This window comes from Sphingomonas profundi, assembly GCF_009739515.1.
GTDB classification, from domain to species: domain Bacteria; phylum Pseudomonadota; class Alphaproteobacteria; order Sphingomonadales; family Sphingomonadaceae; genus Alterirhizorhabdus; species Alterirhizorhabdus profundi.
The window spans coordinates 1,357,489-1,414,721 of sequence record NZ_CP046535.1; the positions used below are offsets into that span (position 1 = coordinate 1,357,489).

At 70.2% G+C, this 57,233-nt stretch carries 48 protein-coding genes (2 of these 48 only partly in view); 13 read left to right on the forward strand and 35 right to left on the reverse strand.

The window, feature by feature from the left end; translation table 11 throughout:
- The 3 genes from GNT64_RS06260 to GNT64_RS06270 all read right to left on the reverse strand — a co-directional run.
- Nucleotides 1-1,329 carry the 5' portion of a CHASE2 domain-containing protein gene (locus tag GNT64_RS06260; protein WP_156678722.1) on the reverse strand. The gene continues 735 nt to the left of window position 1, outside the view, so 1,329 of the gene's 2,064 nt are visible here — the first part of the coding sequence; it begins with the start codon at nt 1,327-1,329; its stop codon lies off the left edge, out of view.
- Nucleotides 1,298-4,390, reverse strand: coding sequence for a CHAT domain-containing protein (locus tag GNT64_RS06265; RefSeq protein ID WP_231639332.1), 3,093 nt, complete (start codon nt 4,388-4,390; stop codon nt 1,298-1,300). Before GNT64_RS06265 ends, GNT64_RS06260 begins: the two co-directional genes overlap by 32 nt.
- A gap of 280 nt (nt 4,391-4,670) precedes the next feature.
- On the reverse strand, nt 4,671-4,916 hold the full coding sequence (locus tag GNT64_RS06270) for a hypothetical protein (RefSeq protein WP_156678723.1): 246 nt from the start codon (nt 4,914-4,916) through the stop codon (nt 4,671-4,673).
- A gap of 261 nt (nt 4,917-5,177) precedes the next feature.
- On the opposite strand from GNT64_RS06270, the gene GNT64_RS06275 reads away from it, so the two are divergent.
- On the forward strand, nt 5,178-7,463 hold the full coding sequence (locus GNT64_RS06275; protein ID WP_156681471.1) for a glycosyltransferase family 4 protein: 2,286 nt from the start codon (nt 5,178-5,180) through the stop codon (nt 7,461-7,463).
- 27 nt (nt 7,464-7,490) lie between these two features.
- The gene (locus GNT64_RS06280) at nt 7,491-8,771 is read left to right on the forward strand and encodes a glycoside hydrolase family 130 protein (protein WP_156678724.1); all 1,281 of its coding nucleotides are present in this window, start codon (nt 7,491-7,493) and stop codon (nt 8,769-8,771) included.
- A gap of 188 nt (nt 8,772-8,959) precedes the next feature.
- Here the strand turns inward: GNT64_RS06280 and GNT64_RS06285 are convergent, their stop codons facing one another.
- Nucleotides 8,960-10,312 carry a M20/M25/M40 family metallo-hydrolase gene (locus tag GNT64_RS06285; protein ID WP_156678725.1) on the reverse strand — a complete coding sequence of 451 codons (1,353 nt, stop codon included), beginning with the start codon at nt 10,310-10,312 and terminating at the stop codon, nt 8,960-8,962.
- A gap of 147 nt (nt 10,313-10,459) precedes the next feature.
- Between GNT64_RS06285 and ettA the strand changes: the two genes are divergently transcribed.
- On the forward strand, nt 10,460-12,139 hold the full coding sequence (ettA, locus tag GNT64_RS06290; protein WP_156678726.1) for an energy-dependent translational throttle protein EttA: 1,680 nt from the start codon (nt 10,460-10,462) through the stop codon (nt 12,137-12,139).
- Between the two features lie 50 nt (nt 12,140-12,189).
- Here the strand turns inward: ettA and GNT64_RS06295 are convergent, their stop codons facing one another.
- The 4 genes from GNT64_RS06295 to GNT64_RS06310 form a co-directional block, all read right to left on the reverse strand.
- Nucleotides 12,190-12,762, reverse strand: coding sequence for a Uma2 family endonuclease (locus GNT64_RS06295; protein WP_156678727.1), 573 nt, complete (start codon nt 12,760-12,762; stop codon nt 12,190-12,192).
- 84 nt (nt 12,763-12,846) lie between these two features.
- Nucleotides 12,847-13,278 (reverse strand): hypothetical protein, encoded by a 432-nt coding sequence (locus tag GNT64_RS06300; RefSeq protein ID WP_156678728.1) that lies wholly within the window; start codon nt 13,276-13,278, stop codon nt 12,847-12,849.
- A gap of 69 nt (nt 13,279-13,347) precedes the next feature.
- Entirely contained in the window at nt 13,348-13,698 is a 351-nt protein-coding gene (locus GNT64_RS06305; RefSeq protein WP_156678729.1) for a hypothetical protein, read from the reverse strand.
- A gap of 19 nt (nt 13,699-13,717) precedes the next feature.
- On the reverse strand, nt 13,718-14,353 hold the full coding sequence (locus tag GNT64_RS06310) for a carbonic anhydrase (RefSeq protein ID WP_156678730.1): 636 nt from the start codon (nt 14,351-14,353) through the stop codon (nt 13,718-13,720).
- A gap of 65 nt (nt 14,354-14,418) precedes the next feature.
- Here GNT64_RS06310 and lipA point away from each other — a divergent pair, with 65 nt between their 5' ends.
- Genes lipA through GNT64_RS06325 form a run of 3 tightly spaced genes read left to right on the forward strand, consistent with a single transcriptional unit; the run spans nt 14,419 to nt 16,041 of the window.
- The gene (gene lipA, locus GNT64_RS06315; protein WP_156678731.1) at nt 14,419-15,348 is read left to right on the forward strand and encodes a lipoyl synthase; all 930 of its coding nucleotides are present in this window, start codon (nt 14,419-14,421) and stop codon (nt 15,346-15,348) included.
- Nucleotides 15,348-15,551, forward strand: coding sequence for an integrase (locus GNT64_RS06320; RefSeq protein WP_156678732.1), 204 nt, complete (start codon nt 15,348-15,350; stop codon nt 15,549-15,551). The genes lipA and GNT64_RS06320 overlap by 1 nt, the downstream gene beginning before the upstream one ends.
- A 1-nt stretch (nt 15,552) precedes the next feature.
- A complete protein-coding gene (locus GNT64_RS06325; RefSeq protein ID WP_156678733.1) occupies nt 15,553-16,041 on the forward strand; it encodes a type II toxin-antitoxin system RatA family toxin in 489 nt (162 codons plus the stop codon).
- Here the strand turns inward: GNT64_RS06325 and GNT64_RS06330 are convergent.
- On the reverse strand, nt 15,987-16,538 hold the full coding sequence (locus tag GNT64_RS06330; RefSeq protein WP_231639333.1) for a CinA family protein: 552 nt from the start codon (nt 16,536-16,538) through the stop codon (nt 15,987-15,989). The genes GNT64_RS06325 and GNT64_RS06330 overlap by 55 nt on opposite strands.
- A 6-nt stretch (nt 16,539-16,544) precedes the next feature.
- Complete coding sequence (locus GNT64_RS06335) at nt 16,545-17,720, reverse strand: bifunctional 2-C-methyl-D-erythritol 4-phosphate cytidylyltransferase/2-C-methyl-D-erythritol 2,4-cyclodiphosphate synthase (protein WP_156678734.1); 1,176 nt, start codon at nt 17,718-17,720, stop codon at nt 16,545-16,547.
- Nucleotides 17,721-17,828: 108 nt separating this feature from the next.
- On the opposite strand from GNT64_RS06335, the gene dusB reads away from it, so the two are divergent.
- From dusB to hflX, 7 genes are all read left to right on the forward strand, one after another.
- Nucleotides 17,829-18,806 carry a tRNA dihydrouridine synthase DusB gene (gene dusB, locus GNT64_RS06340; protein WP_156681473.1) on the forward strand — a complete coding sequence of 326 codons (978 nt, stop codon included), beginning with the start codon at nt 17,829-17,831 and terminating at the stop codon, nt 18,804-18,806.
- Complete coding sequence (locus GNT64_RS06345; protein WP_156678735.1) at nt 18,782-19,879, forward strand: two-component system sensor histidine kinase NtrB; 1,098 nt, start codon at nt 18,782-18,784, stop codon at nt 19,877-19,879. Before dusB ends, GNT64_RS06345 begins: the two co-directional genes overlap by 25 nt.
- Nucleotides 19,876-21,324, forward strand: a complete 1,449-nt coding sequence (gene ntrC, locus GNT64_RS06350; protein ID WP_156678736.1) for a nitrogen regulation protein NR(I) — start codon at nt 19,876-19,878, stop codon at nt 21,322-21,324. The genes GNT64_RS06345 and ntrC overlap by 4 nt, the downstream gene beginning before the upstream one ends.
- A 98-nt stretch (nt 21,325-21,422) precedes the next feature.
- Nucleotides 21,423-23,648 (forward strand): sensor histidine kinase, encoded by a 2,226-nt coding sequence (locus tag GNT64_RS06355; protein ID WP_231639334.1) that lies wholly within the window; start codon nt 21,423-21,425, stop codon nt 23,646-23,648.
- A gap of 2 nt (nt 23,649-23,650) precedes the next feature.
- Nucleotides 23,651-25,033, forward strand: a complete 1,383-nt coding sequence (gene ntrX / locus GNT64_RS06360) for a nitrogen assimilation response regulator NtrX (protein WP_156678737.1) — start codon at nt 23,651-23,653, stop codon at nt 25,031-25,033.
- A 95-nt stretch (nt 25,034-25,128) separates the two neighbouring features.
- On the forward strand, nt 25,129-25,698 hold the full coding sequence (gene hfq, locus GNT64_RS06365) for an RNA chaperone Hfq (RefSeq protein ID WP_277873262.1): 570 nt from the start codon (nt 25,129-25,131) through the stop codon (nt 25,696-25,698).
- Nucleotides 25,695-26,990 (forward strand): GTPase HflX, encoded by a 1,296-nt coding sequence (gene hflX, locus GNT64_RS06370; protein ID WP_156678739.1) that lies wholly within the window; start codon nt 25,695-25,697, stop codon nt 26,988-26,990. The genes hfq and hflX overlap by 4 nt, the downstream gene beginning before the upstream one ends.
- Here hflX and mazG read toward each other — a convergent pair.
- The 25 genes from mazG to tssC form a co-directional block, all read right to left on the reverse strand.
- Complete coding sequence (mazG, locus tag GNT64_RS06375; protein WP_156678740.1) at nt 26,972-27,715, reverse strand: nucleoside triphosphate pyrophosphohydrolase; 744 nt, start codon at nt 27,713-27,715, stop codon at nt 26,972-26,974. The two genes, hflX and mazG, sit on opposite strands and share 19 nt — an antisense overlap.
- 36 nt (nt 27,716-27,751) lie before the next feature.
- On the reverse strand, nt 27,752-27,940 hold the full coding sequence (locus tag GNT64_RS06380; protein ID WP_156678741.1) for a hypothetical protein: 189 nt from the start codon (nt 27,938-27,940) through the stop codon (nt 27,752-27,754).
- On the reverse strand, nt 27,937-28,707 hold the full coding sequence (locus GNT64_RS06385; RefSeq protein WP_156678742.1) for an MBL fold metallo-hydrolase: 771 nt from the start codon (nt 28,705-28,707) through the stop codon (nt 27,937-27,939). Before GNT64_RS06385 ends, GNT64_RS06380 begins: the two co-directional genes overlap by 4 nt.
- Nucleotides 28,704-29,480, reverse strand: coding sequence for a TatD family hydrolase (locus tag GNT64_RS06390; protein ID WP_156678743.1), 777 nt, complete (start codon nt 29,478-29,480; stop codon nt 28,704-28,706). Before GNT64_RS06390 ends, GNT64_RS06385 begins: the two co-directional genes overlap by 4 nt.
- Nucleotides 29,480-31,015, reverse strand: coding sequence for a methionine--tRNA ligase (metG, locus tag GNT64_RS06395; RefSeq protein WP_156678744.1), 1,536 nt, complete (start codon nt 31,013-31,015; stop codon nt 29,480-29,482). Before metG ends, GNT64_RS06390 begins: the two co-directional genes overlap by 1 nt.
- Before the next feature lie 25 nt (nt 31,016-31,040).
- Nucleotides 31,041-32,042, reverse strand: a complete 1,002-nt coding sequence (locus tag GNT64_RS06400; RefSeq protein ID WP_156678745.1) for an AAA family ATPase — start codon at nt 32,040-32,042, stop codon at nt 31,041-31,043.
- Nucleotides 32,039-32,674, reverse strand: coding sequence for a dTMP kinase (gene tmk / locus GNT64_RS06405; protein ID WP_156678746.1), 636 nt, complete (start codon nt 32,672-32,674; stop codon nt 32,039-32,041). The genes GNT64_RS06400 and tmk overlap by 4 nt, the downstream gene beginning before the upstream one ends.
- Entirely contained in the window at nt 32,671-33,840 is a 1,170-nt protein-coding gene (locus GNT64_RS06410) for a D-alanyl-D-alanine carboxypeptidase family protein (protein WP_156678747.1), read from the reverse strand. Before GNT64_RS06410 ends, tmk begins: the two co-directional genes overlap by 4 nt.
- An 11-nt stretch (nt 33,841-33,851) precedes the next feature.
- Complete coding sequence (locus tag GNT64_RS06415; protein ID WP_156678748.1) at nt 33,852-34,757, reverse strand: septal ring lytic transglycosylase RlpA family protein; 906 nt, start codon at nt 34,755-34,757, stop codon at nt 33,852-33,854.
- Entirely contained in the window at nt 34,741-35,781 is a 1,041-nt protein-coding gene (locus tag GNT64_RS06420) for a lytic murein transglycosylase (protein ID WP_156681475.1), read from the reverse strand. Before GNT64_RS06420 ends, GNT64_RS06415 begins: the two co-directional genes overlap by 17 nt.
- Before the next feature lie 147 nt (nt 35,782-35,928).
- Nucleotides 35,929-36,441, reverse strand: a complete 513-nt coding sequence (locus tag GNT64_RS06425) for a homogentisate 1,2-dioxygenase (RefSeq protein ID WP_156678749.1) — start codon at nt 36,439-36,441, stop codon at nt 35,929-35,931.
- A gap of 64 nt (nt 36,442-36,505) precedes the next feature.
- Nucleotides 36,506-37,726: an aromatic ring-hydroxylating oxygenase subunit alpha gene (locus GNT64_RS06430; protein ID WP_197277298.1), complete on the reverse strand. Its 1,221-nt coding sequence runs from the start codon at nt 37,724-37,726 to the stop codon at nt 36,506-36,508.
- 105 nt (nt 37,727-37,831) lie between these two features.
- Nucleotides 37,832-38,509 (reverse strand): TetR/AcrR family transcriptional regulator, encoded by a 678-nt coding sequence (locus GNT64_RS06435; RefSeq protein ID WP_156678751.1) that lies wholly within the window; start codon nt 38,507-38,509, stop codon nt 37,832-37,834.
- The gene (gene tssM / locus GNT64_RS06440) at nt 38,506-41,979 is read right to left on the reverse strand and encodes a type VI secretion system membrane subunit TssM (protein ID WP_156678752.1); all 3,474 of its coding nucleotides are present in this window, start codon (nt 41,977-41,979) and stop codon (nt 38,506-38,508) included. Before tssM ends, GNT64_RS06435 begins: the two co-directional genes overlap by 4 nt.
- A gap of 127 nt (nt 41,980-42,106) precedes the next feature.
- Nucleotides 42,107-43,558, reverse strand: a complete 1,452-nt coding sequence (gene icmH / locus GNT64_RS22165) for a type IVB secretion system protein IcmH/DotU (RefSeq protein WP_156678753.1) — start codon at nt 43,556-43,558, stop codon at nt 42,107-42,109.
- Nucleotides 43,555-44,895, reverse strand: coding sequence for a type VI secretion system baseplate subunit TssK (gene tssK / locus GNT64_RS06450; RefSeq protein ID WP_156678754.1), 1,341 nt, complete (start codon nt 44,893-44,895; stop codon nt 43,555-43,557). Before tssK ends, icmH begins: the two co-directional genes overlap by 4 nt.
- A 31-nt stretch (nt 44,896-44,926) precedes the next feature.
- On the reverse strand, nt 44,927-46,675 hold the full coding sequence (gene tagH, locus GNT64_RS06455; protein ID WP_156678755.1) for a type VI secretion system-associated FHA domain protein TagH: 1,749 nt from the start codon (nt 46,673-46,675) through the stop codon (nt 44,927-44,929).
- 13 nt (nt 46,676-46,688) lie between these two features.
- Nucleotides 46,689-47,291, reverse strand: a complete 603-nt coding sequence (locus tag GNT64_RS06460; protein WP_156678756.1) for a DUF6931 family protein — start codon at nt 47,289-47,291, stop codon at nt 46,689-46,691.
- Nucleotides 47,291-49,228 carry a type VI secretion system Vgr family protein gene (locus tag GNT64_RS06465; protein WP_156678757.1) on the reverse strand — a complete coding sequence of 646 codons (1,938 nt, stop codon included), beginning with the start codon at nt 49,226-49,228 and terminating at the stop codon, nt 47,291-47,293. The genes GNT64_RS06460 and GNT64_RS06465 overlap by 1 nt, the downstream gene beginning before the upstream one ends.
- 85 nt (nt 49,229-49,313) lie before the next feature.
- Nucleotides 49,314-49,784, reverse strand: coding sequence for an Hcp family type VI secretion system effector (locus GNT64_RS06470; protein ID WP_156678758.1), 471 nt, complete (start codon nt 49,782-49,784; stop codon nt 49,314-49,316).
- A 99-nt stretch (nt 49,785-49,883) separates the two neighbouring features.
- Nucleotides 49,884-52,532: a type VI secretion system ATPase TssH gene (gene tssH / locus GNT64_RS06475; protein WP_156678759.1), complete on the reverse strand. Its 2,649-nt coding sequence runs from the start codon at nt 52,530-52,532 to the stop codon at nt 49,884-49,886.
- A gap of 208 nt (nt 52,533-52,740) precedes the next feature.
- On the reverse strand, nt 52,741-53,808 hold the full coding sequence (gene tssG, locus GNT64_RS06480; RefSeq protein WP_197277299.1) for a type VI secretion system baseplate subunit TssG: 1,068 nt from the start codon (nt 53,806-53,808) through the stop codon (nt 52,741-52,743).
- A complete protein-coding gene (tssF, locus tag GNT64_RS06485) occupies nt 53,805-55,619 on the reverse strand; it encodes a type VI secretion system baseplate subunit TssF (protein ID WP_156678761.1) in 1,815 nt (604 codons plus the stop codon). Before tssF ends, tssG begins: the two co-directional genes overlap by 4 nt.
- Before the next feature lie 25 nt (nt 55,620-55,644).
- Nucleotides 55,645-56,112 (reverse strand): type VI secretion system baseplate subunit TssE, encoded by a 468-nt coding sequence (gene tssE / locus GNT64_RS06490; protein ID WP_156678762.1) that lies wholly within the window; start codon nt 56,110-56,112, stop codon nt 55,645-55,647.
- On the reverse strand, nt 56,112-57,233 hold the 3' portion of the coding sequence (gene tssC / locus GNT64_RS06495) for a type VI secretion system contractile sheath large subunit (RefSeq protein ID WP_156678763.1). It continues 336 nt past the right edge of the window; the window shows 1,122 of its 1,458 coding nt (coding positions 337-1,458); its start codon lies beyond the right edge, outside the window; it ends in the stop codon at nt 56,112-56,114. Before tssC ends, tssE begins: the two co-directional genes overlap by 1 nt.

The window sequence follows — 57,233 nt, forward strand, 5'->3', positions numbered from 1 at the left end:
CTCGCCGTGCAGCGCCAGCTGGCTCGGATCGCGCAGGATCAGGTTGGCGACATCGCGCGGCAGATATTTGCCGAGCGCGGACTGGGCGAACTGCCGCTGCTGCGCCGTCACCGACCTGGCCGCCGTGCCGACGGCGGCGAACGCCACGATCCAGCCGACTCCCCAGCCGAACACCGGCAGCTGCTGCGTATCGATCCCTTCGCGCTGCGCCCAGTAGGGCAGCACGATCAGCACGGCGAGCTGGCCGAGCAGCAGCGGCGCGAGCCGCCACGGCCGCGCATCGATCATGCTGGTGAGCGCGCCGGCCGCCACCACCAGCAGCGCCGTCGCCCACAAGGCCCAGCTCGAGATCGAGGAATACATGGCGCCATCAAGCAGTTGCGCCAGCATGTGGGCATGGACTTCCAGCCCGATCATCGTGCCGCCCCTCGTCCGCGTCGCCGGCGTCTCGAACTGGTCGAGGTCGAAGATGTCGCCGCCGATCAGCACGAACCGGCCTTCTATCTGCTGGCGGAACGCCTCGGCGGGGATGTCGCCGGTGAACAGCTGGATCGGCAGCTTGCTGAACACCGGCCGCTCCGGATCGGTCGGCGTGCGGAAGCGGATGGCACCTTCATACTTGCGGAATTCGGGGTGGAGCGGGCTGAGGCTGTTGGCCAGCAGCGGCGGCAGGCTGGCCGGCTGCTCCGGCCAGTTGCGGATCACATTGTCGGTGCGGTCGGATTCGAACAGCACGCTCGCCGGCTTCACCGCGCCTCCGGCGATCTGCCGCTGGAAGTGGCGGAGGAACTCCTCCTGACCATATTCGACGAAGTCGGGGTTCGTCTCGGCGGAGACGAAGGCCAGGTAGGTCGGCGTCCGCATCGCCTTGAACGCGGCGACGAGCTGGTCGTCCTCCGGCGTCTTCTGGTCGATCAGGATATCGATGCCGATCGCCTTGGGGTGCAGGCCGTCGATCCTTTTCAACGCCTTGGCCAGCGACACTCGATCGAGCGGCGAACGGCGGCCGGTCTCGATCAGCGTCTGGTCGTTGAACACCACCATCGTGATGCGATCGTCCTGGTCCACCGTCGGGGCGGTACGAAAGGCGCGCACGTCGTACAGTACGCGCTCGATGTCGCGGGCCAGCGGCAGATCCCAGCTCGATCGCGCGAATAGGATGGCGAGCAGCAGGAAGATGGCGGTGCCCGCCAGCCGCACGGGCCCGATGCGACGGATCGTATCGCGCACGCCGCTGAGCAGCGATGGCTCGCCGCCGGCCGCCGGCTGCGCCGGTCGTGTCGCCAATGCGGGGTGCTCAGCGCTGCTTGAGCACGGGCTGGGCGCCATCGCCGACGATGGCGAAGCCGGCCCAGTAATAGGGATGCGACGTTTCCGCCTTGGCCATCAGCACATCCTGCCCGGCGCGGATCGCATCGCCGATGCTGGTGCCGGGCGCGGCGTTGAACAGGCCGCTGATCAGCCGCTCGGTCGCGCCATAATCGTCCGGCAGCGGCCAGTGGCTGGCCAGCACCGATCGCCCGCCGGCGCCGATGAAGGCGCGCACCAGCCCGTCTAGCGCATCGCCGCCGCCCACGGTGACGCCCGCCTCGCGCGTGGCCGCCACGGTCGCCTTGCCGGCGGTGTCGCAGGCCGAGAGGATCACGATGTCCGCATCCAGCCGCAGATCGTAGATCTCGCGGAAGGTGAGCAAACCGTCGGACTTCGGCCCGCCGAACGAGGTGAGCAGGGCCGGCCGCGCCGGACATTCCGGGCGCGGCGCGGTGACGAGGCCGTGGGTGGCGAAGTGAAGGATGCGATACTGATCGAGATCGGGCTTGTTGAGCAGCGCCGTGTCAGAGAAGTCCGGCCCGGTGATGACGGTCGCCTTGCTCGCGCCGATCACCGATCGCGCCGTGTTCAGCTCGGTCGCGGCGATCGGGTTGTTCCACGCGGCGAGCGGCCAGTCGCAGTCGATCCCGCCCTGCGTCGGCATTGAGCGGGTGGAGACCAGCCGCACCGGGTTCGACACCGGCTGGTTGTGGCCGAGGCCGAGATATTCCTGCTTGGCCGCCGAAGGCGCCGCGTTGCGCACGTCGCGGAAGGCGCGGGCCGAGAGCGAGGTCGACACGTCTATGTCGCGGCCCAGCCAGTGGATGCCGGTGAAGTCGAACGTGTCCGCCTTCGGATCCTTGACGCGGGCGAGGTACGCGTCGACGCCGGGCTGCTCCATCACCAGCAGGTTCGCCGGCAGCCGCAGCATCGCCCCGTCCGGCTCGAACAGCAGGTGCTTCACGCTGCCGAGCTTGCCGGCGATCGGCTGCATCAGCGCGACGAACAGCTCGCGCGCCTGCTTCACGTCGAACGGGTAGGTGACGGGCTGGTCGTTCTCCACGATCGAGATCGTGTCGCGCAGCGCATCCACCTTGCGCTCCAGCGCCTTGGCGCCGATGCCCGCCCGATAGGCGGTCGCGTCGTCTGCCGTCACGTAGATCACGTAGACGGCGTCGCCGATCTCGGCGAGCTTGAAATAGGCCTCGCCCGGGCGCAGCGCCTTGCGCAGTTCCGCCAGGGTCATCGCCTGCGTTGAGATGGCGCGGTAGCGCGGATATTGCGCGAGCTTGGCCTGCGTCGCCACCTGGTCCGCCTCCAGCTGGGTCAGGGTGGCGGTAAGCGCGGTGGAGCGCATCTGCTCCTCCGGATTGGGCGCGGGCAGGGAGGCGAGGCGCGCATATTCCACGCGGCTGCGCTCGATATCGCGGGTGAGGTTCACCGACTGGCGGAACAGCCGCGAGGCATCGTCGCTGCCGCCGCTAAGCTCGCGCGCCAGCACCGCCTGCGTGTCGGCGACGCCCGGCCGCACCAGCGTCTCGCTCGCCAGGAAGAAATCCTCGACCAGCGCGGGCTGCGTCGGGATCTGGCGGGCCAGCAGCGCGAAATAGGGCGAGAGCAGATTCTCGAAGCCGGTGGTGGCGCCGCCGGACGTCGTCATCGTGCCGACGACTTCCTTGAACAAGGCGAGCGCCGCCGCCGTCTGGCCGCGCCGCGCGAGGTAGCCCGCCAGCCGCGCCTTGGACGCGTTGAGCGCGGCCGACTGCGGATATTCCGTCTGGAGGACCAGCACGGCGTCGCGCAGCAGTCCCTCGGCGCGGGGATAGTCCTTGTCCGCCTCCGCCACGCTGGAGAGCTCGGCCATGGTCTGCGCCCGCAGCCGGGCGATCGAGCTGACCCGGCCGTCTCGCACCGCGACCAGCTGCGCCAGCGCATTGTCCAGCGCCAGCCGCGCCGCCGGCAGGTTGCCCTGCAGGCGCAACGCCGTGCCGCGCAGCTGGAGCGCCTGGGCATCGAGGATGGCGGACTTCTCCGCCGGCGTGAGCGCGATGCTCTCGCTGACGCCCAGGCGGCGGTTCAGCGGCACGCCGCTGTTCAGCCCGGCGGCGGCGGTGGCGTCGATCTCGCCGGGCAAGGGTGTCGCCGCGTCGCCCTCCACCGAGGAGAGCGGCTTGTCCAGCTCCGCCACGGCATCCGGCAGCAGGCGCTGGTTCAGCAGGTGCAGCACCAGGAAATTGCGGCGCAGGCGCAGCTGCACCGGATCGGACGTGGGGATGCGTTTGGCCTGGGCGAACAGCGCGTCCGCCTCCGCGAAATCGCCGAGGTTCGATTTCTGGAGCGCGCGGTTGATGACATATTCGCCGAGCTGGCGCGAATTGCCGTTGGTGCCCTCCGCCCGCTGGAGGAGCGTGTCGAAGAACTCGGCGGCCTCCGCGTAGCTTCCGCTGTTGTTGCGGCGATAGCCTTCCGCCAGCGCCTGATCGATATCGAGGCTGCCGGCCTGCACGCGGGCGAACGCGGCCGGATCGCCGCTGCCCGTGGTCGCGACCTCGATGTCGCCGGGGATGAAGCGGTCGGCGACGATCGTGCGCAGCGCCAGCTGCACCGCCGTGTCGTAGCCGGCAAGGCCCTCCGCCACATAGACCGTCTTGCCGATCTTCGTGCGGTACACGTTGTAGCCGACATTGCCCTGCGTCAGCCGACACTGGGCCAGCAGCACGCCCGCGAGATCGGCGACGGTCGCACCGCCCGCCTCGCCGCAGGCGACCCGATCCTTGCGGAGCGCGTCGAGCCGGGCGACCGGATCGTCCTGCCCGGCGCGCAGCGCATAGACCCGACCGATCGGCGTGGCGGCATCGCGGCAGACGAGCGAGTAGGCGCGATCGAACATGCCCTTCATCGCGGCATCGGCCGATCGGGCCTGCACCTGGCAGAGCGCGCTGCCGCCTGTGCCGAGGCGGAAGCTGTTCATCAGGCTGGGCCGCGCCGCCGAGGATTGCGCCGCCGCTGGCGACGGGCAGGCGAGCGGAAGGGCCGCCGTCGCCGCGAGAAGGGCACGGAGGCCCGGATACTGACGCACGCTCGTCTCCCCACCATGCGGCGCGCGCGCGGAAACCTTCGATCCATCGCGCGGCCAGTATCGAGCGGGCGCGCCCCAGCCCCTCGAATCAGCCGCAGACTACAACAAGGCCCGCTGCCTTCGAAGCATTATGTTCCGCCACCGGCCGGTGTGCCGCGGGCGGGGAAGGGTGCGCCGCAGGTCGGAAAGGGCGCGCCACATAGCGAAACGGGCGCCGCGGCTACCCGCGACGCCCGTTCGGAACGCTTCGTCCGCCCCCGGCACGCGGGGGCGGAGAGGATCACATGTGGTTCTCGCCGACATTGTCGGCGGCGTCGTGCAGGTTGTCGGCGGCATTCTCGAGCGAGGCTTCGGTCGCCTCGTTGGTGGCGTTGTCGGCAGCGGACTCGAGCGAATCGGCGGCGTTCTCGATCACCTCGGACGCGTTGTCCGCGGCGTTGTCGACGGCCTGCTCGGCCGGCGTCTTGCTGCAGGCGCCAAGCGCCAGGAGGGTGGTGGCGGCGAGAACCAGGCCCAGCTTCTTCATTCGAGCAGCTCCATCAGAAAACGTAACGGGTGCGGCCCGACTGCCGTCCCCCCAGCCGTTCCCATAGCGGGACGCGAATAGCCGTCAACGATAATGTGCTGGCTGCGGCGGCGTGGAACCGAAACCTGTTGCATCGCACAACGGCTCTGGCAACCTTTCACGCGCTCGATCATTCACCATTCCGAAAGGGTCGAGCTTGCGGCGTATTCCGCGGTGACGATCCTACCAAGACGGGCAACGCTCCTGCGCAAGGATGATATCATGTACGATGATTGGCCTCAGCCCATCAAACGCGTCGCCCTCATCGGTAACTTTCCGCCCCGCCTGTGCGGCATCGCAACCTTCACCTTCGACGTCCACGCCGCGCTGACGACGGCCTTTCCTGACATGGCGGTCGACGTCTACGCGATGAACGATCCGGGCGTCGACCACGCCTTTCCCGAAGCGGTGGTCTGCGCGCTCGATCAGGACGACATCGCCGACTACAACGCCGCCGCCCACCGCATCAACGAGAGCGGGGCGGACGTCGTCATCGTCCAGCACGAATACGGCATCTTCGGCGGCGACTCGGGCGTGCATCTGCTGCGCCTGCTCGATCGGGTTTCGGCGCCGGTCGTCGTTACCCTGCACACCGTTCTGGAAGCGCCGAACAGTGGGCAGCGCGCCGTGCTGGACGCGCTGGCCCGCCGCGCCTCCAAGCTGATCGTGATGGCCGACAAAGGCCGCGAGATCCTGGAGCGGGTGAACGGCGTCAGCAGCGATCTGATCGCCGTGGTGCCGCACGGCGTGCCGGACCGGCCGCTCGTCGAAACCGCCGACATGAAGGAGCGGTTCGGCTTCGCCGGGCACGACGTTCTTCTCACCTTCGGCCTGCTCTCGCCCAACAAGGGTATCGAGACCGTTATCGAGGCGCTGCCGGAGATCGTCGCCCAAAACCCGGATGCTCTCTACGTCGTCCTCGGCGCGACCCACCCGCATCTGGTAGCGCGGGAGGGCGAGGCCTATCGGGATCGCCTGCGCGCGCTGGCAGAGGAGAAGGGCGTCGCGAACAGCGTGCGCTTCATCGACGGCTTCCTCGAACAGGAACTACTGCTAGACTATCTCGCCGCCGCCGACATCTACGTGACGCCCTACCTCAACGAGGCGCAGATCACCTCGGGTACGCTCTCCTATGCGATCGCGCTGGGCAAGCCGGTGGTGTCGACACCGTACTGGCACGCCAACGAGCTGCTGGCCGACGATGTCGGCATCATCGCGCCGTTCGGTGACAGCGGCGCCTTCGTCGAGGCGATCAACGGCCTGCTCGGCGATCGCGTGAAGATGGAGCGGATGCGCCGCCGCGCCTATCTGATCGGCCGCGGGATGATCTGGCCGCGCCTGGCCGCCGCCTACGTCAAGATCTGCGAGGATGCGGTGATCCGCCGCCCGGTGCGTCTTAAATCAGTTGGGCGCGACGAGTCCGTGCCCAGCCGGCCCCGGCTTGAGGGCGTGGAGCGGCTGACGGACGGCTGCGGCATGATCCAGCACTCGATCTTCGCCATCCCCGATCGAGATCATGGCTACTGCGTCGACGATAATTGCCGCGCGCTGATGCTGATGCACCTGATCGACGGCGAGGATGCGGCCCGTGCCGACGAGCTGGCGACGGTGTACGCCTCGTTCGTCCAGCATGCCTGGAACGGCGAGATCGGCCGCTTTCGCAACTTCATGGCGTTCGATCGCGGCTGGCTGGAGCGCGAGGGATCGGAGGACAGTTTCGGTCGGTCGCTGTGGGCGATCGGCGTCACGGCCGGGCAGGCCCGTCGCGCGGACATGCGGCGCTGGGCGCTTCACCTGTTCGATCAGGTGGCGCCGCATGTTTTGCCGCTGGGCAGCCCGCGCACGCTTGCCTTCGCGCTGATCGGCGCCGATGCGGTGCTCGACGTCCACCCGGGCCACAGCGTCGCCCACACGATCGTCGCGGAGTTCGGCCAGCGCCTGATGCGCCTGCTGGACGCGGTTCAGCGGCCGGGCTGGATGTGGTTCGAGGCCGTGCTCGGCTACGACAATGCCCGCCTGCCGGAAGCGCTGATCCGCGCCGGGCGGCGGCTGGGCAACCGCGACATGATGGCGAAGGGGCTCGCGAGCCTCGACTGGCTCGATACGATCCAGCGCAACCCGGAACGGCTGTTCCGCGCCGTCGGCACCGACAGCTTCGGTCGCGCTTATGCCAAGCCGCTGCCGTTCGACCAGCAGCCGCTGGAAGCCTGGGCGACGATCGAGGCGGCTGCGCTCGCGTTCGACGAGACGGGCGAGACCCGCTGGGTGGAGACCGCCTGGGCCGCCTATCGCTGGTATCGCGGCGCCAACGACATCGGCCTGCCGATCGGCTCGCCCGAGGATGGCGGCTGCTTCGACGGGCTGATGAGCGATCGCGTGAACCTCAATCAGGGCGCGGAATCGGTCCTCGCGTTCCAGTTCGCCTGCTGCGGCATGGCGCGCCTGCTGAAGGCTGCGGAAAAACCGCGTGGGAGGCGTGACCTTGCCGGAGACCTGCGTTACCGTTGAGACGAGCGGTAAGAGGGTGGGGCGCTTTTGTTCGACGTAATTCATTGCCCGTTGCGGTTGCAGGCGGATCCGGCGCGCGTGGTCGTGCGCCCGTTTCATATCCCTATCGAGGCGAACCCTACCACCGGCGGCAAGGGCCGCGTCCGCCGCATCGCCGACGCGGTGCTGGAGATGGACGCCGCCGTGGCCCATGCCGAGCTGGAGCTGGTGCTGCGCGACTTCGAGGCGCGGCACTGGCAGACGCGCGCCGTGTTCATGACCCGCTATCGCGCGATCGAGGCCGCGCTGAAGCTGGACGGCGATGCGATCAGCGAGGAGAAGAAGCAGCTGATCGGCGCCTTCTTCTGCCACGAATACAGCTACGCCGCCGCCGCCCTGATGAACCCCAGCATCGTCGCCGCGCCGGACCAGAGCGGCCTCAGCGACGGTGCCGTGCGTATCGCCATGTCGCTGCGCGCGGTGGGTGAGGGGCACATTTCCTCGGTGGCATTCCGCGAGGGCATACTCGGCCCCGGCGCCAGTTTCGAGCTGATGCCCGAGCCGCCCTTCGCCACCGCCGCCGACACGGCGGTGGAGCTGCCGCGCGGCGCCGTTGAGGTGCATCGCCACCGTGACAGCTCGCTCTCCGGCACCGTGCTGTTCCCGATGACGGCGGCGCAGAGCAAGGGTCTGGAAGACCTCCGCCTCGTCGAGTTCACCCATGACGACGGCACGACCGAGTGGATCGGCACCTACACCGCCTATAACGGCGCGCATATCCGTTCGGAGCTGATGCGCACGCGCGATTTCCGCAGCTTCGTCCTCGCCCCGCTCAGCGGCCCGGCGGCGCGCAACAAGGGGATGGCGCTGTTCCCCCGCCGCATCGACGGCGAATATCTTATGATCGGCCGGCAGGATGGCGAGAACGTCTTCCTCATCCGCTCCCGCGAGATCGATCACTGGGGCGAGGGCGAGCTGCTGCTGACCCCGGCCTATCCGTGGGAACAGGTGCAGATGGGCAATTGCGGCTCGCCGATCGAGCTGGACGAGGGCTGGCTGGTGCTGACCCACGGCGTGGGCGCGATGCGCAAATACTCGATCGGCGCGGCCCTGCTGGACAAGAAGGATCCCTCGAAGGTGCTCGGCCGCACGAGCCAGCCGCTGCTCTCCGCCGCCAACGAGGATCGCGAGGGCTATGTGCCCAACGTCGTCTACACCTGCGGCGCGCTGAAGCATGGCGACATGTTGTTTATCCCCTATGGCGTGGCCGACAGCTCCGTGGCGTTCGGCTTCATCCGCCTGGCCGAACTGCTGGCGGAGATGCGCTGAGATCGGCGGGGGCCGTTCAGCTAACCGCGCCTTCCCCGATCGTCATCCTGAACTTGTTTCAGGATCCATGCGGGGCATTTCGACACGATGCAGCGTAGCTAAGGGGCTGGCCGCGTGCATGATCCTGCAGGATGACCGGATGCCCAACTGGACGACCGTAGCGCGCTCCAGGCTGAGCGACCCGCCGCTCACCGCGTCGGCGTCTCGGCCGCTCGCGGGGCCAGTTCCTCCGGGCTGTTCGCGACCAGCGACAGCATCGTCGCCCATGCCGCCACGTTCTGTGCCAGATCCGCGCGATCGATCTTGTCGAGCGTGTCGTCGGGCGTGTGGTGCAGGTCGAAATAATGGGTGCCGTCCTGTCGCAGGCCGATGGCGGGCACGCGGTTGGCGTAGATGATCGGCTCCACGTCGGTGCCGGCATGCCCCTCATTATTGCCGCGCGCGATGCCAAGCGGGGTGAGCGCCGCGGCGACCGCCTTCACCAGCGGCGCTTCGCCGTCACCCACGCGGGTATCGAACCGCCACACGCGGCCGGCGCCGAAATCGGATTCGGCGGCCAGCACATGCTTCTCCGCCTTGTGCCGGTCGCGATAGGAGTCGCCGCCGAAGCCGCCCACCTCCTCCGCGCCGAACCACACGACGCGGATCGTGCGCAGCGGCCGGCCCTTGTCCATGATCGCCTTGGCGGCGGCCGCCGTGATCGCCACGCCGGCGCCGTCGTCCACCGCGCCGGTGCCGAGATCCCAGCTGTCCAGATGGCCGCCGATCAGCACGATGCCGGCCTTCGGGTCGCGCCCCGGCACCTCGGCGATCACGTTGCCGGACTGGCGGATGCCGCCGTCGCGCGGCGTCAGCACCAGCCGCATACGCACCGGCTTGCCGCGTGCCAGGATGCGTTCGAGCTGATCGGAATCCTGCGTGGCCAGCGCCGCTGCCGGGATCGGCCGGACGCCCTTCTCCCACGTCTGCACGCCGGTGTGCGGCATCCGCGCGTCGCCGGTGCCGATCGATCGGATGACGATCGCCGCCGCTCCTTTCCGCGCGGCCAGCGATGGCCCCTTCCGCCGCACGTCGCCGAACGGGCCGTAGCTCGATCCGTCCTGCGTGCGGCCCATGCGGTGCCAGACGAACACGATCTTGCCGCGCACCGCCGCATCGGGCGCCGCCTCCAGCGCGGCGAGCCCGTCGAAGCCCGCGATCTCGCCCTCCAGCCCGTCGGCGGGGGTGGCGGCGCTGTTGCCGAGCGCCGTCAGCAGCAGCCGCTGCGGGAAGGGCGAGAGGATCTCGGCCGTCTCCGTCCCGCGCTCCCACACGCGCATGTCGAACGGCTCGATCCGCACGTTGGCGAAGCCGAGCGCCTTTAGCGCCTTCGCCGCCCAGGCGCGCCCGCGCGCCTCCGCCTCGGTGCCGGCCAGCCGCTGGCCTACCTCCGTCGTCAGCCCCTCAACGAGGGTCCAGGCGACGTCGCCGGGGGCAGGTGCGGGCGCGGCGGCGGCGGGCGCGGCGAGGAGGGCGATCAGGGCGAGCGGGAGCGTCTTCATGCCGATATCGTAGCCGGTTTTCGCCGCACCGCCACACCGGCCGGCCGCTTTTCCGGCGGCACGGCGCGGCAGTTTGCGTGGCCGCCCGCATTGGGCTACGGGCAGCGCCAAATCCATTCCAGATCCAGCTTCCGGAGACCACGCCAAATGGCCGTGCAATACAGCTTCGTCATGAAGGGCCTGACGAAGACCTTTCCGGGCGCCGCCAAGCCGGTGCTCAACAACATCCACCTGCAATTCCTGCCGGGCACCAAGATCGCGATCATCGGCGTGAACGGCGCCGGCAAGTCGACCCTGATGAAGATCATGGCCGGCTACGACAAGGAGTATACCGGCGAGGCATGGGCCGCGGAGGGCTGCCGCGTCGGCTATCTGAGCCAGGAACCGCAGCTCGACCCCGACAAGACGGTGCTGGAGAATGTGAAGGACGGCGTGCGCGGCGTGGCCGACCTCGTCGATCGCTTCAACGCCATCTCGGCCGAGATGGGCGATCCGAAGGACGACACCGACTTCGACGCGCTGCTGGAGGAGATGGGTGTCCTCCAGGAGAAGATCGACGCGGTGGACGGCTGGACGCTGGACAACCAGCTGGAGATCGCGATGGAGGCGCTGCGCTGCCCGCCCGGCGACAGCCCCGTCACCAAGCTCTCCGGTGGCGAGCGGCGGCGCGTGGCGCTGTGCAAGCTGCTGCTGGAGAAGCCGGAGATCCTGCTGCTGGACGAGCCGACCAACCATCTCGATGCCGAGAGCGTCGCCTGGCTGGAGAACCATTTGAAGGAATATGCCGGCAACGTCATCCTGGTGACGCACGATCGCTACTTCCTCGACAATGTCGTCGGCTGGGTGCTGGAGCTGGATCGCGGGCGCGGCATCCCGTTCGAGGGCAATTACTCCGCGTGGCTGGAGGCCAAGGCCAAGCGCATGGCGCAGGAGGAGCGCGAGGAGGAGGGCCGCAAGAAGGCGATCGACCAGGAGCTGCAGTGGATCCGGCAGAGCCCGAAGGCGCGCCAGACCAAGAGCAAGGCCCGCATCCGCGCCTTCGACGAACTGGTCGAGAAGCAGAACGATCGCCGCCCCGGCGCCAATCAGATCCTGATACAGATCCCCGAGCGGCTCGGCGGCAAGGTGATCGAGGTGAAGAACGTCTCCAAGGCCTATGGCGACAAATTGCTGTTCGAGGATCTGAGCTTCACTTTGCCGCCGGGCGGCATCGTTGGCGTGATCGGGCCGAACGGCGCGGGCAAGACCTCGCTGTTCCGCCTCATCACCGGCCAGGAAAAGCCGGACGACGGCGAGATCGACGTCGGGCCGACGGTGCGCCTCGGCTATGTCGACCAGAGCCGCGACCATCTCGATGCGAACAAGAATGTCTGGGAGGAGGTCTCGGACGGGCTGGAGCGCTTCACCTTCGGCAAGCACGACGTGTCGAGCCGCGCCTATGTGGGCGCGTTCAACTTCAAGGGCAGCGATCAGCAGAAGCGTGTCGGCCAGCTCTCCGGCGGCGAGCGCAACCGCGTGCACATGGCCAAGATGCTGCGGCAGGGTGGCAACGTGCTGCTGCTCGACGAGCCGACCAACGACCTGGACGTGGAGACGCTGCGCGCGCTGGAGGAGGCGCTGGAGAATTTTGCCGGCTGCGCCGTGGTGATCAGCCACGACCGCTTCTTCCTCGATCGCCTCGCCACCCACATCCTCGCCTTCGAGGGCGACAGCCATGTCGAATGGTTCGAGGGCAATTTTGAGAGCTACGAGGAAGACAAGCGCCGCCGCATGGGCGACGCCGCCGATCGGCCGACACGCCTGGCCTATAAGAAGCTGACGCGCTGACGGGACGACGCCGGCGCGGAGGGGGAGCGGCGCCGATGCGCCGCTCCCCCTCAGAGCGTTTCGGTGTCCAGCCGGAGCCCGGCTATCGTCCGCGATGCGACGCGTTCGCCCACGCGCACCGTGTCGCGGTCCGTATATCGTCCGTCCACCGGCGCCCAGAGCTGGTGGATGACGCGGGCGTTGACGTCGACGACCCAATATTCGCGAATGGCGGCCGCCGCGTAGAGCCCCGCCTTTGCCCCGAGATCGCTGGCGAGCGTGGTGTCCGCCACCTCCACCACCAGCGCGACCGCCCGGACAGGGATGAGTCCCTCTCCGTCGGCAGCATCGGTGAGGACGATGTCGGGTTCCGGCGCATCGTGCGGGGACATCGCGACCGATGCACCGACCAGCGCCTCTATGCCGTGCGCGCTGCCGTCCATCGCGTCCGCCAACAGCCGGTAGAGGCGCGACTTCATGCGCGCGTGCGGCCGGTGCTGCGGGTCGATGAACCGAACTTCGCCGTCGAGAAGTTCTGTCTTACCCGAGGTGGCGAACGTGTCCGCGACGTCGAGCATCAGATACTCGTCGATACGCAGCTTCACGGACAGATGCCCAGTGCTGCTACGCATGAACTCCGTCATGGCCTGAGCCTAACAGATCGCCCCGGCCAAGACGAGTGACCGGAACGCACGCGAATATCGTACGTCATTCCGGTGGCCCGCGGCTCAGTAGAAGTCAGACGGCATCGGCGTCGGCTTCTTGCAGGATTTCAGGATGCCGCGCTTGCACTCGTCCGTCTGCTGGCGCCAGGCGAGCATCGCGCGGGCATAGGCATCCTGCTGGCGATCGTAGCGGACCATGTCGCGCGTCATCTGGCGGGCGCTCTTCTCCACCTCGGCGCGATAGGTCGCGCGATCGATCGCATATTGGCCCTGCTGCTCGGCCGTCATCACCTGCTGCTCGACCAGATTGGTCTGCACGGCGTTGTTCAGCTCCTGCGTCACCGGCTTCTCGACCACGTTGGCGGCGGCGTTGGCTGGGCTCGGCGGTGTCGTCTGCGGTGAGGCGGGATCGACGGGCTGAGCGGCGGCGGGAACCGAGGCCACGCCCAGGGCAAGCATCGCCGCGAGCGGCAGCGTGCGGATAATGGATGTCATCTTTATCCTCCTTGTCATGGGGGGCGCAACGAGGAGAGTGGCACGCCGTTCCGCCGCGCGCGCCGGCCTTCAGTTCATGCCCAGATTGGCCAGCAGCGGCCCCCATGCCCCGGGCAGCGCCACCGCCGCGCCGGCGATCCAGAACACCCACACGCCGATCGCCAGCCCGTCCGCCAGGCGGCGGGCGCGGCGCGGATCGCGCGGGCCGATGCCCACGCGCGCCCAGCCGCGCAGCAGCAGGCGCAGCGCCGGCGGCACCAGCGCGCAGGCGGTGAGGGCGATGCCCGCCACCATCGCCCCCAGCAGCAGCGGCCCCGCGTCGCTGGCGCCCGCAATGGCGCCGGTCAGCACGCGCGCCGCCAGCGCGATCAGCACGCCGAGCAGCGCGAGCAGCAGGAAGTTGCGATTGGTCGTCAGCATCGCCGATCGATGTCGCGCCTCAGGCCGGAGCGAATCGGCCGGAGGCCGCATCGAGCAGATGGAGGATGCCGTCGTCGATCGCGAACAGCGCGCCGTGCAGGCGGATGCGCGCCGCCTTCTCCCGCTCGCGCACGCAGGGGAAGGTGCGCAGATTGGCGAGGCTGACGCGCACCGCCGCCTCCTCCATCGCCCGCGTCGCCGCCGGTCCGTCCTGGCCATGTTCGGCCACCACCTGCTCGCGCGCCTCGTCCAGCAGGGCGATCCAGTCGGCGATGAAGCCGCCCTCGCCGGGCCGCGTGTCGCGGAAGCCCTGGGTGAGGGCGGCCTTGGCGCCGCCGCAGGCGCCGTGGCCCAGCACCACGATCTCCGGCACCTCCAGCTGCGTCACGGCGAACTCGAGTGCGGCGGAGACGCCGTGGTGGCCGCCGGTAAGGTCCAGCGGCGGCACCAGATTGGCCACGTTGCGCACGACGAACATCTCGCCGGGCGAGGCATCGAAGATCTGCGTCGGATCGACGCGGCTGTCCGAACAGGCGATCACCATCACTTTCGGCTGCTGCCCCTCGGCCAGTTCGGCCCATCGCGCGCGCTGGCGGCGCCAGTCCCCCTCGCGGAAGCGCTGGTAGCCGGCGATCATCTGGTTGAAGTCGGTCATGCCCCCTGCCTAGCTGGGGAAGCGAAGGGCTGGCAAGCGCGGCCGCGAACCTCTATCTGCAAGCCATGAGCACGCCGCTGACCGCCACGCCCCCGCAACGCGCCCGCAAGCCGGACTGGATCCGGGTAAAGGCGCCCGGCGGCAGCGCCTTCGCCGAGACGCGCCAGCTGATGCGTCGGCTGAACCTCGCCACCGTGTGCGAGGAGGCGGCCTGCCCGAATATCGGCGAATGCTGGACCAAGAAGCACGCCACGGTGATGATCCTGGGCGATACCTGCACCCGCGCCTGCGCCTTCTGCAACGTGAAGACTGGCATGCCGAAGGCGGTGGACCTGAAGGAGCCGCAGCATGTTGCCGATGCCGCGGCGGAGCTGGGGCTGGAGCATATCGTCGTCACCTCGGTCGATCGCGACGACCTGCCGGACGGCGGCGCCAGCCAGTTCGTCCGCGTGATCGAGGCTCTTCGCCGTACCACCCCCACCACGACGATCGAGATATTGACGCCCGATTTCCGCAACAAGGCGGATGCGGCGGTCGAGTCGATCGTCGCCGCCCGGCCTGACGTCTACAACCACAATCTGGAGACGGTGCCGCGGCTCTATCCGACGATCCGGCCGGGTGCGCGCTATTATGCCTCGCTGCGGCTGCTGGAGCAGGTGAAGCGGCTCGATCCCTCGATCTTCACCAAGTCCGGCATGATGATGGGCCTGGGCGAGGCGCGGCTGGAGGTGCATCAGGTGATGGACGATATGCGCTCTGCCGGCATCGATTTCCTCACCCTCGGCCAGTATCTCCAGCCCACGCCGCGCCACGCCAAGGTGGAGGAGTTCGTGACGCCGCAGACGTTCGGCGCCTATGCGGCGATCGCCCGCGCCAAGGGCTTCCTGCTCGTCGCATCCAGCCCGCTCACCCGTTCCAGCTACCACGCCGGCGACGACTTCGCGAAGCTGCGCGCCGCGCGCGAGGCGCAGCTGGCCAAAGCAAGGGCGATCTGATGGCGATCGTGATGGGCACTCTGTACCAGGCGCTCGTCGAGGGTGGAACAAGCCCGGAATCGGCGACAAAGGCCGCTGAAGAGGTGGCCGACTTCCAGAAACAGCTAGCGGATATCCGCAACGATCTCGCGTTCATCAAAGCGTTGCTCGGGGTTGCCGTGGCCGGTGTCGTGTCGTTGGTCGTAAAGGCCTTCTTCCTCTGACATGCCAAAGACCCACGAAACCCGCACGCTGCCCTACACGCAAGAGCAGCTCTTCGATCTCGTCGCCGATGTCGCGCGGTATCGGGAGTTCCTGCCGTGGGTGCAGGCAGTGCGCGTGCGATCGGACAGCGAGACGGAGATGGTCGCCGACCTCGTCGTCGGCTTCAAGGGCATCCACGAGAATTTCACGTCTCGCGTTACCAAGCTACGCCCCGAGAAGATCCGCGTCGAATATCTCGAGGGGCCGCTGAAATATCTCTACAATGACTGGACGTTCCGGCCGGATGGCCAGTCCGGCGAGGGACGTGGCTGCATCATCGACTTCACCGTGGATTTCGCCTTCCGCTCGCGCGTGTTCGAGGCGCTGGCGGGGCAGGTGTTCGATCGCGCGCTGCGCAAGATGATCGGCGCGTTCGAGCAGCGCGCCGCCGCTCTCTACGGCCCGGTCGAATCCGGCATCAGCAGGTCGAGCGCGAAGAGCGCCGCCTGAAGCCGCACGCCGCCGCGGCCCAGATCGCCGAAGAACTTCATGTCGGCGGCGATGTCGTCCGGATCGCCGCCCTTCACCGCGCGGGCGAATACCACGGTGCCGACCGGCTTCTTCTCGCTGCCGCCGTCCGGCCCGGCGATGCCGGTGATCGCCACCGCGGTATCGGCGCGCGTGCGGCCGATGGCGCCGCGCGCCATGGCCCACGCGACCGCGATCGATACCGCGCCGAACGTCTCCAGCACGTCCAGGCTCACGCCCAGCATCTCGAGCTTGGCATCGTACGAGTAGCTGACGAAGCCGCCCTCCAGCACGTCCGACGATCCGGGTATCTCGCTCAGCGCCGCCGTCACCAGGCCGCCGGTGCAGCTCTCGGCCAGCGCCACTTTTCTGCCGACGGCGCGATTCGCCTCGATCACGCGCCGCGCCGCCTCCACCAGTTCGGGCGGCAGTATATGGTCTGCCTGGGTATCGCTCGTCATCGCGTCATGCCCCGTCATGATCCGTCACGCATCCGCAGGCAGGCGGACGGTCGCCACCGCCTGCGCCGCGATGCCCTCGCCCCGGCCGGTGAAGCCCAGTCGCTCCGTGGTGGTGGCCTTGATGCTAACCGCTGCCTCTCGCACCTGCAACATGGCCGCCACCCGCTGGCGGATGGCGTCCCGATGCGGGCCGATCTTCGGCGCCTCGCAGATGATCGTGACATCCACGTGATCGATGATGCCACCGCGCGCCCGCACCAGATCGCGGGCATGCTCGACGAAGCGGGAGGAGGCCGCGCCGCGCCACTGCGGATCGGACGGTGGGAAGTGGCTGCCGATGTCGCCGTCCGCGATCGTGCCGAGCAGCGCGTCGACGATGGCGTGCAGCGCCACGTCCGCGTCGGAGTGGCCGGCGAGCGCCCGGCTGTGCGCGATCTCGATCCCGCCGAGCCACAGCGCGTCGCCATCTGCGAAGGCGTGCACGTCGAAGCCGGTGCCGGCGCGCGAGATCATCGTCATCCGTGCCTCGGCCATTGCGAAATCCGCCTCGTAGGTGAGCTTGTCGAGCGCGGGATCGCCCGCGACGATGGTGACGGACATGCCGGCCGCGCGCGCCACCTGCGCGTCGTCGGTAGCCTCGCGGTCCGCCGGCCAGGCGCGGTGCGCGGCGACGATCCCGTCGTGGCGGAAGGCCTGCGGCGTCTGCACCCGCACCACGCCCTCGCGCGGCACCGCCTCACCCAGCGTGTCTCCGCCGTGCGCCAGGCTGTCCGCCACCGCGAGCGCGGGGATCGCCGCCGGCCCGTCGTCCAGCGCGGCGAGCAGCCGGTCGATCACGCCGCCCGGCAGGAAGGGCCGCGCGGCATCGTGGATCAGCACGCGATCGGCGCCGTCGATCGCGGCCAGGCCGTTCAGGACGGACGCGCGACGCGTCGCGCCACCCTCGACCGGCGGGGGCAGCGCGCGTCCGCCGATCGCCGTCGCGTACAGATCCTGCTGCCCCGCGCCGATCACCACCTGCACCGCGTCGATCGCGGGGTGGGCCAAGAAGGCGTCGATCGCATGGGCCAGCACGCTGCGCCGGCCGATCGTGCGATACTGCTTCGGCAGCCCGCCGCCCGCCCGCACGCCCCGGCCGGCGGCGACGATCAGGGCGACGGTGCGGGGCAGGGGGCGGGGGCGGGGCGGATCGGCCGGCATGGCGCCCGCCTAGCCGAGCCCGCGCTTGCCCGCCAGCGGCTTTCCCGCTACGGCCTGCTGAAATATTAGGCAGACTTCGGAAGCGAACGCGTGCGTCTCTCCCCCATCATGATCGGCCCCGTGCGCATCGAGACGCCGGTCATCCTCGCGCCGATGACGGGCGTCACCGATCTGCCGTTCCGCCGGATCGTGAAACGCTACGGCTCCGGCCTCAACGTCACCGAGATGATCGCCAGCCAGGCGATGATCCGCGAGACGCGCCAGTCGCTGCAGAAGGCGGCGTGGGACGCGGCGGAGGAGCCGATCTCGATGCAGCTCGTCGGCTGCACGCCGCACGAGATGGCCGAGGCGGCGAGGCTGAACCAGGATCGCGGCGCCGCGATCATCGACATCAACATGGGCTGCCCGGTGCGCAAGGTGACGAACGGCGACGCCGGATCGGCGCTGATGCGCGATCTCGTCCACGCCGCGGCGATCATCGACGCGACGGTGAAGGCGGTGCGCGTGCCGGTGACGCTGAAGATGCGGATGGGCTGGTGCCATGACAGCCTGAACGCACCCGAACTCGCCCGCATCGCCGAGGATCTGGGCGTGCGAATGCTCACCGTCCACGGCCGCACGCGCAACCAGATGTACAAGGGCACGGCCGACTGGGCGTTCGTCCGCCGGGTGAAGCAGGCGGTGTCGATCCCGGTGATCGTCAACGGCGACATCTGCGCGATCGAGGATGCCGAGGCCGCGCTCGACCAGTCCGGCGCGGACGGCGTGATGATCGGGCGAGGCGCCTATGGCCGGCCGTGGCTGCTCGGCCAGGTGATGCGCTGGCTGGACACTGGGGAGCGCCGGGCCGATCCGTCCTACGACGAACAATATGCCCTGATCGTCGAGCATTACCGGATGATGCTCGATCATTACGGCATCGTCACCGGCGTCAACATGGCGCGCAAGCATATCGGCTGGTACACCAAGGGCATCCCCGGATCGGCCGAGTTCCGCAACCGCGTCAACCAGGAGGCGGACCCGCAGGTCGTGCTCGCCATGCTGGCCGAATTCTACGCGCCGTGGCTCTCCCGCGCGGCGGCCTGATCCGCTTCGGCCGGCGTGCCGCGCCCGACGGGCCGGCCCCGGCGGAGCTGCTTGCCGCGATGCCGGTGGCGATGCTCGCGATCGATCCCGGCGACGTGGTGACGGAGGCGAACAGCGCCTGCGAGACGCTGCTGAACCTGGGCCAGGCGGCGATCGTCGGCCGCAGCCTTGAATCGCTGATCGGCCGCTCGTCCGATCTGCTGCCCAGCGACGCGCCCTGCGCCGCCTACGATGTCGAGCTGGCGCTGCCGGACGGTCGCCGTCAGCGCGTCGATCTGATGGCGGCGCCGCTGCCGGAACGGGCGGACTGGCGCATCGTGACGATCCATCTCCACGCACCCGCCCATCTCGTCGGCCGCGCCGCCAACCGCGCGGGCGGCGGCCTCACCGCGGTGGGTGCGGCGGCGATGCTGGCGCACGAGATCAAGAACCCGCTCTCCGGCATACGCGGCGCGGCGCAGCTGCTGGAAGCGAGCGCCGACGACGGATCGCGCGACCTGACCCGCTTGATCCGCGACGAGGTGGATCGCGTCGCCGCGCTGATCGATCGGATGGAGGGGTTCACCGATACCCGGCCGCTGGCGCTCGCGCCGCTCAACATCCACGCGGTGCTGGGCCATGCGCGCGAGGTGGCGCTGCGCGGGTTCGCGCGCGATCGCCAGATCCGCGAGGTCTATGATCCGTCGCTGCCGGCGGTGCTGGGCCATCGCGATTCGCTGATCCAGGTGCTCATCAACCTCATGAAGAATGCGGCGGAGGCGAGCGACGGGCCGATCGTGCTGCGGACCGCCTATCGCCACGGCGTGTCGCTGCGCGGCGGGGAGGGCGATCGCCGCCGGCCGCTGCCGATCGAGGTGTGCGTGATCGACGAGGGGCCGGGCGCGCCGGCGGACATCGCCGAGCATCTGTTCGATCCGTTCGTCACCTCCAAGCGCAGCGGCGGCGGGCTGGGCCTGGCGCTCGTCGACAAGCTGGTCGCCGATCATGGCGGCATCGTGGAATATGCGCGCGAGGGGCAACCCGCCCGCACCGTGTTCCGCCTGCTGCTGCCACGCGCCGCCGATCGCGCATGAGTGGCGCGCGCATCCTCGTCGTGGACGACGACATGGCGATCCGCACGGTGGTGCGCGAGGCGCTGCGTCGCGCCGGCTACCAGGTGGAAGTGGCCGCCTCCGTCGCCGAGCAGCGCGCCGTGATGGGCCGCTTCGCGCCGCAGGTGCTGGTGACGGACGTGGTGCTGCCGGACGGCAACGGCCTGGATCTGGTGCCGGAGATGCTGGAGGCCAATCCCGGCATGCCGGTGATCGTCCTCTCCGCCCAGAACACGCTGGCGACGGCGGTGCGGGCGACCGAGCAGGGCGCGTTCGAATATCTGCCCAAGCCGTTCGACCTGGGCGAGCTGACCCGCGCCGTGGCCGATGCGCTCGCCGCCAGCACCGCCGATCGCGGCCCTGCCGAGGACGGCGCGAGCGGAGACGATCTGCCGCTGATCGGCCGCTCGCCGCCGATGCAGGAGGTGTATCGCACGATCGCGCGGGTGGTGGCGAACGACCTCACCGTGCTGGTGCTGGGCGAATCGGGCACGGGCAAGGAATTGGTGGCCCGCGCGATCCATGATCTCGGCCCGCGCGCGCGCCGGCCGTTCGTGGCGATCAACATGGCCGCCATTCCGCGCGAGCTGATCGAGAGCGAGCTGTTCGGGCATGAGCGCGGCGCCTTCACCGGCGCCGCCGCCCGCGCCGCCGGCCGGTTCGAGCAGGCGCAGGGCGGCACCCTGTTCCTCGACGAGATCGGCGACATGCCGTTCGAGGCGCAGACCCGGCTGCTGCGGGTGCTGCAGGAGGGCGAGTTCACGCCCGTGGGCAGCGCCCGATCGATCCGCGCGGACGTGCGCATCATCGCCGCCACCCACAAGGATCTGCCGCGCCTGATCGCCGATCACGGCTTCCGCGAGGATCTCTACTACCGGCTCAACGTGGTGCCGGTGCGGCTGCCGGCGCTGCGCCAGCGCATCGGCGACATCGCCGAGCTGGCCCGGCACTTCCTGGATCGCGCGGCGGCGGAGGGGCTGCCGCGCAAGCTGCTCGATCCGCACGCGATCGACCGGCTGGCGGCGCATGGCTGGCCCGGCAACGTGCGCGAGCTGGAGAACCTCATGCGCCGCCTCGCCGCGCTCAGCCGCGAGGAGGTGATCACCGCCGGCGTGGTGGAGCAGCAGCTGAACGGCGCGCAGGGGGCGGACTGCCTGCCCGCGCTCGCCCCCAGCGGCGGCCTGGCGGATGCGATCGAGCTGCACCTCGCCCGCTACTTCGCCGCCTTCGGCCGCGATCTGCCGCCCGACGGGCTGTTCGATCGGGTGCTGGCGGAGGTGGAGCGGCCGCTGCTGCGGCTCACCTTGGCGGCGGCGCGCGGCAACCAGCTGAAGGCGGCGAAGCTGCTCGGCATCAATCGCAACACGTTGCGCAAGAAGCTCACCGAACGCGGCATCGATCCCGGCGATGTCCGGCGAATGGGTTGATTCGAGACACAGGCGCCCGACAAGCTGTGTTTGTCATGCCACGCGTTCGTGGTATGCCTGCAACTATGCAATCCTCTCCGCCGTCGCGATTTCGGGCCGTGCCGCGCTGGCGGCGCGGCCTGACCGTGCGCCTGCGGCGACAGCTGATGCCGGTGGTGGAGGCGTCGACCCTGCTGGCGGCGATCGTCATCGTCGCGACATCCTACGTGATCGTCACCTCGGGCGGGTCGCAGGCGCGGCTGCTCACGCCGCCGCTGGTGGCGTTGCTGCTGGTCGTCAACCTGGTTCCGCTGATGGGCCTGCTGGTGCTGTTCGCCAGGCGGGTGGCGAAGGGCAGGGCGGCGCGATCCGGCGTCGGCGGCAGCGCGCGGCTGCACGTGCGGCTGGTCGCCTTGTTTTCCGTGATCGCCAGCGTGCCGACCCTGCTGGTGGTGATCTTCGCCTCGCTGCTGTTCCAGTACGGCGTCGAGTTCTGGTTCTCCGATCGCGCGCGCACGGTGCTGGAGAATGCGGACAGCGTGGCCCAGGCCTATGTCGAGGAGAACAAGCAGCGCATCGTCGCTGACGTCGTCTCGATGGGCGGGGACGTGAACGGCTACTCGTCCACCTTCGGCATCGCCTCGCCGCGTTTCGCGGAAGGGCTCGCCTGGCAGGTAGCGGCGCGCAACCTGACCGAGGCGGCGGTGATCCTGATCGGGCGCGATGGCAACCGGCGCCTGATCGCCGGCGCCAATCTGGACAAGAGGTCGCTGGAATTGCGCTTGCCGAACGCCGCTATCGGCGAGCTGCGAGATGGCCGCGCCCGCGTGGTGACGGACGCCGGGGACCGCATGGAGACGGTCGTCCGCCTCGATCCGGAGGCCGACGTGTTCCTCTACGCCTCCCGCAAGGTGGATCCGACCGTCCTGTCGTCGGTGGCGCGCGCGCGCAGCGCGCTGGGCGACTATAACACGATGATCGAGCGGTCTCGCCTGCTGCAGCTGCGCTTCAACATCGCGCTGCTGGCGGTCTCGCTGCTGATCGTCGGCATCGCCATCCTCGTCGCGTTCAAGGTGGCGGACCGGCTGGTGCGGCCGATGTCGGAGCTGGTCGGCGCCGCCCGCCGCATCGCCGGCGGCGACCTCACCGCGCGCGTCGCCGCGCCGCGCGTCTATGACGAGGTAGGCACCCTCGCCACCGCGTTCAACCGCATGACCGGCCGCCTGGAGGAGCAGACCCGCGCGCTGGTGGCCGCCAACGCCCAGGCGGACAGTCGCCGCGCGCTGACCGAGGCGGTGCTCTCCGGCGTCAGCGCCGGCGTGATCTCGGTGGATCAGGATCGCCGCGTGCGCCTGCTCAACACGTCGGCCGCCGAAATGTTGAAGACCGACAGCGAGATCGTCGTCGACCGCCCGCTGAGCGAGGTCGCGCCGGAGCTGGCGCGCATGCTCGACTGCCCGGATCGCGAGGCGGTGATCCAGTTCTCCAGCGGCGGCGAGCCGCGCACCCTGGCGGTGAAGCTCGTCCGCACCGGCACCGGCCACGTGCTGACCTTCGACGACATCACGCAGCAGCTGCTGGACCAGCGCCGCGCCGCCTGGTCGGACGTGGCCCGCCGCATCGCCCACGAGATCAAGAACCCGCTCACCCCGATCCAGCTCGCGGCGGAACGGCTCCAGCGCCGCTACGGCCGCGAGGTCGTTTCCGATCACGCCACGTTCGAGCGGCTGACCGGCACGATCGTGCGGCAGGTTGGCGATCTGCGCCGCATGGTCGACGAATTCTCGTCCTTCGCGCGCATGCCCAAGCCCGTCTTCCGCGACGAGGCGATCGCCGACATCGCCCGCGACGCGCTGGTGCTGCCGCAGGTCGCGCATCCCGCCATCGACTTTCGCCTGCACGCGCCGGACCTGTCGCCGCACATGGTCTGCGATCGCCGGCAGATCGGCCAGGCGCTGACCAACGTCATCAAGAATGCGGTGGAAGCCGTGGAGGCGAAGGCCGATCCCGCCGGCGCCGTCTCGCTCGCGATAGCAGAGGAGGACGGCCGGCTGCTGATCACCGTGTGCGACGACGGCATCGGCCTGCCGGCCGAGCGCGAGCGCATCACCGAACCCTATATGACGACGCGGGTGCGCGGCACCGGCCTGGGCCTCGCGATCGTGCGCAAGATCGTCGAGGAGCATTTCGGCACCATCACCTTCGCCGACAGGCCCGGCGGCGGCACGATGGTGCGCCTCTCCTTCGATCTCGCGACGCTCGCCCCGCTCGCCGCCGACAATGACGACCAGGCGGACGACAGCGACAGCCGCATGACCGAACTGACCCGCATGAAGATTGGGTGAAGATGCTGGACGTATTGATCGTCGACGATGAGCAGGACATTCGCGAGCTGGTCGCCGGCGTGCTCGAGGATGAGGGCTATGCCGCCCGCACCGCCGCCGATTCGGACGGGACGCTGGCCGCGCTGGCCGATCGCCGGCCGTCGCTGGTGCTGCTGGACGTGTACCTCAAGGGATCGAGGCTCGACGGGCTCGATCTGCTGGACGAGATCAAGCGGCGCGATCCCTCGCTGCCGGTGCTCGTCATCTCCGGCCACGGCAATATCGACACGGCGGTGGCGGCCATCCGGCGCGGCGCGGTGGACTTCATCGAGAAGCCGTTCGAGGCGGAGCGGCTGCTGCTGCTCGTCGCCCGCGCCACCGAGACGGACCGGCTGCGCCGCGAGAACGCCTCGCTGAAGGCGCAGATCGGGCAGGAGGACGAGCTGACCGGCAGTTCCGGCGCGATCAACTCCGTGCGCGCCACCCTGAAGCGCGTCGCCGCCACCGGCAGCCGCGTGCTCATCAGCGGCCCCGCCGGCGTCGGCAAGGAGGTGGCCGCCCGCCTGCTGCACATGTGGAGCCCGCGCGTGGAGGCGCCGTTCACCGTCGTCTCGGCCGCGCGGATGACGCCGGAGCGGGTGGAGGAGGAGCTGTTCGGCATGGAGGAGGGGCATGAGGTGGTCCGCCCCGGCCTGTTCGAACAGGCGCATGGCGGCACCCTGTTCCTCGACGAGATCGCCGATATGCCGCTGACCGCGCAGGCCAAGATCCTGCGCGTGCTGACCGACCAGAGCTTCAACCGCGTCGGCGGCCAGCGCGTGGTGAAGGTGGACGTCCGCGTCGTCTCCGCCACCTCGCGCGATCTGCCGGAGGAGATCGCCGCCGGCCGCTTCCGCGAGGATCTCTACTATCGCCTCAACGTGGTGCCGGTGCATCTTCCCGCGCTGACCGAGCGGCGCGAGGACATCCCCGCGCTCGTCGACCATTTCGTCGCGCGCTACGCGGCCGAGCGGCGGGTGCCGACGCCGATCGTCTCGCCGGAAGCGGTGGCGGCGCTGCAGGCCTATGACTGGCCGGGCAATGTGCGGCAGGTGCGCAACGTCGTCGAACGCACGATCATCCTCGCGCCGGGCGACCGGCTGGCGCGGATCGACATCGACATGTTGCCGCCGGAGGTGCTGAGCGACCAGGCGCGGCTGAACCCCGGCGACGCGGCGAAATCGATCATGGGCACGCCGCTGCGCGAGGCCCGCGAGACCTTCGAGCGCGAATATCTGCGCGTGCAGATCCGCCGCTTCTCCGGCAACATCAGCCGCACCGCGACCTTCATCGGCATGGAGCGATCGGCCCTGCACCGCAAGCTGAAGACGCTGGGCCTCGCCGATCCGAAGGAGGAGGGGGAGTAGACCCTCCTCTCGAATGCGCGTGCTTAGAAACCCCTTGCCCGTACGACGGCAACATCGCCCCATAGACGCGCCTTCGCACCTGCGGTAGAAACGCCATGTCCCGGCACCCGGCCGGGGCATGCAACGCGCCGCACAGGCGCTCGCGCGGGCAATGGTCCCGCCAAGTTCCGGAGACCGGACCCATGGCCGACAAGGTCAACAACCTTCAGGATATCTTTCTCAACTCCCTCCGCAAATCGAAGACGCCGGTGACGATGTTCCTCGTCAAGGGCGTGAAATTGCAGGGGATCATCACCTGGTTCGACAATTTCTCGGTGCTGCTGCGGCGCGACGGGCAGAGCCAGCTGATCTACAAGCACGCCATCTCCACCGTGATGCCGGCCCATCCGCTCGACCTGACCGAGATCGAGAAGGGTTTTGAGGTCGAGAAGAAGGCGACCCTGCTGCAGGAGATCTTCCTGGGTGCGGTGCGGCGCGCGCGGGAGCCGGTGACGATGTTCCTCGTCAACGGCGTCATGCTTCAGGGCGAGATCGCCGCCTATGACCTGTTCTGCATGCTGCTGCGGCGGGACGGGATGTCGCAACTCGTCTACAAGCACGCTATATCCACCGTGCAGCCCGCCAACCCGATCAACCTGGCGGCGCTCGACGGGGAGAGTGATTGAGCGTCTTCGATCGTGACAAGGACGACGGCTTCGCCCGTGGCGCGCGCGCCGTCGTCGCCTTTCCGGACATGGGCTCGGCCGAGCGCGACAGCGAGGCGCGACTGGCCGAGGCCGCCGGTCTCGCCGCCGCGATCGGCATCGACGTGGTCGATCGGATGGCCCTGCGCATCCGCGCGCCCAAGCCCGCCACGCTGTTCGGCTCCGGTCAGGTCGAGCAGATCGGGCTCACCGCGCGCATGGCCGACGCCGATCTCGTGATCGTCGACGGCGCGGTGTCGCCGATCCAGCAGCGCAATCTGGAGACCGCGCTCGGCGCCAAGGTGATCGACCGCACCGGCCTGATCCTGGAGATATTCGGCGAACGCGCCGCCACCGCCGAGGGCCGGCTGCAGGTGGAGCTCGCCCATCTCGACTATCAGGCCGGCCGGCTCGTGCGCAGCTGGACCCATCTGGAACGCCAGCGCGGCGGCTTCGGCTTCCTCGGCGGCCCCGGCGAGACGCAGATCGAGGCGGACCGCCGGCTGATCCGCGATCGCATGGCCAAGCTGCGGCGGGAGCTGGAGCAGGTCGCCCGCACGCGCGGCCTGCACCGCGCCCGGCGCAAGCGCGCGCCGTGGCCGATCGTGGCGCTCGTCGGCTACACCAATGCCGGCAAGTCCACCCTGTTCAACCGCATGACGGGCGCGGACGTGATGGCGGAGAATCTGCTGTTCGCCACGCTGGACCCCACCATGCGCCAGATAACCCTGCCCGGCATCGACAAGGCCATCCTCTCCGACACGGTGGGCTTCGTCTCCGATCTGCCGACCCAGCTCGTCGCCGCCTTCCGCGCCACCCTTGAGGAGGTGATTTCCGCCGACCTGATCGTCCACGTCCGCGACATCTCGCACCCGGACAGCGAGGCGCAGGCGGCGGACGTGGAGAAGGTGCTCGGCGAGATCGGCGCACGCGGGGAAGGGGGCGCCGCCATCGTCGAGGCATGGAACAAGCTAGACGCGCTGGACGACGACGCGCGCGTCGCGGTGCTGGGCGAGGCCGCCCGCCGCGACGACGTCGTGACCGTTTCGGCGCTGACCGGGGAGGGCGTCGATCGGCTGCAACGGGTGCTGTCGCAACGGCTTTCCGCCGGTAGCCGCATCCGCTCGATCCTCGTCGATCCGGCCGATGGCGCAGCGGCGGCGTGGCTGCACGCGCATGGCGAGGTGATCGGCCAGTCGATGGAGGACGATCGCCTGGCGATCGACGTGCGGCTCTCCGACGCGGACTATGCGCGCTACGTGGCGCGCGCCTGATCGGCGATCTTGGCCTCGCGCCACAGCCTTTCCTTGTCGTCGAGCGGCAGGCCGGCGAAATCCGGCGCGGTCTCGATCGCGCGGAAGCGGCGCTCGAACTTGGCGTTGGCCTGGCGCAGCGCCGCCTCGGGATCGATGCCCAGATGGCGCGCCCAGTTGACCACGGCGAACAGCAGGTCGCCGATCTCGTCGACGCGGGCGGCTTGGTCCGCGGCGGCGTCCAACTCGGCCATCTCCTCGATCACCTTGGCGCGCGGGCCGGTGGCGTCCGGCCAGTCGAAGCCGGTGCGGGCGGCGCGCTTCTGGATCTTCTCCGCGCGGGAGAGCGCCGGCAGGGCGCGCGCGATGCCGGCGAGCGCCGATCCGTCCGTGCGCCCGGCGCGCTCGGCCGCTTTCATCGTCTCCCAGCCGGCGAAGCTCTCGGCCTCGCCGAAGATATGGGGGTGGCGGCGCTCCATCTTGTCGCAGATGCCGTCGATCACATCCGCCAGCGTAAAGGCGCCGCGATCCTCGGCGATGGCCGCATGGAAGACGACCTGGAGCTGCAGGTCGCCAAGCTCGTCGCGCAGCGCCGCCATGTCGTCCTCGGCGATTGCGTCGGCCACCTCATAGGCTTCCTCGATCGTGTAGGGCGCGATGGTGGCGAACGTCTGCACGCGATCCCATTCGCACCCGCGCGCCGGATCGCGCAACCGGGCCATCACGGAGACGAGACGTTCCAGCATGCGCTCAGCCCTCCAACGTCAAACTGATAATATACATTATGTAAAATAAGCGGCGATGCCGGGGAACAGGCGCAGCACCAGCAGCAGCCCCGCAAAGATCCCGAACCAGATCAGCGCCAGCCGAGCCACCCTCCCGATCGGCAGCCGCCGCGTCAGCAAGGATGCCGCCACGAGCACCAGCGCTCCAAGTGTTCCCGTCAGCGCCAGCGCCTGATCCTCGCTCATGCGACTGCGATCTCCATGCCGTCATGGCCGGGCTCCACGCCGTCCGGCAGCTCCGCCGCGAGCGTCAGATAGTCCATAGACTGGTCCATGTGGGTAAGCACCGCGCGACGCGGCCGGCATCGCGCGATCGCCGCCAGGGTCTGCGCCAGATGCGGGTGCGTCGGATGCGGCCGCCGGCGCAGCGCATCGACGATCCACAGGTCCACATCCTCGAACAATGCGATCATCTCGTCCGTCACCGCGCTGAAATCCGTCGCATAGCCGATCGCCCGGCCGCCATGCTCGAAGCGCAGCCCGGCCGATACGATGCTGCCATGCGGCTGGGAGACGTGCCGCACGCGGATGTCGCCGATCATCATGTCGGGATCGAGAATCTGGCCGTCCACCGTCGCCGGATAGCCGTCGCGGCCGTGGAAGGCGTAGGCGAACCGCGCCTCCAGCGCCGCCAGGGTCTGCGGCTGCGCATAGCCCCGCACCGGCGCGCCGCGTACATGGTAGAGCTGGCGCAGATCGTCCAGGCCGTGGCAGTGATCGGCATGGTCGTGGGTCCAGATCACCGCATCGACCGCGTCGATCTCGGCATCCAGCAGCTGTTCGCGCATATCGGGCGAGGTATCGACCAGCAGGCGCGTCGTCGCCGTCTCGACGACGATCGAGGCGCGCCGGCGGCGGTTGCGGATGTCGCCCGGGTCGCAATCGCCCCAGTCGTTGCCGATGCGGGGCACGCCGGACGAGGTGCCCGAGCCGAGGATGATCGCCCGGATCATGGACGCGCCTTCGCGAACAACACGAAGAAATTGCGGCTCGTCTGCTCGGCCAGTTGCGTCGCATCCACACCGCGCAGGTCGGCCAGGAACCGCGCCGTATCGCTGACGAAGGCGGGCTCGCACGTCCTGCCCCGGTGCGGCACGGGTGCCAGGAACGGCGAGTCCGTCTCTATCAGCAGCCGCTCCGCCGGCAGCTCCCGCGCGGTCGCCTGCAGGTCCTTCGCGTTCCTGAACGTCACGATGCCGGAAATGGAGATATAGAGGCCCAGGTCCAACGCCTTGGCGGCGAAATCGGCGCTCGCGGTGAAGCAGTGGATCACGCCGGGATAGGCGCCCTTCCCCATCTCCTCCGCCAGTATGGCGGCGGTGTCGGCCTCCGCGTCGCGGGTGTGGACGATCAGCGGCAGGCCGGTCTCGCGTGCGGCGGCGATGTGGCTGCGGAAGCTCGTCCGCTGCCGCTCGCGATCGGATCGGTCGTAATGATAATCGAGCCCCGTTTCGCCGATGCCGATCACGCGGGGGTGCGCCGCCGCCGCCACCAGCCGGGCCGTGTCGATCTCGGCATGGGTGTCCGCCTCGTGCGGATGGATGCCCACCGTCGCCCACACGTCCTCCGCGCGCTCGGCGGTGGCGATCACCGCGTCCCACTCGCTCTCGCGCGTCGCGATGTTGAGCATCGTCGTGACGCCGGCGGCGCGCGCGCGATCGATCACCGCCGCCTGCTCCTCGACGAGGCCCTTATAGTTCAGGTGGCAGTGGCTATCGACCAGCATCAGGCGGCCGGCTCCACCCAGCGCGGGAACACGCCCTGCGGCGGCGGCAGGGCAAGGCCGGGCTGCAAGGGCTTGTCCAGGCTGGCGAAATCGCGGGCGTCCGCGCCCTGCCCGAGCAGGTCGAGCAGCTTGTCCGCGCTCTCCGGAATGGCCCAGCGGACCAGGATGGCGATCCGCCGCACCGCTTCCGCCGCGACGTACAGGATCTGGTCGGCGCGCGCCGGATCGGTCTTCCGCACCGCCCACGGCGCCTGATCGGCGAAATAGACGTTCGCCGCCGACACTCCCTCCCACAGCGAGGCGAGCGCGTTGTGGAGCGCGAGATCGGCCATGGCGTCGCGAGCGGCATCGGCGGCGGCGGCGATCTCCCCGAGCAGCCGCCGGTCGATGTCCAGCAGCGTGCCAGGATTAGGCACGAGGCCATTGATATTCTTTGCGATCATGCTCAGGCAGCGCTGCGCCAGATTGCCGAGACCGTTCGCCAGATCGGCATTGCCCCGCGTCACGATCGCCTCGTGGCTGTAGCTGCCGTCCTGGCCGAAGCTCACCTCGCGCAGCAGGAAGTAGCGCAGCTGGTCGACACCGTAGATCCGCGCCATCTCGATCGGATCGACGACGTTGCCGACCGACTTCGACATCTTCTCGCCCCGGTTGAGCAGGAAGCCGTGGCCGAACACCTGGCGCGGCAGCGGCAGGCCGGCCGACATCAGGAAAGCCGGCCAGTAGACCGCGTGGAAGCGCACGATATCCTTGCCGATCACGTGCAGATCGGCCGGCCAGAGCCGCTCGTAACGCGCCGTATCGTCGGGATAACCCGTAGCCGTCAGATAGTTGGTCAGGGCATCGACCCACACATACATCACGTGCCCGTCCGCGCCCGGCACGGGCACCCCCCAGTCGAAGCTGGTGCGCGAGATGGAGAGGTCGGCCAGCCCGCCCCTGACGAAGCTGACCACCTCGTTGCGGCGCCCCTCCGGCCGGATGAAGTCCGGCTGCGCCTCATAATGCTCCAGCAGGCGGTCGGCATAAGCGGAGAGGCGGAAGAACCAGCTCTCCTCCACCGTCCACTCGACGGGCGTGCCCTGCGGCGACAGCTTCTCGTCGCCCTCGCCGTCGATCAGCTCCTTCTCGTCGTAGAAGGCCTCGTCTCGCACCGAGTACCAGCCCTCGTAGCGGCCGGAATAGATGTCGCCGTTCCGCTCCATCGCCTGCCACAGGGCCTGGCTGGCGGCATAATGGGCGGGCTCGGTCGTGCGGATGAAGCGATCGTTCGAGATGTTCAGAACGCGCGCCATCTCCTGGAAATGGCCGGACATCTCGTCTGCCAGCGCGATCGGCGCGAGATCGCGCGCGCGCGCCGCCTGCGCCATCTTCAGGCCATGTTCGTCGGTGCCGGTGAGGAAGAACACGTCGCGGCCGGCCAGCCGGTGATAGCGGGCGATCGCATCCGTCGCGATCACCTCATAGGCGTGGCCGATATGCGGCCGGCCGTTCGGATAGCTGATCGCGGTCGTGATGTAGAAAGGATCGGCCATGGGTCTCGCGTTCGTCGGGGCCGGTTCAGCCCCGGCGGTCCGCCCCGGGTTTAGCGTCGCGCCGGGCAGGAGCAAGGCCCGCGAGCATGCCGCCGAGCGCGAAGACCGTCGCCTGCGGATCGAGCGAGAGACGCACCGCGCCGGACGCTAGCGAGCGCGCTTCGGCCTCCAGGTCCAGCGCGCGGGCCAGCGCCGGCCCGCTTGCCTCACGGGCGGCGGCGGCGATCCGCGCCGGTGCGCGCTCCAGAAACGCCTCGTAGCGCGGCTGGGCGGACTTGACGGCCAGCTTTGCCGCCAGCGCGCTGCGCGCCGCGTTGGTCGGATCGCCGGTTTGCGCGATCGCATCGATCGCCGCATCCAGCCCGGCGATGTCGAGCCCGGCGAAGCGCAGCGCCTGACCCGCCGCGCCCTCCCCCACCCGCACCAGCGCGGCGATCTCGCGATCGTCGGCCTCCGGCTGCTCGCGCCGGGCGATCGCGGCGACGTCGGCATCGTCGAGCGGACCGAAGCGCAGCGAGCGGCAGCGCGAGCGGATCGTCGGCAGCAGCCGCCCCGGCGCATGGCTCACCAGCAGGAAGATGGTGTCGGCCGGCGGCTCCTCCAGATTCTTCAGCAGGGCGTTGGCGGCGGAGCGTTCGAGATCGTCGATCGCGTCGATCACCACCGCGCGCCGGCTGGAAAGGCCGGGCGTCGTCGCGAACAGGCCCTGCAGGCCGCGCACCTGCTCCACCGTCACGCTGCGGGCATGATCGCCAGTCTTCTCGCGGAACAGCCGCCCCAGCCGGCGATAGTCGGGGTGGCTGCCGGCGGCGGCGTATCGGGCCGTCGGATGCTCCGCCGGCAGGTCAAGCGCCGGCGCCGCGATCGGCCCTGTCCCCTCCGCCAGCCAGCGCAGCGCCGCCGCCTCGGCGAAGCGCGCCTTGCCGATGCCCGGCCGGCCGATCAGCAACCACGCATGATGCATCCGCCCGCCCGCCAGCGCGGCGCGAAAGGCAGCGATCTGAGGATGATGGCCGAGGAGGCTCATAGATCGTCCAGTGCGGCGAGCAGCCGCTGCGTCACCGTTCCCGCCGCACCGCTCGCGTCCACCAGCCGCAGTCGCTCCGGTTCCATGTCGGCCAACCGCGCGAACGCCGCCGCCACCGCCGCGTGATAGTCCCTGCCGCGCGCGGCGAAGCGATCCGGCCGGCCGCCGTCGCGCGCATGCTCGCGCGCCTCCGCCTCGTCCACCGGCAGGCGCAGCACCAGCGTCCGATCCGGCAGCAGGCCGCCGCTGCCGATCGCGTGCAGCGTGCGGATCGTCTCGCCGCCCAGGCCGTCCGCCCCGCCCTGATAGGCGAGCGAACTGTCGAGGAAGCGGTCGCTCACCACCCACGCGCCGCGATCCAGCGCCGGCCGGATCGTGCGGGCGACATGATCCGCGCGGGCGGCGGCGAACAGCAGCGCCTCCGTCTCGGGCGTCCAGCGTTGTACGTCGCCCTGCATCAGCAACGCGCGGATCGCCTCGGCGCCGGGGCTGCCGCCGGGCTCGCGCGTCTCGATCACGTCCAGCCCGCGGTCGCGCAACGCCGCCGCCAGCCGCTTCACCTGGGTCGACTTGCCGACGCCCTCGCCGCCTTCCAGGCTGATGAAGCGCCCGCGTGGCCGCGCGTCGCTCACGCCATCCCGAACAGCCAGCGGAAGCCGGCGGCGATGCGGCCGAAGAAGCCGGCCGTGCCGACCGAGCTCTCGGCGACCAGCGGCATCATCTGCGGCGGTGTGTCGCCGGTTGTCACCACCAGGTCGGCGATATGGTCGCCGGCCTTGATCGGCGCCTTGATCGGCCCGTTATAGACAATCTTCACCTGCATGTTGCCGGCCGTGCCCGCCGGGATCGTCACGGCCAGGTCGCGCGGCGCCACGAGGCCCACCTCGCGCGCGTCGCCCTGCTGCACCTCGGCCGTCTGCACGCGCCTGCCCTTGGCGGCGATCGGCTTGGCCTGCCACGCCCGGAAGCCCCAGTCCATGAACGCGACCGACTGCTCGATGCGCTGGTTGGAAGAGGTGAGCCCCGCCAGCACCATCACCAGCCGCCGGCCGCCCTGCTCGGCCGATCCGGTGAAGCCGTAGCCGGCCTCCTCGGTGTGGCCGGTCTTCAGCCCGTCGGCGCCCTGCACCCGGCCGAGCAGCGGATCGCGATTCTGCTGGGTGATGTCGGCCCCGGCGCCCAGCGTCTTGCCCCAGGTGAACTCCTTGAGGCTGTAGAACGCCTTGTAGAGCTTCGGATGGTCCTCGATCGTCCGCTGCGCCAAGGTCGCCAGGTCGCGCGCGGTGACGAAGGTCGCGCCATTGTCCGGCCAGCCGTTCGAGTTGCCGAACTGGGAGTTCTTCAGGCCGATCTTCTGCGCCTGCTGGTTCATCAGAGCGGCGAAGGCGGGTTCGGTGCCGGCGATCCCCTCGGCCAGCACCACGCAGGCATCGTTGCCGGAAAGCGTGACGATGCCGCGCAGCAGGTTCTGCACGCTCACCTGCTCGCCGGGGGAGAGGAACATCGTCGATCCCGCCGCCGGGCCGTGCCACTGGCGCCACGTCTCCGGCCGCACGGTGATCATCTTGTCCAGCTTCAGCTCGCCGCGCTTGATGAGGTCGAAGGCGACGTACACCGTCATCATCTTCGCCATCGAGGCGGGGGGCATCCGCCGGTCGGCATCCTTGGCGTAGAGGATCGCGTCCGACGACAGATCCTTCATGTAGGCGACCGGCGCCGGCGTCTCATAGGGCGGCGCGGCCGCGATCGCCGGTGCGGCGAGGGCGACGAGGGGGAGAAGCAGGCGGCTCGGTTTCATCGATATTCCCGTTATCGGTCTGACTCGCGGACGATCTGCGCGTCGTGATAACCAGCCGCGCCCGCCCGCGCCAGCGCGGAGCGTGCCATCGCCTCGTCGGCGAACGGGCCGATCCGCACCCGCCACTCGGCCCCCCGGCCGATCACGGCGGCCGGGCCAAGGGCACCGGCCGCGCTGGCAAAGGCATCGGCCCGGTCGGCATCGTCGAAACCGCCCAGATCGAGAAACGCCGGGCGCGATCCCGGCGGCGAGGCGGGCAGCGGAGCCGCCACGCCGGGCGCCACGATCCGCGCGGCGGGCGGCACGCTCGCCCGTGGCGGCGCGGCGCTCCGCCCAGCCAGCGCCGCCAAAGCCTGGCGCGGCACGGCCGGCCGCGCACCGGCGGGCCGGCCGGCGCGGAGGGCGGCGCGGTCCGCCTCGCCGGGGAAGACGCGGCGCACCCGCACCCGCGCCACGCCGTCCCGCTCGATGCCGAGCAGCCGTGCCGCCCCCTGCGACAGATCGATGATGCGCGTTGGCACAAACGGCCCGCGATCGTTGATGCGCACCAGTATCGTGCGGCCGGTCGCCAGCGCCGTCACCTCCACATAGGATGGCAGCGGCAGGGTGGCGTGCGCCGCGCTGATCCCCGCCGGGTCGGATCGCTCGCCATTGGCGGTCGGCCGGCCGCGATGCGCTGCGCCGTACCAGGATGCCGCGCCGATGCGATCATAGGCGCGATCGTCGGCCGGCACCCACGTGCGCCCGCCGGCCTTGTACGGCAGGCCGAGCTTCACCGGCAGATCGGAGACGACGCGCCCCCGCCCCGCCCGCTGCGGCCGGTCGGCCACGCCACACGCCGCCAGCGCCAGCATCGCCGCCAGCACCAGCATCGCCGCCGGCCGGGGCCGGCGGATCGGGCTATTCGCTGACGGCATCCGCCAGCAACCCCACCGACAGCGCGTAGAAGTTGGAGCAGTTGTAATCCAGGATCGCGCGATAGTTGGTCGTCAGCAGGTAAGCGGTGGCGTTCGGCCCGTCCGGCTCGATCAGGCTCGCCATCTCCGTTTCCGCCGGCACCGGCGTGCCGACCGGCTGCACGCCCAGCCGCCGCCACTCGGCGATCGTCAGCCAGCGGCTGTGGCGATCGAACACGCGCGGGCAGCGCGGCGAGACGAGCCGGGCGCGGATGCTCGCGCGGTCCAGATCCGCCGGCACGCGCACCGGCACGCCCCAAGGCACGTTCGGCCGCCACCCCGCATTCGTCAGATAATTGCCGATCGAGGCCAGCGCGTCCGGCTCGCTGCGCCAGATGTCGGCCTTGCCATCGCCGTCGCCGTCCACGCCCAGGCGCAGGTACATGCTGGGCAGGAATTGCGGGTAGCCGGTGGCGCCGGCCCAGCTGCCCTTCATCTGCGATCGCGGGAAGCCGCGCTCGATCAGTTGCAGGGTCGCGATGAACTCGGCGGTGAACAGCTCCCGCCGGCGGCCGTCATAGGCCAGGCTGGCGAAGGAGCGGAGCAGATCGAAGTCTCCGGTATAGGTGCCGTACCCCGTCTCGTGCCCGTAGATGGCGAGCATGATCGCCTCCGGCACGCCGGTGCGCCGCTCGATCGCCGCCAGTTGTGGCCGCAGGTCGCGATAGCGGGTGCGGCCGCGGCCGATGCGATCGGCATCGACGTGGCGCACGCGATAGGGCGCGAACGGCGCGATGCCCGGCGAGGCCCCCGCCGCCGGATTACCGCCCGGCTGCGCCCGATCGAGCGACACCACGCGCGGATTGAAGGTCAAGGTCGGCAGGATCGCGTCCAGCGTGCGACGGGAGATGCCCGCCGCCATCGCGCGCGGCCGCAGCCCATCGAGAAAGGCGGTGAACGCCGCCGCCTGCCCGTCGATCGCCGCCGGCGGTGCCTGCCCGTCGATCACCGGCGACGCCTCCTGAGCGGAGGAGCCCGCCGGCATCAGCGCGGCCGCCGCCGCCGCGAAACTGAGCAGGATACGCATGCCATTCCCCCGAAACGAACCCGCCGGTTCCGCCGGCCGGTGTCGCACGGGGCGGGGCATGGGCGAAAGCCCCGTCCGTCGCGCGGCTGCCACGCGAGGGCGCGATCACCGCACCGGCGAGACCATCAGCCGGATCGTCGGTGTCGGGTTGCCGGCGATCTGGAGCAGATGGCGCCCCTGTTCCAGCCGGAAGTCGACCATCTTGCGGATGCCCGAGCAGGCCGGGCCATGGGCATGGGCGATGGAGGGGAGCGCCTTGCCGTCCCGCACCACGTCCACCCACGCACCCGCGTCCAGCGCGACGCGGTAGATGCCGGCCGTCGGCACGTCGAACGCCGCGATGCCGCCGCGCGTCTGCGCCGGCGCCGGCTTGGCGGGTGGCACCGGGTAGCGGACGGCGGCCTCCTGCAGGAACAGCCCGCGCGCCTCGCCGATCGGGATGGTCACGGCGGCCGCCGCGCTGGTGCCGGCGGTGGCGAACGGCGGAAAGCCGGTCTTGCGCGCCCACGCCTCCATGCCGGCGGGCGGCGGCGCAGGTACGGCCGGGCACGGCGCGTCCGCCGCTTGCGCGGCCGGCGCGGCGAGGGCGAGGCAGCCCGCAATCACAAGACGCCGCATCTCGAACACTCCCGCCGTTGCGGCCTCCTCCATAGACCCGCCATGTCCGGTGGCGCCACCCCGCTCAGCCGACGACGAACGGCTCCAGCACCTGCGCCACGCGCAGCGCGGGCGGGATGCGCTCCACGCCGATGCGCCGGTCGAACTCCTCGTGCATCCAGTAGATGCGGCGTTCCTGGTAGCAGAGCTTCATGCCGGTGAACGCGCCCGATTCCAGCGATCGCTGGATGCCGGCGAGAAACTGGAAGTCCTCCATCTGGATCTTGTCGTAATTCTCCAGGAAGGTCTGCCAATATTCCGAGTTCTCGGCGGTCTCCGCCTCGTCGCCGGCGCCGACGAAGATCAGCTCGCACTCGCACACGCCCTTGGAGACGGGCCAGAAGGAGATGAACGGGAACCCCGCCGAATCGAATGGGCTCACCATGTTCGGGAAGAGGCCGTAGGCGAGGTTGTTCTCGCGGAACACGCCCGGCACGGTCGGTATGTCGTAGGGCTCGGCATCGGTGCCCCAGGTGCCGCCCTTGGTGTTGAACCGCTTGGGCAGCGCCATGCGCGTGTGGCCACCGGCCAGCAGCGAGATGGCCGTGCCCTTGGCGTCCAGCAGCATCGCCACCGTCTGCGGATGGATCGCCTTCACGTGGTACGCTTCCAGGAACGCGTCCAGCGCGGCCTTCCAGTTGCATTCGATGCGGTAGGTCAGCCGTCCCTTGATCCGCAGGTCGGCCATCTGCAGCGGCGCCAGATCCTCGCTCAGCACGCCAAGATCCTCGCGCAGCGGCCGCGCGGCCGGGTCCAGGTTGATGAACACCCAGCCGTCCCACGTATCGCAGCGCACCGGCAGCAGGCTGCGCTCGGCCTTGTCGAGGTCGCCGAAATCATGCTCCTCGGGCACGCGCACCAGCCGGCCCTTCAGATCGTAGCACCATGCGTGATAGCGGCAGACCAGCAGATTGCCCTTGCCGTCGCCCGCCACGATCGGCGCGCCGCGATGCCGGCAGGCATTGTGCATCGCGTTGATCGTGCCGTCCGCCGCGCGCGCGATGATGATCGAGAGGCCCAGCCGCTCGAACAGCTTATACTGACCGGGCTTCGCGATCTCGTCGGCGCGGATCGCGCAGAGCCAGCTCTTCTTCCACAGATGCTCGATCTCCAGCGCGTAGAAGGCATCGTCGGTGTAGCGGCCGCCGGGTATCTCCGGCAGCGCGGGAAAGCCCTCGGGATAGTGATCGCGCCCCAGTTCGTAGCGAACCTGCTCGCTGATGCGCTCTGCGACCGCCGGCTTCATCTTGCACGCTCCCGCCATGCGCCCCGCGGCGCCTCGATCGCCAGCATGTGCCCGCTATCGTCGGCGGTCAATCGAGATTGCACGATCGTGCATCTATGAGAAAGGTCAGGCCAGCAGCGCGCCAAGCCGCCGCCCCTCGGCGCGGCCAGCCGTGGTGCCGAAGGCGAGCGCCAGCACGATCAGGTTGCGCTTCATCGCCTGCGCCAACTCGGCCACGTCGATGCGGCCGGCCGCCCAGTCGCTGGTCAGCGCCCACTGCGCGTTGGCGAAGCTGCGCATCACCTCCTCCCGCCCCAGCAGCGCCAGCTGGCGACGGTCCGCCTCGGCCGATCGCAGCCAGCCCTTCAGGATCAGCAGCGGCATCGCCCGCAGCGAGTCGACGATCCGGGGGCTGGTGCGGGCGGAGAAATACATCTGCGCGCCGGTGATCGCCCAGCCGCGCACGCGCACGATCTCGGCGACGACGGTGTCGATCATCGCCAGCGATTCAGCCAGCGACCGGCTCTCCGCCAGCTCCGCCGCCGGATCGCCGAACAGCGAGCGATAGTGCGTCGCCACCGCCTGCGCGACCACCCCGTCGCGATCGGTGAAGGCGTTGTAGATCGTCCGCACCGCCACGCCGGCCCGCTCGCCCAGTTCCGCCAGGCTGAAGCCGTCGCCGCCGCGCTCCGCGATCATCTCCCACGCGCAGGCCAGGATGCGCTCCCGCCGCGCCTCGAAGGTGCGCGCATAGGGCCGGCGGGGGGCGGCCGCCACCAGCCGCAGGGCGGGCGGGATCGTCATGCCGCGGGCGGCGTGGTGGTGCGCGCGGGGCAGGCCACCTTGGCGAACGGATCGACGACGAACGGGTTGCTGCCGCCGAAGGTGCGCACGCGGAAGTCGAAGCGGGCGCCCCCCTGCGTCAGGCTGCCCGCGCCGGTGATCGGCGTGCCGGTCGTCTTCACCGCCGCCGCCTTCATCATGCGGAACACCGCCCAGGTGCCGGGCCAGGTCCGCACCTCCGGCGCGGTGCTGCCCTCGATCGCGAACTCCACGTTGGCGCCGCCCGCGCCCGGCCAGTCGAAGGTGGCGGGCACAGCGGCCTTGCCGTCGAAGCTCAGCGTCTGCCCGTCGACCCGCAGGATCACGGACTTGGCGCCCGCCAGCGCCACCGGCTCGATCTGGTAGACGAGCCGCGGCGCCTGCGGATCGGCGGCGAAGAAGGCGCGGGTCACGCCCTGCGCCGCCTGAAAGGCGTTCACGTCCGCCTGCGCCACGCCGATCTCGGACGCGTTCGGCAGCGCCACCCACTCCGGCTTGCTGGTGTCGACATAGCCGTTCAGATCCTGCGAGACGAACTTGGCGAACGATCCCTGCGGGCCGAAGAAGCGGGCGAAGTCGGCCACGCCGATCTCCGTCTGCGCGGCCGGCTGCAGCGGAAAGGATCGCGCCAGCACCTGCTTGCACGCCTCGCCGAAATTGGCGCTCAGCGCCGCCCCCACCTGCGCGGTCCGTGCGCCGCCTAAGGCGACGGAGGCGTCGCTCGCCACCGATTTTACCCAGATGCCGGCGGGAGCGGGCATGGTCGCGCCGCTCTGGTCCAGCTGGGCCACCAGCGCGCGCACCTCCAGGCTCGCGGCCGATCCCTGGCCCTCGGCGCCGCCGCCCGGCAGCACGGAGACGACGTTCAGCTTGTCGGCCAGCTGGCCCATCGCCGTCAGCACGCCGTCGATCGGCGCGGCCGTGCCCGGGGCGGGCGCGCCGCCGCCCGGCTGCATCCCCACGAACATGCGCAGCGGCAGGAAGGCGCGCTCCACGTTCACGCGCGGATCGTCCACCGTCGGCCCGGCGGTCACGCCCGCCGCGCCCAGCAGCTTGCCGGCCAGACCGCCGGGGGCGGCGGGCGCCGGCCCCTTGCGGCTCATGTCCGTCGCCACGGCGATCGCCCGCATCAGCGGCGGCAGCGGCGACAGCGGACCGCTGCCATCGCGCAGGCGCTGGATGTTCTCCGCCAGCGAGGCGACCGGCTTCGGCTGCATGCCGGCGAAATAAGCGCGCCACCGCGTCAGGAACTCGTCGAAGTACAGCCGCTCCAGGTCGCGCTTCAGCGCGCCCATGTCGGCCGGGCTCATCGCCGCCTGGCCGCCGGTATCGCCGACGACCCATTTTTCCTCCTTCAGCAGCGCCGGGCCGCTGGCCAGGATCGGCAGGAAGGTCTTGTCGTAGCCGGCTCGGGTGAACAGGCCGGGCACGCCGGCGCCGGGCGCGAAGGCGCCCCCGGGGGCGAAGAACACCTCCGGCTGCGGCCCGGCATTGTCGCGCGCGCTCCACATCGCGCCGCCCTTGGCGATCGCCTCGCTCTTCAGGCGGCCATACACCCGCACCGCCGCCGGCTGCGCGCGGATCACGCCGCGCGCCTGCTCGATCCGCGCCGCATCCACCGCCACCGGCTGGAAGCTGCCAGCCAGCAACGCCTGCGTGTGCCGCGCGACATTGCCCGCCTGCACCTCGGCATCGCTCTCGCCGGATCGGCCGATCCACGCTGGCTGCACCCAAGACAGCAGGTGCTCCGCCGTCAGCGGCCCGCGCCCGCCGAGCACGAGATAGCTCTTGAGATCGTCGTACAGTGCCGCCGGCGCCGCCTGATCGGCCGCCATGCGATCCTCGGCGAGCTTGGCGAGCATCGGCGTGAGCCGGCGGTTCAGGTCGCGGCCGTAGATCGCCCGCAGCTCGCCCTCCAGCCGGCCGCCTTGCCCAAGGCCAAGGCCGAAGTCGCTCGCCTTGCCCATGGCGGCGGTGGCGTTGCCCAGTACGTCCAGCGCGGCGAGATCCTCCGGCGGCGTCGCACTGCCGCCGCGCGCGGTGCCGGCGGCCTCCGCATAGGCCGAGTTCGTCGCATAGACGCTGTTGATCAGCGCGCGGTTGCGGGCATAGCCCCAGCCCCACAGCCCGATCGCCGCCACCAGCGCGGCCACGCCCGCCGCCAGCCCGCCGACATAGGCCGTCCGCTGCCGCTTGCCTGCCGCGAGGTTGCGCCCGGCCAGCCCCTGCTCGGGAAAGATCAGGTCCGAGAACAGCCGCTTCAGGAAGTAGCTGCGCCCCTTGCCTACCGCGTGTGCCGCGGCGGTGGCGGGCACGCCCACCGTCATCAGGATGCGGTCCACCGGATTGCCGGTCTGCGTGCCGGAGGTGAGATAGATGCCGCGCACCCGCGCCGCGCCCTCGAACCGCGTCTTCTGGCCAAGCGCCGCGAGCAGATCGGCGATCGGCTTGCGCAGCGAGGCGAGCTGCGCCGGAAAGGCCGCGATCTGCCCCCGCAGCGGCAGCTGCGCCTCGTTCTGCATGCGATCGACGACCCGGCCGGACACGCTCGTGACGAGACCGTCGAAGCCTTCCAGCACGGCGGCGTCGCCGCTGCCGCTGCCGGGCGCCGTCGATCCGAACACCTGATCGGACTCTGCATCGGTGTTGCGGGCGAAATATTCGCGGAAGCCGGCCAGCAGATCGGCCTTGGTGATCAGCAGGTAGACGGGCAGATCCTGCCCCAGGGTGGTCGCGATCTCGCTCAGCCGCGCGCGGATATGCTCGGCATGCCCCGCCATCTTCGCGCGATCGGCGAAGTCGGGCGCGGGGATGGCGACGAGCACGCCGTTCAGCGGCTGCAACGGCCGATGCCGCTTCAGCAGATCGAGGAAGCCGCGCCACCCTTCCGCATCCTGCGATCCGGCCTCCTGCGTCACGTAGCGGCCGGCGGTATCGATCAGCACCGCCTCGTCGGTGAACCACCAGTCGCAATTGGGCGTGTTCGGCTGGCCGCGCAGCGCGCGATACTCGCCGGCCACCGCCGTGGGGAAGCCCAGGCCGGAGTTCAGCAGCGCCGTCGTCTTGCCCGCGCCGGATGGGCCGATGATCGCGTACCAGGGCAGCTGGTAGAGATAGGCGCCGCGCTTGCCGACCTTGGTGGCGCGCAGCATGCCCAGCGCCTCGCTCAGCTTCGCCTCCAGCTCCGGCCGGTCGCCGGCGGGCGGCGGTGCCAGCGCATCGACGAGCTGCGCGTTCTTCCTCGCCGCCTGCCGCCTGCCCCACCACCAGAAGAAGCCGACCAGCACCACCGGCAGCAGCGCGAAGAACAGAGTGACCGGCCACCAGCCGAGCGGCATCCACCCGCCGATCGCGATCAGCGGACCGACGAACCAGATCAGCAGCCCCAGCACCAGCGCGCCGAGGACGCGCCAGAACCAGCGGTTCGCGGCGAGGGATTTCAGGCTGGTCATCGTTTCGCCCCCGCGATCCCGTCGTCCCAGCGAAGGCTGGGATCCATGTCTCTCACCACAAACGCTGCCGCCTGCCGCGACGGAGATAGACTCCAGCCTGCGCTGGAGCGACGAGGAGATCGGCCCGTCACTGCCACGCCACGTCGTTGGCGACGTGTATCTCCACGCGCCGGTTCTGCCGCCGCCCGTCGGGCGAGGCGTTGTCGCCGATCGGCTGCGCGTCGCCGAGGCCGCTCGTGCTGATCCGCGACGAGTCCGCCAGCCCGGCGCCGCCCAGCTTGGCGCCCACCGCCCGCGCCCGCGCGACCGACAGATCGAGGTTGGAGGGGAATTGCAGCGAGCGGATCTGCTGGTTGTCGGTATGGCCTTCGATGCGGATCGGCCCCTTCGTCAGGTTCGCCGCCTGCGCCAGCCGGCCGAACGTGTCGCTCCAGGCGGAGGCGGGCTCGGCCTGCGCGCTCTCGAACAGGCCCTGGTTCACCAGCCGCAGCACGATCTCCTGCCCCTCGCGGAGGACCGCCAGCCGGCCGGAGGCGACATCGGGCGCCAGGATGCTGCTGATCCGGTCGAACGTCGCCGTCTTCGTCTCGGGCGTGGGCGGCGGCGACACGATCTGCGCGGTGCCGACCGTCTGGTTCAGCGCCGCGACGGCCGCGCTCGACTGGCTGCTCAGGCGGAACAGCAGGGCCGAGAAGATCACCAGCGCGATCAGGCCGAGCCCGGCCAGGATCGCCCAGAGCGGCACCTTCGGCTCGAACGCGCCGGCCGCCGCCGTCGTGCCGCGCCACTGCGGCGAGAGTTCGGCCGCCGGCGCCGGGTTCACCCCGCCGATCGCCGCCGCCAGCCGCGCCCGTCGCTGTTGCAGCAGCGAGGCGCCGCGCGGATCCACCGCCATCCGCCCTTCGAACCCCAGCGACAGACACTGGTAAAGCAGCTCCATCAGGCGCGGCTCGCGCTTCGGATCCTGCTCCATCCGCTCGGCGAACTCGAACAGCCGCTCGCCGCCCTGCACGTCGTTATGGTAGGCGGCCAGCAGGCTGTGCTGCGACCACGGGCTGTTGGCGCCCCACGGCGTCGACATCACCGCATCGTCCATGAACGCGCAGAGGATGTAGTGGGCGAGCTGCACCGTCTTGGGGTCGAGCCCCAGCGCTTGCGCGCGCGGGCGGAAGGCATCCAGCTCGCGGATCACCAGCTGGCGCAGCTGCGGCAGGTCCGGCCCGATCGGCATCGCCCGCAGCCGGCTCGCCAGGTGGATCAGCCGGCCGGCGGCGGCGACCAGCGGTTCCGGGCCGTACAGATCGGGCTCGGCATCGGCGAAGTCGATCCGCGCCGGGCCACCGCTGGCGGCGGCGGGAGGAGGCGGCGCCGCCGCGTAGGCCTGGCTCTGCGCGGGCGGCGGCGGGAAACCCGGCGGCGCGCGGCCGGGCGAGATCACCGTCCGCTCGGCCTCCGCCGGCGTGCCCGGCGGCGGCCCGCCGGCGGGCGGAAAGCCGCCGGTCGCGGCGCCGGCGGCACGGCCCGGGCGGATGATCGTCCGCTCGGTCGGCGGCTTGGGATTGCCGGGCTCGTCGCTCATTGCTGACCCCTGATGGCCCACATCTCGAGATCGAGATTGGGAATGTCGCCTGCGATATGCAGCGCCACCGCGCCCGAGGTGCGCACCGCCTGCCACTGTTCGTGGCGCGTGTTGATGCTGAAATACACGGAATTGGCGCGGAACGGTATCTGCCGCGGCTCGGCAGGCAGCGGGTGGATGTCGATGCCCGGCAGCTGCCGCATCACCAGATCGCGGATATGCTCGACCGAGCCGAGCTTGGCGCGGCGCGGCAGGTTGGCGCGCAGCGTCTCCGTATCCACCGCCGCCCGCGCCTGCAGCACGAAGGAGGCGCCGGTGAACAGCGAGCGATCGCTGATCTGGCCCACGCGGATGCCGTAGGCGCGCATCTCCAGCGGGATCGCGACGGCATTCTGCTCGAACACCACGTTCAGCGATCGGCGCAGCTCGCCCATCACCATGTCGAAGCACAGCCGCAGGTCGCGGTGGGAGTAGACCGGCGCGAAGGTGGGCCGGTTATCGCTTGCCGTCATCGTCGCCAGCTCGGCGGAGAGCATCGCCAGCGCGCCGTAGAAGTCGGCGGGGTGTACGGTCGGCAGCCCGGCGAGGTGCTTCACCATCGCCTCCGCGCGGTTCACCACCAGCAGCATCATGAAGTCGGTCGTGTCGGCGATGCCCTTCGCCCCCGGCGTGCCGAGCCGCCCGGCGATGGCCTCGCCGCGCTGGTGCAGCAGGCCCTCCAGTTCGGAGAGGAAGCCGGTCAGCGTCGGGCTCGCCGCCGTCGCCAGCACGGTGGGGATGAAGCCATCGTCCAGCACCACGGAATCGTCGGCCCGCCGCTCCACCACGCGGGCGAGCGGGATGGTCGCATAGCCGTCCAGCCCCTCGCCCTCGTGGCGCAGCGACAATTGCAGCCGGCCGACGTTCAGCGGCACGCGCGAGGCGGCGCCGTAGACCGAGTCGGCCGCCTCGAACTCGTGGCTGAGGAAGCGCGTCTCGGCCCGTGCCGCCGCGTCCAGCGCAACGTCTGCGGTGCCGGCGCGGGCGGCCGGCACGCAGAGGTGGATCGTCGCGTCGCGCAGGTCGCGCGTCACCTCCAGCGGCAGCGGCGCGGAGGTCTCGTCCGGCACGCGGAAAGGCGTGCCGTCGTCGAACACGCCGGCGCAGCGGGTGAGCGCGATCTTGCCGGTCTTCAGCAGCCCCTCGTCGATCCGCAGCGCGGCGATGCCCCAGCCGTGGGAGACGAGCGGCGCCACCCGCGCTTCCAGCTGGGCCGTGGCGAACCGCTCATATTGCTGGAAATGCTGCGGCCGCAGGAACATGCCCTCGGACCAGACCGGCTTGTTCTCCCAGGTCACTCCACCCCCGCTTTCATGCCCCCGCGCGGCGTTACTTGGCGCTCTTCAGAAAAGCCTCATAGCCTTCGCGAAACGCCACGCTCATGACACTGTTGACGTTGGATGCCGCATCCAGCCGCAACGCATCGAATACCGTCTGATACACCGTCCATGGATTGACGCCACGGCCGAACGGCAGGGCTTTTCGCTCGCCGGCCGCCTTCTTCATGATCCGCTCGATCTCGGCGGGGGCCAGCCGCTCGAACACGGCGGTCAGCGCGTGCTGCACGCCCGCCAGCATCGCCAGCTGGTGCTTCTTCACATCCTCGAAGGCGGTGCGCACCGCCTCGTCCGCGGGCATGAAGCCGGGCAGCGGATCGCCGAGCAGCAGCTTGGCCGATTCCAGCGCCGGCAGATGCTTCAGCGGATTGTTGCGGCCGAAGCTCAGCTGCGTCCGCTCGACGCGGAACTCGTCCTTGAAGGCGGCGCGATCCTGGATCAGGTCGGACAGGCCGAGCACCACCTGGCGATAGAGCGTGCCGAGCCGGCGCATCGCCTCCGGCGAGCCGCGCATGTCCTCCGGCGCCAGCCCGGCGCCCTCGCAGAACGCCGCCCAGTCGCCCGCGTCGGTGGCCGCGCCGGCCCGCGGCACGGCAGGCGGAGGCGACGGCGCAATCGACGCGTCGGCGGGCAGGTCGGTCGCGGTGGCGGGCACGAAATCGGCGAACGGATCGATCGTGGGCGCCGGCATCCCGTCGGCGAACGGATCGGCCGGCAGGTCGGCGAAGATGTCCGCGGCAGGCCGCGGCGCGCCGAGATCGAACGGATCGTGCGCGGTCTTCGCCTCCGCCGGCGCGAAGGGATCGGCGCGCACCGCGTCGAACGCCGGCTCCGGCACGCCGGGGGTCGGGGCGAACGGATCGTGCAGCGGATCGGCGAAGGGGTTGCTCCCGCCCGGAGGTGCGAACGGATCGTGCGGCGGCCGGGCGAACACATCCGCCACCGGCGGCGGCGCGAAGCCGGCGAACGGATCGGGCGGCGGCGCACCCCGGCCCGATGGCGGCTGGGCGAACGGATCGGGCGCGAACGGATCGGGCGCGAACGGATCGGCCCGTACCGCCGGCGACGGCATGGCGAACGGATTTGGCGTGCGCGCACCCGCCCCGCCGCCCGGCGCCGCCCAGTCCTCCGGTATGCTGAACGCGTCCGCCACCGGCGCCATCGGCGCGAGGATGGGCTTGCTGAACGCATCCGACATCGGCCCCGCCCACGGATCGGACGCGCCGAAGGAAGGGCCGGGCACGGGCGCGAGGAAATCGTGCATCGCGCTGCCGAGGAACTCGTGCACCTCCTGGCTCGGCGCGCCGACGCCCCAGATCGGATCGGCGCTGCCGTCGAACCACATGTCCGGCTGGGTCAGCCCGCCGGAGGCGCCGGCGGGCAACGGCGGCGGGGGCGGTTGCAGAGAGACGCCGGCGCCCGCCCCCTCGGTCGCGATCTCGATCAGATAGTCGCCCAGCAGCAGCTTGTCGCGCACGCGGATCGGCACCGGCTGCTGCGGCACCACCCGCCCGCCGGCATGGTTCAGCGCCACGCCGTTGGTACTCATGTCGATCACGAACAGATCCAGCCCCACCGCCGCGATCGTGCAATGGTGGCGGGAGAGATGGCCTTCCGGGTCGGCGATCACCCAGTCGGCCTTGTCGGCGCTGCGGCCGACGCGCAGCTCGCCGCCGTCAACCTGTCGTCGGTCGATGTAGATGCCCGGCTGATCGACCTTGGAGAGCAGTAACGTCCACATGTCCTGCTCTCGTTCAGGCCGGCCCCGCCAGTCGCTCGCGCGCCGCCGCCTGCGCCTGGCGGCCGAGGCCACCGTGCATCAGGTCGGTGCCGATCGCAAGCAGGTCGCCATGGTCGATCCGCCGGGCGATCGCCGGGTGGTGGACGAGCAGGGTCAGCGCCGCCCGCGCGGCGACGCCGGCAAGGTGCGGCGCCGGCGCCACCGCCTGCTGCCCGCGCGGCGCCAGCGACGGCCCGCTCCAGAAGGCCGCCATCGCCGCCCAGCGCGCCGGCGCGCCGGCATCGCACGCCTCCGCCAGCGCGCCGGCCTGCTCGGCATCCTCGGGCGACTGGGTCTGCACCCACGTCTCGGCCGCCTCGATCGCCGCGCCGTCGGCCGGGCGGGCGGCGACATCGGGCAGCAGGCGGGCGCACAGGCAGGCCCACCACACCGCCTGCCGGCGCGGCAGCATCAGCGCCAGCGCCGCCGCCGCCTCCGGCGCGGGGAGAGCGGCCAGCACCTCGCGCGGGCCGGCGGCGCCCGCCACCACGGCGAGGCCCTCGGGCGAGAGGTCGGCCTGCTGCTGCAGCTCCTGCCGCTGGAAGCGCAGCGGGATGGTCTGGCCGGCGCTTGCCATCAGTTGATCATCACCACGCCGCCCTTGATGATCATCATCGCATCGGCATTGTGCTGCGCCATCGGCGCCTTGGTCTCCAGCATCGCGCCGGCTTCCACCTTCACCGTGGCGGTGCCCTTGATCTCGATCTGGGGCGAGGTGATGACGATCTTGTCCATCGTCATCTTGATGCTGGACGGGCCGACCTTCAGCTCGATCTCCTTCATCGATTCCAGCAGGCTCTTCTGCGTCACCTTCACCGTGCGGGTCTTCTGGATGGCGGTGTCCTGCACGCCGGTGATCTTCACCGTGCGATCATTCTCCACGTTCAGCTTCTGGTCGTGCTTCACCGTCTCGGTCTGGTCGTTTTCCACGATCAGGGTCTGGTCGTGCTTGATCGTGCCCCAGTCGTCATTCCTGATCATCCGCCGATAGTCGCGATCGGTGGTCAGCTGGATCTCCTCGGCGCCCGGCTTGTCCTCGAACAGGAATTCCTGGACGATGCCGCCATTCTTGTCGGTCACCGATCGCCAGCCGGTCTGCGTGGCCTTGGCGGCGGGATCGAACGGGTATTTCTGCGCCGGATTGTACATCGTGCCGGAGACGAACGGCAGGTCCGGATCGCCGTAGAGGAAGTCGATCACCACGCGCGAGCCGATGCGCGGGAAGAACTGCGCGCCGTGCGTGCCCGCCGCCCACTGCTGCTGCACCGGCAGCCACACGATCTTCGGCAGCTTGCCCGCATAGTCGCGCGCCGACACGATCGAGACGGGGATGCGCGACTGGTCGTCGATCTTCGCCTCGCCCTCGGCGGCGCCCTCCGCCTTCACCACGCCCAGCACCGGCCCGGGCGCGCGCCGGCGGGTGAGCGGCACCGGCGGGCGGAACGGCAGCTTGGCGTCCATCGCGGTGAAGTCGTTGCGGTAGAGCGCCTGCCCCGCCTCCCCCAGCATCCACGGATCGTAGGCCGAGTGGGTGACGGAGGTGAGCACCACGTCCTTCGCAGTACCGCCGCCCTCCCACTCGGTCATGATGCGGCCGCCGGCGAAGAAGGCCGGATTGTCGCTCGTGCCGCTGATCGTCTCCGCCTCCTGCCCGTAGGCCCCGGCATGGGCGGTGGCGCGCCCGGTCACGTCGCCCTGCACGGCCGCCTCGCCTGCCATATGCTCGTAGCTGTGGGTGTAGATCTTGCCCCACGCCGATGCGCCGGGCGCGTTGGCCGTCCACGGCGTGTCCAGCTTGTTGACGTCGAAGGCGTGCACGTCGCTCTGCCCCGGCCAGGCGCGGCGGGTGTGGGCCAGCGTCTTCAGCGTGCTGCCATCGGTGCCGGGGCGGAAGGTCGCCTCGTCGCCGCCGGGCACGTCGACATAGGCGCTGGCGCTGTTGCCCAGGTGCATCTTGTGGTGGAACGGCCCGGCGCCCTTGTCCCACGTGAAATAATAGAAGATCGCATCCTGCGCGAGCAGGCGGGAGAGGAAGTCATATTCCGTCTCGTCGTAGCGCGTCACATAGCCGCGCTTGGGCGGCGTGCCGCTGAGCCCCTTGTCGACGACCAGGCCCGGCACGTCCGCCGTCACCGCGTCGAAGATCGCGCCCGCATCCATGTCCTGGATGAAGTGGGTCGCGCGCGCATAGGCGGTCGCGTGATAGGCGGGGCGCACGCGCAGCTGGATGTGGTAGCCGGGCGTGCCGCTGGCGGGTCCGCCGCCGGCGTGGAACCGCGTCTCGTAGATCCGGCCGGCGAAGGTGCGCGTCTCGCCGTTCGTCAGCGCGACCGTCCACTCCACGAGCTGCCCGATCCACGCCGAGAGATCGGCCGGCGGCGCCAGGGCGATCACCTCCAGATGATGGTCGAACGTCTCGGAGATCGCCTCCCTGCCCTCGAAGCGCAGCAGCGAGTAATATTCGACATTCTCCTGGGCGAGGATGTCCAGATTGAGCAGATGCTCGCCCGCCATCGGGAAAGGAGCCGGTCAGGCCGCGCGCCGGCGCGAGGAGCCGGCGCGGGATCGCGCCCGGCCGGCCCCTTCGCCGAAGCCCGGCTCAGCCGACCTTGTTCTCGGCGAGATCGTAGGTGAGGCGCACGGGGCTGCTCGCCTGCTTGTCGTCGCGGCCGGAGAAGGAATAGACGAACTTCGCGAAGTTCAGCGAGATCGACTCCGTCGGGAAGTCGCCGCCCGAGGACTGGCTGTAGCCCGAGATGATGACGTCCTCGAGATCCAGCACCGCATAGGCGACCGACTCGCCCTTGATCGCGGCGGTGAACGAGATGGTGCCCTTGGCCACCGGCTCGCCCATCAGCAGCTGCTTGAACAGACCCTCGGACGACTTGTCGAGCTGCTTGGTCGCGGTGATCTCGGAGACGCTCGGCTCGCTGGTGGTGCGATCGCCGCCGCGCGCGCTGCCCACGCCGATGCCGGCGCCCCATTGGAAGCTCGAAAGCTCGATCTGCTCCTTGAACTTGCTGTCGGTGACGCTGCCCTTGATCGGGTCCAGCTTGAGATAAATCGCCATGGAAGTCTCCTCGCCTCAAGTCGCCGGCTGGCCCGATGCCATCGGTCGATCCGTCCATTCGCGGGGGCCGGGATGGCTGGCCCGCCTTCGCACCGGCCCTCAGGCCAGCTCGATCTCGTAATCCTCGGTTTGGCCGGCGCCCACAGTGATCCGGGTCACTTCGGTGCCGTCCGCCCGCAGAGAAAGCAGCCGCCCCGCCAGATCGGCGAGCAGGCCGCGCTTGAGGATGTTCTCGATATTGCGCGCGCCGCTCTCCACCTCGGTGCAGCGGGCGACGAGCTTGTCCAGCAGCGCATCGTCCCAGTCGAAGCTGGCGCCGTAGTTGGCGACGACGCGCTTCCGTATCCGCTCCAGGTTGATGACGACGATCTCGCGCAGGATCTCCGGCGGCAGCGGGAAGAACGGCACCGTCACCACACGGCCCAGGAAGGCCGGCTTGAAATACTCCATCAGGTCCGGCCGCAGCTCCGCCGCCAGCGCCTCGGGCTCGGGCAGTTCGGCCTTGCCGCGGCACAGTTCCTCGATCGTGTCGGTGCCGGCGTTGGACGTCATGATGATCAGCGTGTTCTTGAAATCGATGTCGCGGCCCTGCCCGTCGCGCAGCATGCCCTTGTCGAACACCTGGTAGAACACGTCCTGCACGCCGGGATGCGCCTTCTCCATCTCGTCCAGCAGGATCACCGAATAGGGCTTGCGGCGCACCGCCTCGGTCAGCACGCCGCCCTCGCCGTAGCCGACATAGCCGGGCGCCGCGCCGACCAGGGTGGAGACCTTATGCTCCTCCTTGAACTCGCTCATGTTGATCGTGGTGACGTTCTGCTCGCCGCCGTACAGCAGCTCGGCCAGCGCCAGCGCCGTCTCCGTCTTGCCGACGCCCGACGTGCCGCAGAACAGGAAGACGCCCAGCGGCTTGCGCGGATCGGCCAGGCCGGCGCGTGCTGTCCGCACCGTCTGGCCGATGATGTCCAGCGCGTACGGCTGGCCCTTGATGCGCTTGCCCAGCGCCTCGTTCACCCGCAGCACCGCGTGGATCTCGTCGGCCACCATGCTGCCGACGGGGATGCCGGTCCACCCGGCCAGCACCTCGGCCACCACGTTGCGATCGACGACGTCGTACACCATCGGCGTGCGGCCCTGCACCTCCGCCACCTTCGCCTGCGCCGCGCGCAGCGCCTCCTTCTTCTCCTCGAAGTCGGGCGAGTCGGCCGGCAGGCCGTCTATCTCGACGCGGGCGTCGGCCACGGCCTTCACCGCCTCGCGCTCCGCCATCCAGCGCTCGGCCGCGGTCGCGCGCTCGGCCTCGATCTCGGCCTTCCTCGCCGCGCGCTCGGCCAGCTTGTCGGCCACGTCCACGCCGGATCGGCCCTCCCGCTCCAGCATCGACACCTCGGAGGCGAGCAGGCCCAGCTGCCGGTCGAGATCCTCGACGGCGGGCGGCGTGGCCGCCTGGCTGATGCCGACGCGGGCGCACGCCGTGTCCAGCAGCGATATCGCCTTGTCCGGCAGCTGCCGCCCGGTGATGTAGCGGTGGGAGAGCTGCGACGCCGCCTCCAGCGCCTCGCCCAGGATACGCACCTTGTGGTGCTTCTCCAGCACCGGCACCAGCCCGCGCAGCATCGCGGTGGCCAGATCCTCGCTCGGCTCCTCCACCTTCACCACCTGGAAGCGGCGGGTGAGCGCGGGATCCTTCTCGAAGTATTTCTTATACTCGGCCCAGGTCGTCGCCGCCACGGTGCGCATCTCGCCGCGCGCCAGCGCCGGCTTCAGCAGGTTGGCGGCATCGTTCTGCCCTTCGGAGCCGCCGGCGCCGATCAGCGTGTGCGCCTCGTCGATGAACATGATGATCGGCGTGGCCGACGCTTTCACCTCGTCGATCACCGATTTCAGCCGGTTCTCGAACTCGCCCTTGATGCCCGCGCCCGCCTGCAGCAGGCCGAGATCGAGCGACAGCAGCCGCACGTTGCGCAACGCCTCCGGCACGTCGCCCTGCACGATGCGCAGCGCAAAGCCCTCGACCACCGCCGTCTTGCCGACGCCGGCCTCGCCCGTCAGGATCGGGTTGTTCTGCCGCCGCCGCGTGAGGATGTCGACGATCTGGCGGATCTCCGGATCGCGGCCGAAGATCGGGTCGATCTTGCCGTCCCGCGCCTGCTGGGTGAGGTCGATCGTGAACTTGTTGAGCGCCTCCTGTCCGCGCGCCGCCACCGGCGCGGCGCCGCCCGGTGCCGCGCCGCCGTCCTGCGCGGCGCCGGCCGCCGGCCCCGTCCTCGCCTCCTCCGATCCGGCGGCGATCTGCGTCATCGTCGTGCGCAGCGTCTCCACCGGCAGCTTGGCGAATTGCGGGCTCATCTCGCGCGTGGTGACGGCGAGATCGTCGTCGCCGATCAGCGCCAGCAGCAGGTGGCCCGATCGGATCTGGCCCGAATCGCCCTCCAGCGAGGCGCGCATCCAGCCCTCGCGGATCAGCTTGACGATCGCCGGCGCCAGCGCCGGCGCGCGGCCGTTACCCGTCTTGAAGCGATCGATCTGGCGGTTGATGTCCTGCCCCAGCCGGCCGGCATCCACCTCGAAATGGCTGAGGATCACCGAGATGTCCGACGTCTGCCGGTCGATCAGGCGCAGCAGCCAATGCTCCACCTCGACATTGTAGTTGGTGCGGGAGAGGGCGAGGCCGGCCGCGCTCTCCAGCGTCTGCCGGCATGTATCGTCGAGCTTGCCGACAAGGCTCTTCAAGTCGATCTGGGCCAACCCGCCGCTCCCCCTCGAACCGTCGAACGTCAAACGTCACGCGCTTGCAATAGTCGAGGGCGCGGGCCGCAGACACGGACGCGCCCTCGCCTCCGCGGAAGCGCATCATATCTTGCTGACCCACGCGTCCGGATAGCGGACGGCTTCCGGCTGCTTCGGTATCGAGCCTAGCGCAGCCACGGGGGCGCTTCAACGGCAATCTCCGCCGTCATGCGGCCAGACCGGGGCTCGCCGTCGCCACGCCGATCGGGATCGTGCAATCGGCCACGATCTCGTCCGATGGGCCGAGGCTGCCGAGCCAGCTGGTCCGCCCCAGGAAGGCCGGCGTCGCGGGCGCGCCCAGCCGCATCGGCGGCACCTCCCGCCGGGCGATGCGCAGCCGCACGACTGGCCGATGCTCGATCCCCGCGGCCAGATGGCACAGCTCCCGCACGATGCGCAGCTGCCGCCCGTCGCCGCAGAAATCGAGCAGGGCGGCGTAGCTCAGCGGCCCGATCTCCACCGCGAAATGATGCTGCACGTCCAGCACCGCCGCGCCGATCATCGCCGCGTCCGGCCCGTCCTCGCCGCCGCCCAGCCGCGCGAAGCGGGCGAAGCCGGGCGCGCCCAGCCGCGTCTGTTCCTCCGCCGGCACCGCCATCCACGTCGGCTCGGCCTCCACCACGCGCAGCGGGAGGCCCGTCACGTGCCGCAGGATGGTCTCCAGCGCGGCGGCGCTGCGGCGGATGTCGCCCAGCTGCGCCGCCAGCGGCACCAGCGCGCCGTCCTCCACCGGCAGCCGCGCCCGCATCGCCGGCGTCGGCAGCCCGGCGAAGGCGAGCAGCACGTCGCCGAGCGGATCGACCTTGCCCGCGTCCCGCTCGAAGCTCAGCAGCCAGTTATACTTGCGGAAGATGCGGTAGAAGAAGGAGAGCGTGCGGTGATCGAACAGGTTCAGGAAGCCCGCGAACGACCGGTCGCGGAGCCGCCGCCGCTGAAGCTGGATCTCGCTGTAATAAGGCGGCAGCGCCGGCGTGGCGCCCGCCAGGCCGAGCACGTTGGCCGTCACCCGCATCTGGCCCGCCTCGCCCGCCTCCACCTCGGCGAGATCGCCGGCAGGCAGCAGCATGCGATCGGACGCGACGAACCGCAGCGGCTCGTCCCCCGGCGGCGTATCCCCGCCGATGCCGACGTGGGAGGATCCGTCGGCGCGCGCCGCCTGCTCGATCTGCCGGGCCGCCTGCGGCAGGCTGGTGGCCGCGGCGCGGCGGCGCAGGCGATCGAGCAGGCCGCTCACACCAGTTCGCGATCGCCCACGCGCGGTTGCCAGCGCACCCACATGCCCGACTCCCGCCGCAGCCGCACGCCCACGCGGACGAAGCTGTTGAGCGCGCAGGCGCCCGCCAGAAACCGCTCGATCAGCGCGCACATCAGGAACGCGCCCGATCCGGAGAGGCGATCGTCCTCCACCTCCAGGGTCACGTCGATGCCGGCGCACATCGCGCTGTGGCCGCGCAGGCGCATGCGGGCGACGCCGGGCTCCGCCGTCACCCCCACCAGCCGCTCGCGCAGGTGGGTGCTCTCCGGCGTGTCGTTGAGGTCGTAGAGCGCCAGCATCTCGCGCAGCGCCTGCGCGCCCTGCGGCCCGCCGACCAGGCTCATCCGGTTGAGCGACAGCTGCCCGATCAGCCGCCACATCGCGGCGCGGCGGCGCGCCGGGCGGCGGGTGGGCGTGGGCTTGGTGAGGGCGGAGACCGCCGCCAGCCCCGGTATCTGCCCGGCCAGCGACACGATCGGCCGGCCGCCGCCGAACGGCAGGCGCGTCGGCAGGTCGCGGTTGGTGGCCAGCAGGCTCACGCTCGCCACCGTCGCGTCGTCGGCCAGCAGCCGGCCGTCCAGATCGGCGATCGAGAGGAACACGTCGTCGCCGCCGCCCGGCCCGAAGCTCGATCGGCGGGTGGTGGCGTGGAAGAAGTTGCCGAAGCGGCCGCTGCCGCGATCGACCGAGTAGAGCGGTGGCGCCACCCGCCGCTCGCCGGTGCGGTCCTGCAGCACCACCTCGCGCACGGAATGCACCTCCAGCGCATCCTCGCGACGGGCATCGGGCACGATGCGATATTCGATCCGCGTCTGGTCGATCTGGATCGGCTCGGCCTCCATCTCGAACAGGTTGAGCGCGGGGGCGGCGAACAGATCGAAATCGTCCGCCCGCACCGATCGCTCCAGCTCGGGCGAGATCTTGTCAAAGTAGAAGAACAGGTCGATCTCGCCGCCGCTCACCGTCAGCGTGCGCGCGGCTAGGCCGCTCACTTCCACGAACAGGTGCTTCTGCGGGTAGGAGAAATGCTCCTGCATCGCGGCAAAGGCGGTGGAGGCGACGTCGCCCTGCGGCAGCAGCAGCTCGTCGCGCCCCAGCCCCATCAGCCGCAGCGCGGACGGCGGCAGCAGCACGGCGCCGCGATCGTGCGGCCCGGTGCCGACACCAATGCCGAGCAGGTTGACGCCGAACTGCTCCAGCAGAATCTGCGCGCGCCGGGCATCGCTGCGGATGAACAGCCGCAGCGTGTCCAGGCCGATCGCGCCCAGCTCCACTTCCGGATTGGCCCCGGCCAGGCTCAGCCGCAGCACCCCCTTGGCGTTGGCGAGACCCAGCTGCGGCGCATCCAGCGGCAGCCCGCTTATGGCGGCGGCGGCGATGCGCAGCGGCTGGATCACCGTATCCCAGCACAGCCGGTAGCGGCACGGCTCGCCATTCACCGCCTCGGTCGTCACGATCGTGCCCTTGGGCACCAGCGCCGGCTTGTCGAGATCGGGCGAAGGCTCCAGCCGGGCGACGAAGAAGGAGGGCACGGGCTGGATCAGATGCGGATAGAGCGTCTGCAGCAGCGCATCGGAGAGTTCGGGAAACTCGTCGTCGATCTTGTGGCGCAGCCGCGCGTTCATGAAGGCCACTGCCTCCACCAGCCGGCCGACATGCGGATCCTCCACCGACTCGCGGGTCAGGCGCAGGCGCGAGGCGATCTTGGGGTGGGCATCGGCAAAGGCGCCGGCGGAATCCCGCAGGAAGCTCAGCTCGCGCTGATAATATTGGATCAAGTCGTCGATCATCGCGTGGCCGGCGCCGGTGCGGGCATCAGCGTGCCAGGTTCACGATGGCGCGATCGGTCGGTCGCAGGCGCGCATCGTAGATCACCGGCTCCTCCACCTGATCCACCAGCATGGCGGCGGTGATGCGGAAACGGATGCCGGTGGAGGTCGGCCCGCCGGCGTCCAGCTCCACCTCGACGCGGCTCAGCCGCGTCTCGTAGGTGCGGATGCAGGTGGCGATCATCCGGCGGATCCGCTCGCGCACCGCCGGCGTGCCGAAATCCTCGGTGCTGAGATCGGGCAGGCCGAAGCCGATCACGCTGTCCGCCAGGCCCGGCATCCGCCCCAGCCACGGCGAGAAGGGGCGGCGCCCGTTCAGCAAGCCCTCCAGATCGCGCCGCAGCCCCTGCTTCAGCCGGCGCAGCGCAGCATCCTCGTCGTCCGGCACCTCGAAGCGCTCGTCCGGCGCGTCGTCCAGCAGCCGGTCGAGAGCGGAGAGCAGCGGGCCGGACATCAGGCCGCCACCTCGCGCCCGATCGCCGTCACCAGCCGGAATTCGGAGGCGATCTGGTCCAGCTGGTAGTGCGGCCGGATCGCCACCTCGCAGGTATAGGTGCCGGGTTTGCCGGGCACCTCCTCCACCTGCACCGCCGCCTGGCGGAGGGGATATCGCACGCGCATCTCCGGGCTCGCATCCTCGTTGCCGGTCACGTAGGTGTTGAGCCAGGATTGCAGCAGGCGCTGGCACTCATTGGCATCGGTGTACTTGCCCACCCAGTCGCGCGCCATCACCTTGATGTAGTGGGCGAAGCGGCACACGCACATGATGTAGTTGAGCATCGCGCTCATCTTCGCGTTCATCCGCGCCGCCTCGTTGTCATAGTCGGGCGGGCGGTGCAGCGTCGGCAGGTTGAGGAAGGCGACGGCGCCGGTCAGGTGCAGCTGGCGCAGGCAGATCAGGCCGGAGGCGTTCAGCGCCATCTCCTGCTCCTCCGATATCGCATTCTCGGTCGCGAAGCGGGCGACCACGCCGCGCCGGTCGCTCGGCAGGAACAGGCGGGTGGGCGCGGAGACCACGCCGCCCTCGTCCTCGCTCAGCGCGCCGCGGATGTTGGCCGGCCAGCGATGCACCCGCATCGCCCGCGCCGCCACCTGGGCGAGGCCGAACGCGCCCGACGCCCAAAGCAGGTCGCGCGCCTCCGCCACGTGCTCGTCATAGACGAAGCCCAGGCGGGGGAAGCTGCGGCCGATATATGGCTGGCGCATCAGCAGGCGCGGCAGCACGGCGGCGACGAAGCGGCAGTCCGGCTGGGCGCGCAGCCGCTCGAACCGGGCATGTTCCGGGCCGGTCAGCGCGCCGGAAATGTCCTGTCGCAGATCGATGCCGTCATAGCCGTCTAGCGCGATCATGCGCGGATCGACGCCGAGCACGATCGGGCAGAAGGCCGCCGCCGCCACCTCCGCCAGGCTGGAGACGGCGGCAATGTCGTCCACCTTCTCGCGCCCGCTCGGCCGGTGCCACAGCGCGTGATCCACCACCAGCATGCCGAACGGCTCGCCGCCGGGCGTGCCGAACTCGCCGCTGTAGATCTTCTCGAACAGGATGTTCTGGTCGAAGGCGACGGCACGCTCCAT

Bases quoted from the DNA above. Each gene is read 5' to 3' on its own strand.
- GNT64_RS06415 (WP_156678748.1), bottom strand. From the start codon at position 34,757: ATGCCGTCAGCGAATAGCCCGATCCGCCGGCCCCGGCCGGCGGCGATG.
- GNT64_RS06420 (WP_156681475.1), bottom strand. From the start codon at position 35,781: ATGCCGGCGGGCTCCTCCGCTCAGGAGGCGTCGCCGGTGATCGACGGG.
- ntrX (WP_156678737.1), top strand. From the start codon at position 23,651: ATGCTGGACGTATTGATCGTCGACGATGAGCAGGACATTCGCGAGCTG.
- ettA (WP_156678726.1), top strand. From the start codon at position 10,460: ATGGCCGTGCAATACAGCTTCGTCATGAAGGGCCTGACGAAGACCTTT.
- GNT64_RS06430 (WP_197277298.1), bottom strand. From the start codon at position 37,726: ATGAAGCCGGCGGTCGCAGAGCGCATCAGCGAGCAGGTTCGCTACGAA.
- GNT64_RS06465 (WP_156678757.1), bottom strand. From the start codon at position 49,228: ATGGCGGGCGAGCATCTGCTCAATCTGGACATCCTCGCCCAGGAGAAT.
- dusB (WP_156681473.1), top strand. From the start codon at position 17,829: ATGATCGGCCCCGTGCGCATCGAGACGCCGGTCATCCTCGCGCCGATG.
- tssF (WP_156678761.1), bottom strand. From the start codon at position 55,619: ATGATCGACGACTTGATCCAATATTATCAGCGCGAGCTGAGCTTCCTG.
- GNT64_RS06385 (WP_156678742.1), bottom strand. From the start codon at position 28,707: ATGATCCGGGCGATCATCCTCGGCTCGGGCACCTCGTCCGGCGTGCCC.
- GNT64_RS06310 (WP_156678730.1), bottom strand. From the start codon at position 14,353: ATGACCGACTTCAACCAGATGATCGCCGGCTACCAGCGCTTCCGCGAG.
- mazG (WP_156678740.1), bottom strand. From the start codon at position 27,715: ATGCTGGAACGTCTCGTCTCCGTGATGGCCCGGTTGCGCGATCCGGCG.
- GNT64_RS06470 (WP_156678758.1), bottom strand. From the start codon at position 49,784: ATGGCGATTTATCTCAAGCTGGACCCGATCAAGGGCAGCGTCACCGAC.
- GNT64_RS06300 (WP_156678728.1), bottom strand. From the start codon at position 13,278: ATGACATCCATTATCCGCACGCTGCCGCTCGCGGCGATGCTTGCCCTG.
- ntrC (WP_156678736.1), top strand. From the start codon at position 19,876: ATGAGTGGCGCGCGCATCCTCGTCGTGGACGACGACATGGCGATCCGC.
- GNT64_RS06325 (WP_156678733.1), top strand. From the start codon at position 15,553: ATGCCAAAGACCCACGAAACCCGCACGCTGCCCTACACGCAAGAGCAG.
- GNT64_RS06410 (WP_156678747.1), bottom strand. From the start codon at position 33,840: ATGAAACCGAGCCGCCTGCTTCTCCCCCTCGTCGCCCTCGCCGCACCG.
- GNT64_RS06460 (WP_156678756.1), bottom strand. From the start codon at position 47,291: ATGGCAAGCGCCGGCCAGACCATCCCGCTGCGCTTCCAGCGGCAGGAG.
- tagH (WP_156678755.1), bottom strand. From the start codon at position 46,675: ATGTGGACGTTACTGCTCTCCAAGGTCGATCAGCCGGGCATCTACATC.
- GNT64_RS06320 (WP_156678732.1), top strand. From the start codon at position 15,348: ATGGCGATCGTGATGGGCACTCTGTACCAGGCGCTCGTCGAGGGTGGA.
- tssE (WP_156678762.1), bottom strand. From the start codon at position 56,112: ATGTCCGGCCCGCTGCTCTCCGCTCTCGACCGGCTGCTGGACGACGCG.
- GNT64_RS06380 (WP_156678741.1), bottom strand. From the start codon at position 27,940: ATGAGCGAGGATCAGGCGCTGGCGCTGACGGGAACACTTGGAGCGCTG.
- GNT64_RS06330 (WP_231639333.1), bottom strand. From the start codon at position 16,538: ATGACGGGGCATGACGCGATGACGAGCGATACCCAGGCAGACCATATA.
- tssM (WP_156678752.1), bottom strand. From the start codon at position 41,979: ATGACCAGCCTGAAATCCCTCGCCGCGAACCGCTGGTTCTGGCGCGTC.
- GNT64_RS06295 (WP_156678727.1), bottom strand. From the start codon at position 12,762: ATGACGGAGTTCATGCGTAGCAGCACTGGGCATCTGTCCGTGAAGCTG.
- GNT64_RS06425 (WP_156678749.1), bottom strand. From the start codon at position 36,441: ATGCGGCGTCTTGTGATTGCGGGCTGCCTCGCCCTCGCCGCGCCGGCC.
- icmH (WP_156678753.1), bottom strand. From the start codon at position 43,558: ATGAGCGACGAGCCCGGCAATCCCAAGCCGCCGACCGAGCGGACGATC.
- GNT64_RS06285 (WP_156678725.1), bottom strand. From the start codon at position 10,312: ATGAAGACGCTCCCGCTCGCCCTGATCGCCCTCCTCGCCGCGCCCGCC.
- lipA (WP_156678731.1), top strand. From the start codon at position 14,419: ATGAGCACGCCGCTGACCGCCACGCCCCCGCAACGCGCCCGCAAGCCG.
- hfq (WP_277873262.1), top strand. From the start codon at position 25,129: ATGTCCCGGCACCCGGCCGGGGCATGCAACGCGCCGCACAGGCGCTCG.
- GNT64_RS06400 (WP_156678745.1), bottom strand. From the start codon at position 32,042: ATGAGCCTCCTCGGCCATCATCCTCAGATCGCTGCCTTTCGCGCCGCG.
- GNT64_RS06275 (WP_156681471.1), top strand. From the start codon at position 5,178: ATGTACGATGATTGGCCTCAGCCCATCAAACGCGTCGCCCTCATCGGT.
- GNT64_RS06305 (WP_156678729.1), bottom strand. From the start codon at position 13,698: ATGCTGACGACCAATCGCAACTTCCTGCTGCTCGCGCTGCTCGGCGTG.
- metG (WP_156678744.1), bottom strand. From the start codon at position 31,015: ATGGCCGATCCTTTCTACATCACGACCGCGATCAGCTATCCGAACGGC.
- GNT64_RS06435 (WP_156678751.1), bottom strand. From the start codon at position 38,509: ATGACGATCCCGCCCGCCCTGCGGCTGGTGGCGGCCGCCCCCCGCCGG.
- GNT64_RS06335 (WP_156678734.1), bottom strand. From the start codon at position 17,720: ATGCCGGCCGATCCGCCCCGCCCCCGCCCCCTGCCCCGCACCGTCGCC.
- GNT64_RS06390 (WP_156678743.1), bottom strand. From the start codon at position 29,480: ATGCTGGTCGATAGCCACTGCCACCTGAACTATAAGGGCCTCGTCGAG.
- GNT64_RS06270 (WP_156678723.1), bottom strand. From the start codon at position 4,916: ATGAAGAAGCTGGGCCTGGTTCTCGCCGCCACCACCCTCCTGGCGCTT.